At 40.1% G+C, this 57,671-nt stretch carries 60 protein-coding genes (2 of these 60 cut by a window edge); 42 read left to right on the forward strand and 18 right to left on the reverse strand.

The features are described 5' to 3' along the window. A protein-coding gene (locus NSQ70_RS03870) for a multifunctional 2',3'-cyclic-nucleotide 2'-phosphodiesterase/3'-nucleotidase/5'-nucleotidase (RefSeq protein WP_342502467.1) crosses the window boundary here: on the reverse strand, window positions 1-1,803 show its 5' end (the start). The gene continues 2,478 nt to the left of window position 1, outside the view; 1,803 of the gene's 4,281 nt are visible here — the first part of the coding sequence; it begins with the start codon at window positions 1,801-1,803; its stop codon lies beyond the left edge, outside the window. Window positions 1,804-2,057: 254 nt separating this feature from the next. Between NSQ70_RS03870 and NSQ70_RS03875 the strand changes: the two genes are divergently transcribed. Next, window positions 2,058-2,576, forward strand: coding sequence for a type 1 glutamine amidotransferase domain-containing protein (locus NSQ70_RS03875; protein ID WP_007496591.1), 519 nt, complete (start codon window positions 2,058-2,060; stop codon window positions 2,574-2,576). Between the two features lie 107 nt (window positions 2,577-2,683). On the opposite strand, the gene NSQ70_RS03880 is transcribed toward NSQ70_RS03875, so the two are convergent. Both NSQ70_RS03880 and NSQ70_RS03885 read right to left on the reverse strand, forming a co-directional pair. Next, window positions 2,684-2,899, reverse strand: coding sequence for a DUF1128 domain-containing protein (locus NSQ70_RS03880; RefSeq protein ID WP_008341757.1), 216 nt, complete (start codon window positions 2,897-2,899; stop codon window positions 2,684-2,686). Window positions 2,900-2,974: 75 nt separating this feature from the next. After that, entirely contained in the window at window positions 2,975-4,330 is a 1,356-nt protein-coding gene (locus NSQ70_RS03885) for a sodium:alanine symporter family protein (protein ID WP_041090695.1), read from the reverse strand. Window positions 4,331-4,504: 174 nt separating this feature from the next. On the opposite strand from NSQ70_RS03885, the gene NSQ70_RS03890 reads away from it, so the two are divergent. The 4 genes from NSQ70_RS03890 to NSQ70_RS03905 are packed head-to-tail and all read left to right on the forward strand — an operon-like array spanning window position 4,505 to window position 6,340. Continuing rightward, window positions 4,505-4,975, forward strand: a complete 471-nt coding sequence (locus tag NSQ70_RS03890) for a low molecular weight protein-tyrosine-phosphatase (RefSeq protein ID WP_008341755.1) — start codon at window positions 4,505-4,507, stop codon at window positions 4,973-4,975. Window positions 4,976-4,995: 20 nt separating this feature from the next. Further along, a complete protein-coding gene (locus tag NSQ70_RS03895) occupies window positions 4,996-5,328 on the forward strand; it encodes a hypothetical protein (protein ID WP_007496597.1) in 333 nt (110 codons plus the stop codon). An 18-nt stretch (window positions 5,329-5,346) separates the two neighbouring features. Then, on the forward strand, window positions 5,347-6,165 hold the full coding sequence (locus NSQ70_RS03900; RefSeq protein WP_008341753.1) for a YhjD/YihY/BrkB family envelope integrity protein: 819 nt from the start codon (window positions 5,347-5,349) through the stop codon (window positions 6,163-6,165). 31 nt (window positions 6,166-6,196) lie between these two features. Then, the gene (locus NSQ70_RS03905; protein ID WP_162484020.1) at window positions 6,197-6,340 is read left to right on the forward strand and encodes a hypothetical protein; all 144 of its coding nucleotides are present in this window, start codon (window positions 6,197-6,199) and stop codon (window positions 6,338-6,340) included. 32 nt (window positions 6,341-6,372) lie between these two features. Here NSQ70_RS03905 and NSQ70_RS03910 read toward each other — a convergent pair whose 3' ends face one another. The 3 genes from NSQ70_RS03910 to NSQ70_RS03920 are packed head-to-tail and all read right to left on the reverse strand — an operon-like array spanning window position 6,373 to window position 8,059. Next, window positions 6,373-6,636, reverse strand: coding sequence for a GNAT family N-acetyltransferase (locus NSQ70_RS03910; RefSeq protein ID WP_236551957.1), 264 nt, complete (start codon window positions 6,634-6,636; stop codon window positions 6,373-6,375). A 44-nt stretch (window positions 6,637-6,680) separates the two neighbouring features. Next, a complete protein-coding gene (locus NSQ70_RS03915) occupies window positions 6,681-6,881 on the reverse strand; it encodes a hypothetical protein (protein WP_236551958.1) in 201 nt (66 codons plus the stop codon). A gap of 14 nt (window positions 6,882-6,895) precedes the next feature. Beyond that, window positions 6,896-8,059: an MFS transporter gene (locus NSQ70_RS03920; protein ID WP_008341750.1), complete on the reverse strand. Its 1,164-nt coding sequence runs from the start codon at window positions 8,057-8,059 to the stop codon at window positions 6,896-6,898. A gap of 75 nt (window positions 8,060-8,134) precedes the next feature. Here NSQ70_RS03920 and NSQ70_RS03925 point away from each other — a divergent pair, with 75 nt between their 5' ends. From NSQ70_RS03925 to NSQ70_RS03935, 3 genes are all read left to right on the forward strand, one after another. After that, entirely contained in the window at window positions 8,135-8,512 is a 378-nt protein-coding gene (locus tag NSQ70_RS03925) for an OsmC family protein (protein WP_268431494.1), read from the forward strand. Between the two features lie 65 nt (window positions 8,513-8,577). Next, the gene (gene cax / locus NSQ70_RS03930) at window positions 8,578-9,645 is read left to right on the forward strand and encodes a calcium/proton exchanger (RefSeq protein ID WP_206116060.1); all 1,068 of its coding nucleotides are present in this window, start codon (window positions 8,578-8,580) and stop codon (window positions 9,643-9,645) included. A gap of 88 nt (window positions 9,646-9,733) precedes the next feature. Beyond that, entirely contained in the window at window positions 9,734-10,495 is a 762-nt protein-coding gene (locus tag NSQ70_RS03935; RefSeq protein WP_224559743.1) for a YfkD famly protein, read from the forward strand. Window positions 10,496-10,869: 374 nt separating this feature from the next. Here NSQ70_RS03935 and NSQ70_RS03940 read toward each other — a convergent pair whose 3' ends face one another. From NSQ70_RS03940 to yfkAB, 3 genes are all read right to left on the reverse strand, one after another. Beyond that, window positions 10,870-11,589: a YebC/PmpR family DNA-binding transcriptional regulator gene (locus NSQ70_RS03940; protein ID WP_007496614.1), complete on the reverse strand. Its 720-nt coding sequence runs from the start codon at window positions 11,587-11,589 to the stop codon at window positions 10,870-10,872. A gap of 281 nt (window positions 11,590-11,870) precedes the next feature. Continuing rightward, on the reverse strand, window positions 11,871-12,707 hold the full coding sequence (locus NSQ70_RS03945; RefSeq protein WP_025206933.1) for a mechanosensitive ion channel domain-containing protein: 837 nt from the start codon (window positions 12,705-12,707) through the stop codon (window positions 11,871-11,873). A gap of 7 nt (window positions 12,708-12,714) precedes the next feature. After that, window positions 12,715-13,836 carry a radical SAM/CxCxxxxC motif protein YfkAB gene (yfkAB, locus tag NSQ70_RS03950; RefSeq protein WP_017358799.1) on the reverse strand — a complete coding sequence of 374 codons (1,122 nt, stop codon included), beginning with the start codon at window positions 13,834-13,836 and terminating at the stop codon, window positions 12,715-12,717. Window positions 13,837-13,983: 147 nt separating this feature from the next. Between yfkAB and NSQ70_RS03955 the strand changes: the two genes are divergently transcribed. Then, entirely contained in the window at window positions 13,984-14,175 is a 192-nt protein-coding gene (locus tag NSQ70_RS03955) for an SE1561 family protein (protein WP_003218031.1), read from the forward strand. A gap of 102 nt (window positions 14,176-14,277) precedes the next feature. After that, on the forward strand, window positions 14,278-15,069 hold the full coding sequence (gene pdaA / locus NSQ70_RS03960; protein WP_039168013.1) for a delta-lactam-biosynthetic de-N-acetylase: 792 nt from the start codon (window positions 14,278-14,280) through the stop codon (window positions 15,067-15,069). A gap of 44 nt (window positions 15,070-15,113) precedes the next feature. Here the strand turns inward: pdaA and NSQ70_RS03965 are convergent, their stop codons facing one another. The 3 genes from NSQ70_RS03965 to NSQ70_RS03975 all read right to left on the reverse strand — a co-directional run bounded on the left by NSQ70_RS03965 (window position 15,114) and on the right by NSQ70_RS03975 (window position 17,239). Continuing rightward, entirely contained in the window at window positions 15,114-15,608 is a 495-nt protein-coding gene (locus tag NSQ70_RS03965; RefSeq protein WP_342502468.1) for a DUF2716 domain-containing protein, read from the reverse strand. A gap of 33 nt (window positions 15,609-15,641) precedes the next feature. Further along, a complete protein-coding gene (gene corA / locus NSQ70_RS03970) occupies window positions 15,642-16,601 on the reverse strand; it encodes a magnesium/cobalt transporter CorA (RefSeq protein WP_041506595.1) in 960 nt (319 codons plus the stop codon). Between the two features lie 131 nt (window positions 16,602-16,732). Beyond that, window positions 16,733-17,239, reverse strand: coding sequence for a hypothetical protein (locus tag NSQ70_RS03975; RefSeq protein WP_024720250.1), 507 nt, complete (start codon window positions 17,237-17,239; stop codon window positions 16,733-16,735). 433 nt (window positions 17,240-17,672) lie between these two features. Here NSQ70_RS03975 and NSQ70_RS03980 point away from each other — a divergent pair, with 433 nt between their 5' ends. From NSQ70_RS03980 to NSQ70_RS04050, 15 genes are all read left to right on the forward strand, one after another. Then, complete coding sequence (locus NSQ70_RS03980; protein ID WP_342502469.1) at window positions 17,673-18,542, forward strand: DNA-3-methyladenine glycosylase; 870 nt, start codon at window positions 17,673-17,675, stop codon at window positions 18,540-18,542. Window positions 18,543-18,638: 96 nt separating this feature from the next. After that, on the forward strand, window positions 18,639-20,036 hold the full coding sequence (rlmD, locus tag NSQ70_RS03985) for a 23S rRNA (uracil(1939)-C(5))-methyltransferase RlmD (protein ID WP_342502584.1): 1,398 nt from the start codon (window positions 18,639-18,641) through the stop codon (window positions 20,034-20,036). 411 nt (window positions 20,037-20,447) lie between these two features. Beyond that, on the forward strand, window positions 20,448-20,627 hold the full coding sequence (locus NSQ70_RS03990) for a helix-turn-helix domain-containing protein (protein ID WP_236810294.1): 180 nt from the start codon (window positions 20,448-20,450) through the stop codon (window positions 20,625-20,627). A 20-nt stretch (window positions 20,628-20,647) separates the two neighbouring features. Next, window positions 20,648-21,379: a site-specific DNA-methyltransferase gene (locus NSQ70_RS03995; RefSeq protein ID WP_251185466.1), complete on the forward strand. Its 732-nt coding sequence runs from the start codon at window positions 20,648-20,650 to the stop codon at window positions 21,377-21,379. Continuing rightward, window positions 21,369-22,457, forward strand: a complete 1,089-nt coding sequence (locus tag NSQ70_RS04000; protein WP_251185467.1) for a DNA cytosine methyltransferase — start codon at window positions 21,369-21,371, stop codon at window positions 22,455-22,457. Before NSQ70_RS03995 ends, NSQ70_RS04000 begins: the two co-directional genes overlap by 11 nt. Then, a complete protein-coding gene (locus NSQ70_RS04005; RefSeq protein ID WP_251185468.1) occupies window positions 22,444-24,588 on the forward strand; it encodes an AAA family ATPase in 2,145 nt (714 codons plus the stop codon). The genes NSQ70_RS04000 and NSQ70_RS04005 overlap by 14 nt, the downstream gene beginning before the upstream one ends. Continuing rightward, window positions 24,585-26,045 carry an LlaJI family restriction endonuclease gene (locus NSQ70_RS04010; protein WP_251185469.1) on the forward strand — a complete coding sequence of 487 codons (1,461 nt, stop codon included), beginning with the start codon at window positions 24,585-24,587 and terminating at the stop codon, window positions 26,043-26,045. The genes NSQ70_RS04005 and NSQ70_RS04010 overlap by 4 nt, the downstream gene beginning before the upstream one ends. A gap of 238 nt (window positions 26,046-26,283) precedes the next feature. Beyond that, window positions 26,284-26,694 (forward strand): DUF6508 domain-containing protein, encoded by a 411-nt coding sequence (locus NSQ70_RS04015; RefSeq protein WP_342502470.1) that lies wholly within the window; start codon window positions 26,284-26,286, stop codon window positions 26,692-26,694. A 26-nt stretch (window positions 26,695-26,720) separates the two neighbouring features. Next, entirely contained in the window at window positions 26,721-27,239 is a 519-nt protein-coding gene (locus NSQ70_RS04020; RefSeq protein WP_284724988.1) for a hypothetical protein, read from the forward strand. A gap of 134 nt (window positions 27,240-27,373) precedes the next feature. After that, window positions 27,374-28,201, forward strand: coding sequence for a MerR family transcriptional regulator (locus NSQ70_RS04025; protein WP_039168000.1), 828 nt, complete (start codon window positions 27,374-27,376; stop codon window positions 28,199-28,201). A gap of 26 nt (window positions 28,202-28,227) precedes the next feature. After that, window positions 28,228-29,415, forward strand: a complete 1,188-nt coding sequence (locus NSQ70_RS04030; protein ID WP_342502471.1) for an MFS transporter — start codon at window positions 28,228-28,230, stop codon at window positions 29,413-29,415. Window positions 29,416-29,605: 190 nt separating this feature from the next. Next, window positions 29,606-30,436 carry a DNA alkylation repair protein gene (locus NSQ70_RS04035; protein ID WP_342502472.1) on the forward strand — a complete coding sequence of 277 codons (831 nt, stop codon included), beginning with the start codon at window positions 29,606-29,608 and terminating at the stop codon, window positions 30,434-30,436. 239 nt (window positions 30,437-30,675) lie between these two features. Then, window positions 30,676-31,245: a hypothetical protein gene (locus NSQ70_RS04040; RefSeq protein ID WP_342502473.1), complete on the forward strand. Its 570-nt coding sequence runs from the start codon at window positions 30,676-30,678 to the stop codon at window positions 31,243-31,245. Between the two features lie 31 nt (window positions 31,246-31,276). Further along, window positions 31,277-32,551, forward strand: a complete 1,275-nt coding sequence (locus tag NSQ70_RS04045) for a hypothetical protein (protein WP_342502474.1) — start codon at window positions 31,277-31,279, stop codon at window positions 32,549-32,551. 369 nt (window positions 32,552-32,920) lie between these two features. Further along, the gene (locus tag NSQ70_RS04050; RefSeq protein WP_008341718.1) at window positions 32,921-33,202 is read left to right on the forward strand and encodes a hypothetical protein; all 282 of its coding nucleotides are present in this window, start codon (window positions 32,921-32,923) and stop codon (window positions 33,200-33,202) included. Window positions 33,203-33,258: 56 nt separating this feature from the next. On the opposite strand, the gene NSQ70_RS04055 is transcribed toward NSQ70_RS04050, so the two are convergent. Beyond that, window positions 33,259-34,767 (reverse strand): helix-turn-helix domain-containing protein, encoded by a 1,509-nt coding sequence (locus tag NSQ70_RS04055; protein ID WP_342502475.1) that lies wholly within the window; start codon window positions 34,765-34,767, stop codon window positions 33,259-33,261. 700 nt (window positions 34,768-35,467) lie between these two features. Between NSQ70_RS04055 and NSQ70_RS04060 the strand changes: the two genes are divergently transcribed. From NSQ70_RS04060 to NSQ70_RS04075, 4 genes are all read left to right on the forward strand, one after another. Further along, window positions 35,468-41,620 carry a SpaA isopeptide-forming pilin-related protein gene (locus NSQ70_RS04060; protein ID WP_342502476.1) on the forward strand — a complete coding sequence of 2,051 codons (6,153 nt, stop codon included), beginning with the start codon at window positions 35,468-35,470 and terminating at the stop codon, window positions 41,618-41,620. A gap of 21 nt (window positions 41,621-41,641) precedes the next feature. Beyond that, on the forward strand, window positions 41,642-42,244 hold the full coding sequence (locus NSQ70_RS04065) for a class D sortase (RefSeq protein WP_047946540.1): 603 nt from the start codon (window positions 41,642-41,644) through the stop codon (window positions 42,242-42,244). Then, window positions 42,237-42,563: a hypothetical protein gene (locus tag NSQ70_RS04070; RefSeq protein ID WP_024720266.1), complete on the forward strand. Its 327-nt coding sequence runs from the start codon at window positions 42,237-42,239 to the stop codon at window positions 42,561-42,563. The genes NSQ70_RS04065 and NSQ70_RS04070 overlap by 8 nt, the downstream gene beginning before the upstream one ends. A gap of 315 nt (window positions 42,564-42,878) precedes the next feature. Then, window positions 42,879-43,691: a leucine-rich repeat domain-containing protein gene (locus tag NSQ70_RS04075; protein ID WP_342502477.1), complete on the forward strand. Its 813-nt coding sequence runs from the start codon at window positions 42,879-42,881 to the stop codon at window positions 43,689-43,691. 40 nt (window positions 43,692-43,731) lie between these two features. On the opposite strand, the gene NSQ70_RS04080 is transcribed toward NSQ70_RS04075, so the two are convergent. The 3 genes from NSQ70_RS04080 to NSQ70_RS04090 form a co-directional block, all read right to left on the reverse strand. Next, a complete protein-coding gene (locus tag NSQ70_RS04080; RefSeq protein WP_342502478.1) occupies window positions 43,732-44,046 on the reverse strand; it encodes an SMR family transporter in 315 nt (104 codons plus the stop codon). Next, on the reverse strand, window positions 44,047-44,391 hold the full coding sequence (locus tag NSQ70_RS04085; protein WP_003217798.1) for an SMR family transporter: 345 nt from the start codon (window positions 44,389-44,391) through the stop codon (window positions 44,047-44,049). An 80-nt stretch (window positions 44,392-44,471) separates the two neighbouring features. Further along, a complete protein-coding gene (locus tag NSQ70_RS04090; RefSeq protein WP_046344945.1) occupies window positions 44,472-45,029 on the reverse strand; it encodes a TetR family transcriptional regulator in 558 nt (185 codons plus the stop codon). A gap of 193 nt (window positions 45,030-45,222) precedes the next feature. Between NSQ70_RS04090 and NSQ70_RS04095 the strand changes: the two genes are divergently transcribed. The 7 genes from NSQ70_RS04095 (at window position 45,223) to NSQ70_RS04125 (ending at window position 52,652) form a co-directional block, all read left to right on the forward strand. Beyond that, window positions 45,223-45,771 carry a VanZ family protein gene (locus NSQ70_RS04095; RefSeq protein WP_256689105.1) on the forward strand — a complete coding sequence of 183 codons (549 nt, stop codon included), beginning with the start codon at window positions 45,223-45,225 and terminating at the stop codon, window positions 45,769-45,771. After that, on the forward strand, window positions 45,768-46,232 hold the full coding sequence (locus tag NSQ70_RS04100; RefSeq protein WP_025206957.1) for a DUF6884 domain-containing protein: 465 nt from the start codon (window positions 45,768-45,770) through the stop codon (window positions 46,230-46,232). The genes NSQ70_RS04095 and NSQ70_RS04100 overlap by 4 nt, the downstream gene beginning before the upstream one ends. Before the next feature lie 150 nt (window positions 46,233-46,382). Continuing rightward, the gene (locus NSQ70_RS04105; RefSeq protein ID WP_024720271.1) at window positions 46,383-47,012 is read left to right on the forward strand and encodes a rhamnogalacturonan acetylesterase; all 630 of its coding nucleotides are present in this window, start codon (window positions 46,383-46,385) and stop codon (window positions 47,010-47,012) included. Window positions 47,013-47,165: 153 nt separating this feature from the next. Further along, a complete protein-coding gene (locus NSQ70_RS04110; RefSeq protein WP_024720272.1) occupies window positions 47,166-48,206 on the forward strand; it encodes an NAD(P)/FAD-dependent oxidoreductase in 1,041 nt (346 codons plus the stop codon). Window positions 48,207-48,281: 75 nt separating this feature from the next. Further along, window positions 48,282-49,886, forward strand: coding sequence for an AraC family transcriptional regulator (locus tag NSQ70_RS04115; RefSeq protein WP_178929590.1), 1,605 nt, complete (start codon window positions 48,282-48,284; stop codon window positions 49,884-49,886). Between the two features lie 111 nt (window positions 49,887-49,997). Beyond that, window positions 49,998-50,924, forward strand: a complete 927-nt coding sequence (locus NSQ70_RS04120) for an ABC transporter substrate-binding protein (RefSeq protein ID WP_024720274.1) — start codon at window positions 49,998-50,000, stop codon at window positions 50,922-50,924. Window positions 50,925-50,936: 12 nt separating this feature from the next. Continuing rightward, window positions 50,937-52,652 carry an ABC transporter ATP-binding protein gene (locus tag NSQ70_RS04125; protein ID WP_007496669.1) on the forward strand — a complete coding sequence of 572 codons (1,716 nt, stop codon included), beginning with the start codon at window positions 50,937-50,939 and terminating at the stop codon, window positions 52,650-52,652. A gap of 251 nt (window positions 52,653-52,903) precedes the next feature. Here NSQ70_RS04125 and NSQ70_RS04130 read toward each other — a convergent pair whose 3' ends face one another. After that, window positions 52,904-53,230: a YnfA family protein gene (locus tag NSQ70_RS04130; RefSeq protein ID WP_017358827.1), complete on the reverse strand. Its 327-nt coding sequence runs from the start codon at window positions 53,228-53,230 to the stop codon at window positions 52,904-52,906. 354 nt (window positions 53,231-53,584) lie between these two features. Here NSQ70_RS04130 and NSQ70_RS04135 point away from each other — a divergent pair, with 354 nt between their 5' ends. The 6 genes from NSQ70_RS04135 to NSQ70_RS04160 all read left to right on the forward strand — a co-directional run bounded on the left by NSQ70_RS04135 (window position 53,585) and on the right by NSQ70_RS04160 (window position 57,438). After that, window positions 53,585-54,151 (forward strand): sigma-70 family RNA polymerase sigma factor, encoded by a 567-nt coding sequence (locus tag NSQ70_RS04135; RefSeq protein WP_017358828.1) that lies wholly within the window; start codon window positions 53,585-53,587, stop codon window positions 54,149-54,151. Further along, window positions 54,148-54,906: an anti-sigma factor gene (locus NSQ70_RS04140; protein ID WP_285529391.1), complete on the forward strand. Its 759-nt coding sequence runs from the start codon at window positions 54,148-54,150 to the stop codon at window positions 54,904-54,906. Before NSQ70_RS04135 ends, NSQ70_RS04140 begins: the two co-directional genes overlap by 4 nt. 99 nt (window positions 54,907-55,005) lie before the next feature. Then, the gene (locus NSQ70_RS04145; RefSeq protein WP_024720278.1) at window positions 55,006-55,503 is read left to right on the forward strand and encodes a hypothetical protein; all 498 of its coding nucleotides are present in this window, start codon (window positions 55,006-55,008) and stop codon (window positions 55,501-55,503) included. 89 nt (window positions 55,504-55,592) lie between these two features. Then, window positions 55,593-56,600, forward strand: a complete 1,008-nt coding sequence (locus NSQ70_RS04150; protein WP_096881144.1) for a zinc-binding alcohol dehydrogenase family protein — start codon at window positions 55,593-55,595, stop codon at window positions 56,598-56,600. 13 nt (window positions 56,601-56,613) lie between these two features. Continuing rightward, window positions 56,614-57,141 carry a YfiT family bacillithiol transferase gene (locus NSQ70_RS04155; protein WP_327872578.1) on the forward strand — a complete coding sequence of 176 codons (528 nt, stop codon included), beginning with the start codon at window positions 56,614-56,616 and terminating at the stop codon, window positions 57,139-57,141. A gap of 12 nt (window positions 57,142-57,153) precedes the next feature. Beyond that, the gene (locus tag NSQ70_RS04160) at window positions 57,154-57,438 is read left to right on the forward strand and encodes a hypothetical protein (RefSeq protein ID WP_041506577.1); all 285 of its coding nucleotides are present in this window, start codon (window positions 57,154-57,156) and stop codon (window positions 57,436-57,438) included. A gap of 17 nt (window positions 57,439-57,455) precedes the next feature. Here the strand turns inward: NSQ70_RS04160 and NSQ70_RS04165 are convergent, their stop codons facing one another. Next, window positions 57,456-57,671, reverse strand: partial view of a MarR family transcriptional regulator gene (locus NSQ70_RS04165; RefSeq protein WP_008341672.1) — the final stretch only. 264 nt of this gene lie beyond the right edge of the window; the window shows 216 of its 480 coding nt (coding positions 265-480); its start codon lies beyond the right edge, outside the window — the gene reads right to left on this strand; it ends in the stop codon at window positions 57,456-57,458.

The raw sequence follows: 57,671 nt of genomic DNA on the forward strand, positions 1-57,671 counted from the left end.
GCTTGGGTTAATGGTTTTTTGTTCAATAATATAATCCATCAGCACTTGGCGGTTCTCATCTGCTGAGGCAAGCACGACTTTATCTTGTGTGAGGTGCGGGAAGCCTCCGCCGCCAGATGCACGGTAGTTGTTTGTCACGACTAAAAATTCTTGATTGTCAGAAACGGGTTTTCCGTTGTAAGACAAGTTTTTGATGCGGTTCGCACTAGCGTTAACAAGTGTGCCCGTTGTGCTGTATTTAGCAGGCTGTGTGACATCTACTTGGTACGTCACACCATCAATCACATCAAAATTATATGAGCGGTATTCTTCGTTTAAAATAGGCTGTTCATTTGAAGTGTTTGGTTTGATTTGGTTAAACTGACCAGCAGACATTTCAAGCCAGTCTTTTACTTCACTGCCTTTTAGTTTTACAATCTGTACGGTGTTATCGTAAAGATAGAGATCGCCGATGTTTTTAATCGCTAAATCACCTTTTGCGATATTTGTATAATAGTTCACACCATTGCGTCCGCCGGCTTTAAATGGCGCACCCGCAGAAAGAATCGGCAAGTTTTTGTACGAAGTATCTTTCATTTTTTCTTGTGCATACCATTTCTGGGCATCTGTCACGATTTGAATAGAAGGGTCATCCATCACTTGAGCGAAAAAGCTGTTAATGTCTGCTTCTGTTTTTCCAACTGGCTTTCTGACATAATCTAGGGTGTTTTGGTGAGTTGTTTGAATGGCATTTTTCACTGTACTGTTTTGAGATGTCACCCCGGCAACGGATTCGATTTTGCCTGTTCCGTCTGTGACTTTCCAGTTGCTTCCGTCTGGTTCTAGCGTTAAATCAATGACCCCGAGGTAGCTTCCCCAGTTTTTTGACATGACGACAGGAATGCCATTAATGGTTCCCTTTGCGACATCAAATTTGTCAACGCCGCTATATTCAGCGCTTGGGAATGTGCCATGCTGGTGGCCAGACACAATCGCATCAATGCCTTTTGTTTTCGTGGCAAGGTCAAAGATCATATTTTCTGATCCTTTAGGTGAAGCTGTTTTTTCAATTCCTGTATGAGCAAGAGCGACGATGACATCTGCGCCTTTTGCTTTCATTTCTGGAATGGTTTCATTGGCAGACTCCACAATATCTTGCACTTGAACTTGTCCATCTAAATGTTTCTTATCCCACGTCATAATTTGTGGTGGTACGAATCCTATGTAACCGACTTTCACAGTTTGGGAGGCTCCGTTTGCATCTTTAAAGGTTTTATCCTGAATGACATAAGGAGTAAATCGGTGTTCTCCGTTTAACTTTTTGACGTTCGCATTGACAATCGGGAAGTTGGCGCCCGCAATGGTACCGTCAAGAAAAGATAAACCGTAGTTAAATTCATGATTGCCGAGTGTACCTGCATCATATTTTAATTTGTTGAGTGTATGAATAATGGGGTGAACCTTTGTTTGATTGATGATGATGTCTTTTTCATTTTTATAAACGTATTCTCCAAGAGGGGTTCCTTGAATCAGGTCTCCGTTATCAACAAGGAGTGTATTGGGATTTTGTGAACGGTGCTTGTCAATCAGCTCGGCTGTTTTTGCCAAACCGAATTCATTTGTTTCTTTGTCGCTGTAGTAATCGTAATTCATCATGTTCGCATGAACATCCGTTGTGGCTAAGATACTGACCTTTACGGCGCTGCCGCTTTCTGTTTCTGCATGAGTAGGTACTGCTGGGAGAATGAGACTAATCAACATAATGGAAGTGAGCAGAATAGACAGGTTTTTCCTTCGTTTAGACCTATGTGCTTGCTTCTTCACCTGATCTCCGCCTTTCTAATTTTTTTGACCACAATACCTATTGTAGAAATGTTTCGTTAACTTTTGTAGTTATTTTTTGCAGATTATTGTAAAGATAACATAAATCATACGAATTACCTTGTTAAGGGAATGTGAATGAGTCTAAATGCTTATTTTTCTGAAAGGGGGTTTTCTCATAGGGATAGGATGTTTGATTTCAATTGGCGGGGGTATAGTGTGTAGTGTAAACGATAATCAAGCAGGAGGGTTTCTACATGGGTAAGAAAATTGCAGTTGTCTTAACAGATTACTTTGAGGATGTTGAATTCACCGAGCCTGCAAAAGCCTTTAAAGACGCAGGCCATGAGATCACAGTAATTGAAAACGAAAAAGGAAAAACAGTGAAAGGAAAGCAAGGAGAGGCAGAAGTAAGAGTCGATGCGTCTATCGATAACGTGAAACCAGAAGACTTCGATGCACTTCTGATTCCTGGCGGCTTCTCACCAGACATTCTGCGTGCGGATGATCGCTACGTGCAATTCACAAAAGCCTTTATGGACGAGAAAAAACCAGTATTTGCGATCTGTCATGGACCGCAATTACTTATTACAGCGAAGACGCTGGAAGGAAGAGGCGCGACCGGCTATACATCCATTCAAGTAGATATGGAAAACGCAGGCGCCAAATTCAAAGATGAAGAAGTTGTCGTTTGTCAGGATCAACTTGTCACAAGCCGTACACCTGATGACATTCCAGCATTTAACCGTGAATCATTAAAACTGCTCGCAAAATAAGTAGTTTTGACAGGATAAAAAAAGCCAGCACCTTGCGAGGTGCTGGCTTTTTCTGTGCATGGATGTAAGAAAGCGGCGTCAACCGCAATCCAGTATCAGGTGCACGATTATTTTCTTAAGCTTTTCAGCTCGCTTGCAATGGCTTGCATTTCACTTGGGCTGAATGAAGATTTTTTCATCACCATTTGGTGAAGAAATTCAATATCTTCATACTTATCTGGACTGAAGTCTTCGGCTTTGATGACTCCAATATTCAGCATATTGAGCTTTTGCGAAATGTCTTCAATCAGCTGATTGACTTCAGCCGCTTTTTGCTGTGACAAGGGCGGCACGTCCTTTCCTGCATGTGTCGAATAATATGTCTATTTTAACAGAAAAGCAAAAGAATAAAAGGGCTATTATGACGACACTGAAATGTTTTTTTCCTTTTTCTCCTCTTTGATCTTATCAATGATTCGTTTGGATTCAAACACCACAACACCTGATAAACCGATGAGGCCAATTAAGTTTGGAATGGCCATCAGTCCATTGAGCATATCTGCTACGCCCCAGACGAAGTCATTCTTAAACACGGCACCGAAAAAGACAGCTATCACAAACACGATGCGGTAATACATGACGTACGAATCCTTCGCCAAATATGTAAAGCATTTCTCTCCATAATAGGACCAGCCAATGATGGTTGAATAGGCAAACAGGAGCAGCCCGATTGCCACGATGATTGAGCCAGCTGGACCGAGGAAGTGAGCAAAGGATAACGAAGTCAGCGCATCACTTTTTTCTGTTAAATACATATCTGCCATGACAATCGTAATGCCAGTGATAGAACAAACAATGATGGTGTCAATAAACACTTGCGTCATAGAGACGAGAGCTTGACGGGCAGGCATATCCGTTTTCGCAGCTGCAGCAGCAATTGGTGCTGATCCAAGACCAGCTTCATTGGAAAAGACTCCTCGTGCGACACCCCAGCGAATGACAGTTCCAATCGCACCACCTGCTACGGCTTGACCTGTAAAGGCATCTGAGAAAATAAGACTGACTGCGCCAGGAACAAGATCAGCATTCATGACAAGAATGATGAGCCCGCAAATGACGTAAAATAAAGCCATGACTGGTACAAAAATAGATGTCACTCGGCCGATACTTTTGATTCCGCCTAAAATCACGAGTGCCGTAAAGGCGGTAATGATGATACCTGTTACCCATGTTGGAATTTGAAAGGTTGAATTCATGACGCCTGAGATGGAATTAGACTGTACCAGGTTGCCGATCCCAAAGGCAGCACTGGCACCGAAAACAGCAAATAGCACCCCTAGCCATTTCTGTTTTAAGCCATGCTCTAAATAATACATAGGTCCGCCAGACATTTCGCCTTTTTCGTTTTTGACCCTGTATTTTACAGCCAGAACAGCTTCTGCAAACTTGGTGGCCATCCCGAAAAATGCAGCAAACCACATCCAAAATACTGCACCAGGACCACCTGCAATGACAGCTGAGGCAACACCGACGATATTCCCTGTACCGACAGTTGCAGCAAGAGCCGTCATTAATGCTTGGAAATGGGAGATATCTCCCTCTGATGTTTTGTCTTGTTTTGAAAAAGCGAGCTTTAAAGAATAAGGAAGTAATCTAATTTGAATGAAGAGGATGCGAAAGGTGAGGTAGATTCCAGTACCAACAATTAAAATCAACAGGGGAGGCCCCCACAAAAAATTGTTCATCGTCGTGACAAACTGCTCAATGATTCCCATCTAATGTCCCCCTTTGTTTGTGTAATTCTCCTAAAGTTTCTCCTTTTTTTGTGTATTTTGTCAATGCCGATGGGAGTTTTTCTTGCAAAGTTTCCAAAAGAAAAAGGGCTTGATATGATAGAGAAAAGGTTTTCCAAAGGGACTCTTAGGGAAAAGATAGGAGGAGAATGAAGGATGATTCATGTATTATTTGTGTGCCTCGGCAATATTTGCAGGTCACCGATGGCAGAGGCGATGTTTAGAAAACGAGTCGAAGACGAAGGGCTGAGTGAACACTTTGTGATTGATTCAGCAGGCATTGGCGGCTGGCATCAAGGCAGTCCTCCGCATGAAGGAACACGAAAGCTACTTGATGAAAAGGGCATCAGCTATGAAGGAATGACTGCAAGACAAATCATGGATAAGGATATCACCACATACGACTATATCATTGCGATGGATGCTGAAAATGTAGGCGCCCTCCGCAGTTTAGCCGGCTATGGAAAACATCACTTTATTGGCCGTCTTCTTGACTTTGTAGAAGACGACGATCGAGACGATGTGCCAGATCCTTATTACACTGGGAACTTTGAGGAAGTACATGATTTAATTGAAACAGGAATTGATCGTTTTTTGACGTATGTAAAAAAAGAGAAACACCTTTAACTGAAAGGAGATCAGATGAGATGGAAGAGAACAAACAAATCGTGCTTCGGGGAGCTGTTATAGGCGCAGCCTGCGGCATATTGCTGACATTATTTCATCGTCCAACAAGAACTGCACTGAAAGAAAAATGGAATGACTGCCAGCAAAAGCTGGATGAATACCGCCTGGAGCCTGGCAAGATGTCTGCTTGCGTGAAGGGAAAAATGGAAGAAACGAAGCAATTGATGAGAACGGTCTCAGATGATTTGTCTTTTCTGAATGAACAGGTGAATCAGTTAAAGGAAACAACACCAAAGGTATTAGAGATTATTGAAGAAACAAAGGATCACTTTCAAAAGAAACAGAAAGATTGATCATTGGAGATGAGGCGTATGGGTTTTGTTAAAGCGTTAATTGGACGCTTTTTGCTGCATGAAGGACCGGCAAAATCAGCTGAACTTGCGTATTTCTTTTTGCTTTCATTATTTCCGTTTCTCATCTTCGTGCTGACGCTTGTTGGTTATTTGCCGCTGACATCAAAGGATGTTCTAAGCGTCATTTCTGGTTATGCGCCAGAGGGAGCGCTTTCGATGATTGAATCCATTGCCGAAGAGACGCTGAATAACCGTAACGGCGGATTGTTGTCATTCGGGATTATTGCGGCACTCTGGTCTGCATCCAACGGCATTAATGCGGTGGTCAGAGCATTTAACCATGCTTACGAAGTTGAGGAAAATCGTTCCTTCATTCTCGTACGTTTAACATCGATCATCTTAACCATTGCGATGGTGCTTACGATTATTTTTGCCTTGATGCTGCCTGTCTTTGGAAAAGAGCTTGGCTTATTCGTTGCCAAATTAGTAGGGCAGTCAGATGCCTTTCTCACCATTTGGACCGCCATGAGATGGATTATTAGTCCACTGATTTTACTAATTGTTTTTACATCCCTATATTATTTTGCCCCTAACATCAGGCTGAAATTGAAATTTGTGCTGCCGGGTGCCATATTCGCTTCTGTTGGCTGGATTCTCGTCAGCATGCTGTTCTCATTTTATGTAGGCGAATTTGCCAACTATAGTGCGATGTACGGAAGCATTGGGGGAATCATTATATTAATGATCTGGTTTTATTTAACCGGCATTATGATCATCCTCGGCGGCGAGCTCAATGCGCTTTTACATAAGCGTAAAATCGTACCAGGCAAGGTGTAAAGAAAACCGGGCATCCTAAAGGAGAACGAACATGTTCAATCTTGACGGATGGGGGAATAACGAATGTCTAAACAATCGAAAAAAGGCGGAAGCAACACAAAACAAAACAAAGGCCATCAGCCAAAGCACAAAACAAGTGGAAGTGCGAATGGGCAAAATGGGTATCACTAGATGAAAAAACTCCTCTGCATAGGTGCAGGGGAGTTTTTAATGATTCAATTTCCGTATATAACGCTTCAAGAGAAAAGCTGCAGCAGGCTTTGGCTGATAGTTTGGATCGAGCTGAAAGCCTGCTTTCATCGCAACACGTTCACTTCTGACATGCCCAACAGGACAAAAGATTTCAAATCCATCGACTTCAGGAGCAAAGGCAAATGTCATACATTTCACTGTTTTGGTCACAATACCTTGCCCTTGCGCATCTTCACCAATCCAATACCCAATATTGCCTATCCGATGCTGAAACGTCATACGGAATACCCCAATTAATTGACCGTTTAATACGATACCCGATTCTATATCTTTTTTTCAGCATAGGCAGTGCGGGCAGATTGAATAAATGATTGAACATCTTCTATGCGATGACAGTGATTCACCCAAGGTAACCACTCTCCCAAGTGGTCTTTATTCTGCTGGATAAGTGCAAATAATGCCTCTGCATCGGCTACTTGTAAACACGCCAATTTTAAGTCATCTGAAATGTTAAATGTAAACAAAATAGATCCTCCATTTAGTTACTTTCAACCACTGCCAGCGTCTTCCCAAATCGAACACAACAAAACACAAATAAAATCACAATGCTGACAAGGTAAAGTAAATTCATGCCCTCGAACGTCTGCACAAAGAATCCGCCAAGAACCGGACCGAGAATACTTCCTGCACTAAACGCCATCCCGCACATCAAATTCCCAGCAGGCAGCAGATGCTTTGGCAATAAGTCTGTCATATAACTGATGCCAAGTGAGAAGGTCGAACCTACAGCCATACCTGCGATAAAGAAACAGATCGCAACAGCCAAAACGGACTGAATGAAAATCCCTGCTAAAAGGAAAAAGAATGAACCGACGAGTGTCACAACTAAAATCATGCGTCGTCTGCCGAAACGGTCACTCAGCATCCCAAGAGGAAGCTGAAAAACAATACTCCCAATCGCAAACGCAGGTAAAATAAACGCAACAGCATCTATCGTCACCCCGCTTCTCAGTGCATACACAGGGAAATTACTATTGAGCGTCGTCTCTAAAAAGCCATAGCAAAACGGCATCATAAACGCTACCCAGCCAAATTGAAACGCCTTCTTGAAGCGCTTCAAACTATTTGTCTGCTCTGACGTCTGCATTTCACCTGTATCAGGATATGTATTTTTTAAAACAAACACAAGCAGCCAAATACACAAACTAACTGCACCAGACACAATAAACGGCAAGGATGGATTGATTTCAATGAGTGGTGTTAAAAAAGGGCCAGCGGCAAAACCGAGTCCAAAGGATAACCCATACAATGAAATATTTCGCCCGCGATTTCTAGATGATGAGGCATAGGTTACCCACGTCTGTGTGGAGAAATGAAGCATATGATCACCGATGCCGATCATCAGCCGCAAGAAGAACCAGACGACATAAGATTCAATAAAGACAAAGCTAAACAAACTTAAAAAGACAGCAGCGCCCCCAATGACGATCAATGGTTTAAATCCGAAGCGGCGCAGCGGCGCTTCCATAAAAGGAGACGCAAGCAGCACGCCGAGATATAAGCCGGTGGCATGCAGTCCGTTTAACGTCGGGGAAGTGCCGGCATGTTCGAAAATAATCGAAATAACTGGCAGTAACGCTCCCTGCGAAAAACCAGATACGGATACAAGTAAAATTAAAATCATAAAATGAATTCTCGACATAAGAAGCTCCTTACAAGTTCATGCTTTCATCGTACAATGGAACCATAGGGGTTTCAATAGAAAGGTGGAAAAGGAATGAAGCTGATATACGAAAATGATCGGTGGGTCGCAAATGCTGATCATAGGCAGCTGCATATTTCGGGAAATGAAGAAGCGGGATACAGACCGTATCAATTGTTCACCTCGGCTATTGCGGGCTGTTTTGGAGAAATGGTCATTCATGTATGCCGAAAAAAACGAATATCCTATCAAGGGCTGACCATTACACCTGAAACGACAAGAGAAGGAACTGTAAACAAAATCACTCATATTCATTTACATATGATCTTTGAAAGCATCAGCACCTCTGATGAACAGCTGGAAAAAGTAATGAAACTTGCGTTGAAGCATTGCTCCATGGTGCAATCCGTGAAAGGAACGATTGATATCACCCTTTCACACGAACGAATCTAAATGTATATGATGCCGGCACTCACGAAAGAATAACAGTCAGATATGATGTAAAGGAGATTGGCTGTATGAATCGTTTGTTTCTTGTGATTGTCGCAATTGGTGTTCCATTATCTGTAATTGGAAGTTTTCTTCATTTTCCGCAGGCTGTCATGTTCGCCGTCTATTGTATCGCCATCATCGGTCTTGCAAGTTTTATGGGAAGAGCGACAGAGAGTCTTGCCATTATAGCAGGACCAAGAATTGGTGGGTTATTAAACGCTACTTTTGGAAATGCAGTGGAATTAATCATTTCATTTTTTGCATTAAAACAAGGACTCACCGCCATTGTCCTTGCTTCACTCACTGGCTCAGTGATCGGCAATTTACTGCTCGTGGCTGGACTGTCTTTTTTCGTTGGCGGATTGAAATTTAAACGACAAGAGTTCAATGTCCACGATGCAAGGCATAACTCTGGGTTGCTTATGTTTGCGATTATTGTGGCATTTGTCATTCCAGAAGTCTTTTCCATAGGGATGGCAGAAAATCGTCAATTTGTTTTAAGTATCGGCATTAGCATTGTGATGATTTTGCTTTATGTCGCAGCACTCTATTTCAAACTGGTCAGCCACAGAGGTGTTTATGTTGCCAAGCAGGAAATTGCGGAAGGGGAAGCAGCGACGGAAGAAGAAACACCAGAGTGGTCGGGGAAGTTTGCCACGGCGATTTTACTCCTTGCGACAATTGCTGTGGCGTATATTTCAGAGCGGCTGGTCCATACATTTGACACAGTCGGAGAACAGTTTGGCTGGAGTGAACTGTTTATCGGGGTCATCATTGTTGCGATTGTCGGTAATGCAGCAGAACACGCTTCTGCTGTCATTATGGCGTATAAAAACAAAATGGATGTCGCGGTCGAAATTGCTTTCGGTTCTACGCTTCAAGTCGCCATGATGGTCGCACCGATCCTTGTGATCAGCTCTCTGTTTTTTGAAAAGCAAATGCCACTGATCTTCTCATTACCAGAGCTCATTGCCATGGCATCCTCTGTTTTACTAACGGTGATCCTTTCAAATGATGGGGATACGAACTGGTTTGAAGGTGCTACATTGCTCGCTGCCTATTTCATTATGGCGATTGGATTTTTCCTTTTATAATCTTTTGTGGATAAGGGACGTCTTTCGGGAAAATACTATGGAAAAATGAATGAGAAAGAGTGATGATATGAAAAAGATGCCCCGCATCATGTTTGTTGTTCTCTTATCCTTAAGTTTTCTATACAGCTTTCCAGCCGAGGCAGCAAAGCCGTTTAAGGTGCCATCGTCTGTCGCCAGTATCTCAAAGGAAAATACGTATCCAAATGCGTCACAAGATCAACCGCTGCTACAGCCGAGCGAGCTGACGGCCGAATTATTTAAAACAACAAGTGTACCAATTGAAAATACACATTTAATTAAAATGCTGAATGAATCCAGTATCTCAGGTACACCGCTAGCAGTTGGCTACAGGGCAACGATTTTTCTTGGAAGATGGGCACTTAGCTATGATTCAAACGAAACCGTCGCCAATTGGGAATACAAAAAAGTGAACACGAATCACATTGATAATAGAGGCGGAAACAAAACAGCCATCGGCAAATACGTGCAAAAGCAACAAGTAAAAGTAAGTGGAGGGCTCACTGCAAAAGTACCAAACCCAGAAGATGTGAAAACATTGATGATGCAAAAAGCCATCCAAAAAACAAAACTTCCGCTCGCCTTCGACACAGTGATTGGTGCAGGAACAAAGCGAGATCAGTCCTACCACGTATCTCCGAAAAAAGCAGCAACCCTGCATGCATACGCTCCAGCCATTAACGAAAAAGGAAAGGTTACTTACGGAGAAGTGTATCTTGTGCTCAAGGGAAATAAACGCAAACTTGTCGTAAAAAATGTGACCTCACAAGGAATCGGCGCTTGGATTCCTGTTCAGGATCACCTGACGTTTGGGTTTCAAGGGATGAATTAAAAACAGTCATCTCCTCTTACCAAGGGGAGATGACTGTTTTTTGATTAAGATGTCCTATCTTTTTTCTTTTTCATTTCATGAATGTAAAAATCAAAGGCGTTATATAAAAACCATACAAAGAAAAGAAAGAGAAAGACTTTAGTGAATATCGTCAAATTGTTGAAAATTAAGCATAGGCCAATAAGAGGGAGGATCATAAAGCCATAATACGAAAACCACCATGTTTTAAAAATGAAACTCAGCTCCTTGGTTATTTGTGGAAACGACTCTTTCTTCATATTACATGGTCTTGAGTAGAACGTAAACCTTACCTAGACAATAAAAAAGCCAACGCAGAAGTTGAATGAATCCAACAACTACGATGGCTTAGCTGATTATTCCCCTAAATCCACATTATGATAAACTTGCTGCACGTCTTCAAGCTCTTCTAATACATCGATGAGTTTTTCAAATTGTGCTTTCGATTCATCATCTAATGTCACTTCGTTTTGAGGCAGCATTGTGATTTCAGCGACAGTAAATTCTTCTACGCCTGCCTGTTTGAACGCTTCTTGAACTTGATGGAATTGATCTGGTTCAGCGTAGACGATCACCGTATCATCTTCTTCCATAATGTCACGTACATCAATGTCTGCTTCCATTAAAAGTTCAAGCGTTTCTTCTTCACTTTTCCCCTCGACACCGATCACCGCTGTTTGGTCAAACATGTAAGCAACAGATCCACTGACGCCCATATTTCCGCCGTTTTTCCCAAATGCTGCACGAACATCAGACGCCGTGCGGTTGACGTTATTGGTCAGGGCATCAACGATCACCATAGATCCGTTTGGACCAAATCCTTCGTAACGCAGCTCATCGAAGTTCTCTTCTGCGCCGCCTTTTGCTTTTTCAATCGCACGGTCCACAATGTGTTTTGGGACACTATATGTTTTTGCACGTTCTAGGACAAAACGAAGTGCCTGGTTTGATTCTGGATTTGGCTCACCTTGCTTGGCAGCCACATAGATTTCACGCCCGAATTTTGCGTAAATACGACTTGTATTGGCATCCTTTGATGCTTTCTTTTCTTTAATGTTGTTCCATTTACGACCCATCTTATTCACTCTCTTTCAATTAGTAAATACACAGTATGAGGGTCCCCATGCTGCATGAAATCAATCTGCTTTCTATTATACATGAATCAGTCAAGAGGATAGAAGTAAGAGGGCTGAAAAGAAAAGAATTCCTTAGCTGATATGTCCAAGTTGTTCAAGCGTCTTATTTTTCTCATGCGGTCTAGTCAGCTCATCACACCGAATGATCATGTGAACTACATGCATGATAATTAACTAATTAACAAAAAGTGATCAAAAAAATAACCCCATCAAAAATGAGGTTATTTTGCAGGCTGTGGATAGACGAGATCCTCAAGCAATTTCACATCATGCTGATGAAGTTGTGTGATCATTTCTTTTCGCACAGCGAGGGCGGCTTCGAAGTATTTTTCATCCTCGACCATTCCTTTTACGGTGATCTCAATCCCGCGATTCAATTTATTGAGCCCCATAATGCCATGAACCTGAAAAGGTTCAATGGCGTTTTGGAATTCATCTTTTTTCAATAAATCATGATGCATTTGATTTAACTGATCACATGCTGTTTCTAGCGCCTTGAAAGCAATGTCAGGATTTTGGTTTGCGCTGATCAAGACTGACTCTGTGATACGCATGTAGTGCATATTGTAGTTTTGGATTTGACGAATGTCTCCGTTTGAAATGGTTAACAGCTTGCCGCTCCATTCTCTAATTTGCAAAGACCGGAGACCAATTTCTTCAATGGTTCCGTTAAAAAGATTATTGACCGTCACATAGTCACCTTTATGAATTTGCCTTTCATAAATGAGGAAGATGCCGGCTAAAATATCACGAATCAAGGTCTGAGCGCCAAAACCAATGACAATTCCAGCAACACCAGCCCCCGCAAGAATCTTCCCAAAGTCATGAAAGAATAGAGAAATCACATATAAGACAAAACATATGGAAGCTGTATACTTTGAAACCGATTTGACCAAGCTCTCAATCGTTTTTTTCTTCTTGTCTTCAATGAATTCAGTGCGTTTAAAGAAAATCTGAAGCGCTTTGTTGATCATAAAGACGGCAAGCCAAAGAATGAGGCCAACAAGGAGAATTTCAATGTATTTGTTCTTGACCACTGTCAGAAATGTTTCGTCCATCTATCGGTTACCCCCTGGCTGTACGAGAAGTAAAATCAACATCTTGATAATAACTGTTTTTCACAAGAACATTCGGACCAAGGCATTGCACACTTGGGCAATGACAATTCAGTTCTTTTGCCAATTTTGTGTTCATCCAGCGTGTATAAGCTGATTGCAACGTATCGGTTTCAATATTTCCTAATGGCGGTGTATCGCCAAAGTCTGTCACAATAATATTCCCATCAAAAATATTCACATTCAACCGTGAACGGCCATCAGGGTCATTTCGTACTGTCACATTTTTCGCTTGACGCAATCGAGTCAAGAGGCGCTGGTCTTCTTCATCTGTGCTGCATGAATAAAATGGCAATGTGCCAAACAGCATCCATGTGTTCTCATCACGAACATCGAGCAGCTGATGAATCGCATCCCGCATTTGCGGAAGCGACAATGATTCAAGGGCGCTGGCAAAATCACTTGGATACATCGGATGAACTTCATGGCGCTGGCATTTCATCTCGTCCACGATTTGACGATGGATGTGTTCAATATAAGGAAGCGTACGCTTATTCAGCATCGTTTCAGCAGATACGGTTACACCCGCTTTCACAAGTGCTTGACTATTCTCAATCATGCGGTTAAACAATTTCTCGCGCTGCTCAAAGGTTGGCTTTCGGTCCATCATTGCAAAACCAACCGTAGCAAACTCTTCGACCGTCCCCCAGTTATGTGAAATGTGTAGGACATCCAAGTATGGAATAATCTCTTCATATCGAGCCAAATCAAGCGTTAAATTCGAATTAATTTGGGTACGGACGCCGCGTTCATGGGCATACTTTAATAAAGGGACGACATATTCCCGTACAGATTTCAGAGACAGCATCGGCTCTCCGCCTGTAATGCTAAGGGAACGCAAGAGCGGTACTTCATCTAAACGGCGAAGCAGTAAATCGAGTGGCAGTGCATTCGGATCTTTTGGCTGCAAAGTATAGCCAACCGCACAGTGCTCACATCTCATGTTACACAACGTCGTTGTCGTCAATTCAATATTTGTCAGCTTCATTTCTCCGTAATCCTGCACATCGAGATAGGCTTCCCAAGGGTCGAATGCAGGTGTAATCGGACGAAGTGCTGTTTTTTGGTTCATGGTATCTATCTCCTTTTCATTCGGGCAAACATAGACCCGCCAACAGTTAATTTTAAGCCCCATCACCGTTATACGCAAGAGGGGACACAATTGATTTACAAAGGAAAAAAAGATAAGCTATAAACAAATGCTAAAGGGAGTGTATCTATGGGCAAGGCAGCAGACAGCAAAGAACAGCAGGTTGATTATTTAAAGAACCGATTAGATATGTTTATGAATGTGATTGATTCATTAGATCCTGAATCCACAGACGTTGAGGATATAGACAGACTCATCCAGATGATTGACGACCTAGAAGCGAAATATGAACGGTTTAAAACCGATTGGAAGGAAGAATAGCTCGCGCTGATGCGGGCTTTTTTCTTTAAATTGGCAGGTCAAAAAGTGTATGAGTACCCGGTATATTCTGCACAATAGAAGAAAAACCGGGAAGTGACGTAAATGAAAAAATGCATACTGATCTGTCTATGTGCGCTTTTTGTATCGATGCCTTTTTCAAACTTAGAAGCCGTGTCTAATCAGCCGATTCATTGGGGATTTGCTAAAAGCAAAGAGCACAAGCCAGCAGATGCCGGCAAGGAACTGACGACACTCTTAAAGAAATATGATGCTTTCTATTTAGGAAATACGAAAAAGAAAGAGATTTATTTTACATTCGACAATGGCTATGAAAATGGGTACACACCCAAAATCTTGGACGTGCTGAAAAAGCATCAAGTACCCGGCACCTTTTTTGTGACTGGGCACTTCGTAAAGGACCAGCCTAAGCTCGTCAAACGTATGGCAGAGGAAGGTCATATTATTGGCAACCATTCCTATCACCATCCAGATTTAACAACAAAGAGTACGAAAGAAATCAAAGAAGAGCTAGATCGTGTCAATGAAGCGGTATACAAAATCACAGGAAAACAAGATAACCTCTACCTTCGTCCACCGCGCGGGGTGTTCAGTGAAAGGGTACTAAAGGAAACGAAACAGCTTGGCTACCAAACCGTTTTCTGGTCAGTAGCGTTTGTAGATTGGCATATCCACCATCAAAAAGGAAAACAGTATGCGTACAATCAAATGATGAAACAGGCGCATCCGGGTGCCATTTACTTACTTCATACCGTCTCAAGGGACAATGCCGAGGCACTTGATGATGCCATCACTGCTTTAAAAAAACAAGGATATACCTTTAAAAGCTTAGACGATCTCATGCTTGAAAAAGTATGGCATCTCCCTCAGCTATAGAAAAAGCTTGCAGATATCTGTTAGACATCTGCAAGCTTTTTGAATTATCCTTCTCTTATTTTACGCTGGAACAAAAGGGGACGATGACGAGTAAAGGAGTCAATCAAGCCCTCACCGAAAATCGTGATGCTTTGCTCCCAAGGATGTCCTAGTAAACCCCAGGTCATCTCTTTTGATAAAAAGAAATAGTAATCCCCATTTGGGAGCACAGGAACTCTCCATTCTCCAAATTCATCTTTTTCAAATGAGCCGTATGGTGTGATCCAATAGCATTCGTGCTGCCAATCAAGTACCTGCATATATTCGTCCGTTCCGGTGATATTCTCCTGAAAAGACAGCAGTGCCTTCTTTTCAAGGTCTTCATCCGCACTTAGGAGAGAAGGGTCCTCGAAATAAGCAGAGATATCATATGTGATGTAAGGAGATGGTGCTTGAAAACCGGGAAAGCGAGAGATGCTTGGGTTAAATTTAAACTTTTGATCAAATGTTTTCCATGCGTACTTTAGTTCTTTGTCTGTCAGTGGAATCCAGTTTTCCATAGTATCTCCCTTTCAAGCACTTCTCTCAAAAAACTATTTAAAAATCCTAAACCATCCTTTATGTTTAAACCACAAAAGCATCCCTGAGACAAGCAAACCCATGAAAATCAGTACGCCAAAATAGCCATATTTCCAGTGTAATTCAGGCATGTTATCAAAGTTCATACCATACACCCCAACAATAAAGGTCAGTGGAATAAAAATCGTCGAGACAATGGTCAGTGTCATCATGATGGCATTCATTCGATTGGAATTTAGTGTTTGATAGCTGTCTCGTAAATCGGCTGTCATATCACGGTTTGACTCAACGATTTCTGTTAGTTTCAATAGATGATCATAAATATCATTAAAATATGCTTGCCGGTTTGCATCGCTTTTCATCATATTCGTGTTCACAATTCGATATAAGAGGTCCCTCATCGGGATAATGGTTCTGCGTAGTTTGAGCAAATCGGATCGAATACCGAATACTTCGTTCATTAATGTACCATACGTTTTATGCCCTTCTTCATCCTCGATTTCATTGAGCCTGTCCTCAATTTGATAAATAATAGGAAAATAATCATCGACGAGCTGGTCAATCAGCATATAAGCCATATGCTCTGGACCGCTCTTTCGTGCTTTATCAGACCCTTTGAGCTTTCGAATGACTCGATCAATGTAGGGTGCTTCCTTCAAATGAAAAGTAACGATATAGTTTTCTCCAACAAACAGGTCGACTTCTTCAGATCGAAGTGTTTTTTGATTGAGGGCATGAAGGACGAAAAATAAATACCCTTCATAAAAATCAAGCTTCGGCCGCTGTAAATAATGGAAGCAGTCTTCAATCGCAAGCGGATGGAACTGAAAAAATTCCTTTAACAGTGCTGCTTCCTTTTCCGTTGGCGCATAAAAATCAATCCAATACCAGGCAATATCGGGGCTTGAAAGCTGCTGCAATGTTGCATGTTCAATCAAGTCGCCGTTTTTTGTCACTGCAAGTTTTTTCAGCATATGCACCCCTCCAGACTTGCATTATATCATGAAGCACCGGCGGTGAACTTATACGTTTTCACCATAAAAAAGCCGATCTCATCGCTGAGATCGGTCCAATGTGCGTGTATGATTGATGGATAAAGCGAGAATTAAGGACGACGGAAGTTGACGAAACCACCGTTACGGTCGAACCAACCTCTAAATGCCCAGTTGATATAACCGCCATCACCTTTGTTTGTGAAAGATCCATTTTCAAATACCCAAACTCCGTACGTAATGCTTCCGTATTTAACAGTAGCAAACGTTTTAACACCGTTGAAACGAGTCTCATAGCCTTGGCTTAAGTTAAAGACCATGACATTGTATTTTGCGCCAGCAGCATAGAAAGCAGACTCCATTAATCCTTTGACAAAGCCTTCACGGTTCGTGTTAGCATTTGCAGCATTAATTAATGCATTGGCAATTCCAAGTACGTCAAAGTTAATGTTAACATTTGTCGCATTTGTTGAAGCTTTACCTTCAGCAGCTTTGTTTAACACAGTTTGCTGAATAGTTGTTGAAACTGGAGCAGTTTTTTGCTCAGCAGCGTCAGCGAATACTGGTAGTGTCGAAGAAACAGCAGTGGCAAGGGCAACAGAAAGAATTGTTTTTTTCATTGGTCGGATCTCCTTTGTTTTTAAATTTTGGGTCTTCTTTTAGTAAAACGTGAAACTAGGTGAAGCCGGTTATCAATGAGGTAAATATGTTCCTGCAAGATGAAACAAATGATTGCCTAATCCGCTAATTCCTTTGTTCACCTCCTTGATATGTCATAATTATACAAATATTTTTGAAATAGAAGATATCACCCATAGGTTCTATTTCTAATTTAAGGAAAATGATCCTAAAATGTTGAAGATTGCTGTCGAATTTTAGCTGAATTCGACTAAAAATTTTCATCTATCCAAAAGGAGAATGACCATAAATAAGGAAGATATAACTGATAAATTCTTGTACTCTTTATATTTAAAAGTATTCAATATAGAGAATCATTCATGCAAAGTGAAACAATCACATCTGCGTGTGTTGGCAGAAAGGAAGAGGAAAAACATGTGGGAAAAACACCTATTGGTTGAACCGCCCTATCACTTCGATCAAGTGCTGAGACGTTTGTCGAGCGATCCATTAAAGGCGGTCGATCTGGATAAAAGAGAAATCAAAGTACCGATGAGGCTGAATCATAAACCGTACGTTGCAGTCGTTCAAGCGACAGGAACAAAAGAAGCGCCTTCGTTCCGGATACAGGCTAACGGGCCGGAGGAAGCGATCCTTTCTGAGGTGAAGCGGATATTTGGCATGGAGCATCAATTACACGCCGTGCATAACCATTTTGCTCAAACAAATCTTGCGCCCATTTTTGAACGTCATATCGGAACGCCGCTTATGCTGGATTTCCATCTATATCATTGCTTGATGAAATGCATCATTCATCAGCAGCTAAATCTTGCATTTGCTTATGAGCTGACGAAACGGTTTGTTCATACGTATGGTGAGCAAATCGACGGCGTCTGGTTTGACCCTTTACCGGATACCATTGCATCACTTGAAACCGACGATTTGAGAAAACTGCAATTCAGTCAGCGAAAAGCGGAATATGTGATTGATGTCTCAAAGCGAATAGTGAGTGGCTCTCTGAATTTAGAAGAATTACACGACTTAACGGATATTGAAATTGAAGAACGTCTGCTTCCGATTAGAGGGATTGGACCTTGGACGGTTCAAAATGTCCTCATGAATGGACTTGGAAGACCAAATCTCTTTCCAATGGCAGATATCGGGATTCAAAATGCGATCAAACGTCACTTTGACCTGCCAGAAAAGCCAACAAAAGAAGAGATGGCAGTTTTAAGCAAGGAGTGGGCACCTTATTTAAGCTACGCCTCCCTTTATTTATGGAGAAGTATAGAGACAGATAAATAATTGAAAGGCATTTTCTCTCTTCGTCCAAGTCGTGATATACTATTCAGATGGAATAAAATGAGGACAACCGATAAAGGTTTAAATAGAACGGAGAGAATAAACGTGAAAGAAAAACAGCAAGGAGCCCTTCTGCAAAAGGGGCAGCAGTTCCCGCTTACCATTAAACGCCTTGGCATTAATGGGGAAGGGGTCGGTTATTTTAAAAAGCAAGTGGTCTTTGTCCCAGGTGCACTTCCAGGTGAGGAAGTAGTAGTTGAAGCAACGAATGTTCAAGCGAAATATGCAGAAGGTACGGTGAGGAAAGTCCGCAAGCGCTCAGAACATCGAGTGAAACCGCCGTGCCCAGTATACGAAGAGTGCGGAGGCTGTCAGCTTCAGCATTTGGCATACGAGCAGCAGTTAAAGGAAAAACGCGATATTGTCATTCAATCAATGGAGCGTCATACAAAGCTGTCGGTTGAAAAGATCGACATTAGACCAACAATCGGTATGGAAGATCCATGGCACTACCGGAATAAAAGTCAGTTCCAAGTCGGAAGATCACATAGCGGCGACATCATCGCAGGGCTTTATGGGCTGAATTCCCATAAACTTGTCCCGATCAAGGAATGTATCGTCCAGCATCCGAAAACGAATAAAACAACAGGCGTCGTCCGCAAAATTTTAGAGAAATTCGGCGTATCTGTCTACAACGAGCGGACAAGAAAAGGCGACGTGCGCTCGATTGTTGTGCGTGTCGGCTTTGAAACAGGTGAAGTACAAGTCGTCCTTGTCACATCAAAGCCTGAGTTTCCAAAGAAAAAAGAAATCGCCGAAGCCATTCAAAAACGTCTGCCAGAAGTGACGTCTATTATGCACAATATCAATGGCGAAAAAACGTCAGTCATCTTTGGACATAAAACATCGCTCCTAGCTGGCAACATGGTCATCCAAGAATTTTTAGGAGACGTCTCCTTTGAATTGAGTGCACGGGCTTTCTTCCAATTGAATCCGAAGCAGACATTAAAGCTTTACGACGAAGCGAAAAAAGCGGCCAAACTGACTGGCAAAGAAAAGGTAGTCGATGCGTATTGCGGCGTTGGAACCATTGGAATGTGGCTCTCAGATGGAGCAAAAGAAGTAAGAGGTATGGATGTCATCAAAGAATCAATTGATGACGCGAAGAAAAATGCCAAAAAACACGGCATGAAAAACGCAACTTATGTGACAGGCACAGCCGAACACTGGCTGCCAAAATGGGTCAAAGAAGGCTTCCGTCCCGATGTTATCGTCGTCGATCCGCCAAGAACAGGCTGCGAACGCACTTTCCTAGACACCGTCAAACAAGTCAAACCAAAACGCTTTGTCTACGTCTCTTGCAACCCATCTACACTAGCAAAAGACCTCGAATACATGTCAAAAGACTACAAGATCGAATACATGCAACCAGTGGATATGTTTCCGCATACGGCGCATGTGGAGTGTGTGTCCTTGATGTCAAGGGTAGAGAAATAGAACTATACAAAACACTTATAAATAAAGGATTTTCGAGATTGGGAAACATTCTGTCGGTTGCGGGGTGGGTGCTCCTAGTCACGGAAATCCTTGTTTTTATTTATTGGAGAAACATATCGACTGAAGAAATGGGGGAAGGGTTGATAGGATTGAAGGGATAATTTTGTGAGGTGTTGAGATAGGACGGATGTAAAAAATAACAAAAGTCTAACCATAATGGGGTTCAAAATGGAATTGAAATAATTATTATTTAATATAAACAATATCTATCATCGATTATTCTTATCTATTACCATCTATTTCAATTAAATAGTGTGATTTTATATTAAAATATTTATATTAATTGTTTTTTTATGTTATAATTGCTTGTTAATAATTATTATCACCAGTTTGATGTCCGAGGTGAATGAGATGAATGAAAAATGGTCAAACCTTGAGGAAATTTCAGAGTATTTAGGGGTTACAAAAGATACAATCCGAAATTGGATAAAAAAAACAGATATCCCTGCTCGTAAAATTGGACGACAGTGGAAGTTTAAACTTTCAGAAGTTGATGAATGGGTCAAGAGTGGAAAAAGCGCGATAGAATAAGTTTTGGAAGGAAGAGTTTTATGGCAGAAATACGCTTATACAACGGTGATTGTATCGAAACGATGAATCAATTAGAAGATGCAACTGTTGATTTGATAATAACCGATCCCCCATATAATTTAGGAAATTTTATGAAAAATAGAGATACTAATCTTGTGAAAATGAGAGAAAATTTTTTTGGAGCAGCTGGTTGGGATGACCTTAATTTTGGTGATTGGCAAAAATCAATGGACGACCTTTTTAAGGAGTCTTCTAGGGTGTTAAAAAAAGGTGGTTCAATGATTGTTTTCATGGCAATTATTAAAGTTGAAACGTTGATCAGGCTTGCAGAAAAAAGTGGTTTTTATTATAAGACTACTGGAGTTTGGCATAAGTTAAATCCAATGCCACGAAATATGAACCTCCATTTTGTCAATTCAACTGAAGCATGGTTATACTTCACTTATAAGACACGTACAGGTACATTTAATAATGAAGGTCGCTTAATACATGATTTTATAGAAACATCGATTACACCAAATGGGGAGAAAAAGTATGGTAAGCACCCTACTCAAAAGCCAGAACAATTAATGGAACATTTTGTGGAAATTTTATCTATTGAGGGTGATACTGTTTTGGATCCATTTATGGGTAGCGGAACAACGGGAGTAGCAGCGAAAAGACATAATAGAAATTTTATTGGAATTGAGTTAGATAAAAATTATTTTAATGCTGCATCTAAGCGTATCGAGGAGGTGCCAAATGAAGCCTAAAGTAATCGATTTATTTGCTGGTGTTGGAGGAATGTCTTTGGGATTTGAACAAATAGGGTTTGATGTAGTATTTGCAAATGAGTATGATTTCTCAATAGCAGATGCCTATAAAATAAACCATCCTAATACGGATATGTTAGTGGCTGATATAACAACTTTAGATTTTGAAAAAACATTTTCAAGGTATTTTGAGGAAATAGATGTCATTATTGGAGGGCCACCATGTCAAGGGTTTTCGCAGAAGGGTCAGAGAAAAACAATTCATGATGAACGTAATTTCCTTTTTAAATCTTTTGTGAGAGTTGTTGAGAAAGTACGTCCAAAGTATTTTGTAATGGAAAATGTCCCTAATTTACTTACCGCAGAACGCGGGTATTTTAAGAATGAACTAGAGAAACTCTTTAATGATATGGGGTACGAATTAAACATGGGAGTGTTAAATGCATCAGATTATGGAGTGCCACAAAATAGAAGACGTGCGATAATTATTGGTAAGCAAGGAGATGTTGCTCCTCCACTTCCAACACCACAAGAAGGTAAAGTAACAATCTGGGATGCGATAAGTGATTTATCCTACTTGATTTCTGGTGAGGGATCTGAAAAACAAGAATATAGGAACCCACCACAAAGTTCTTACCAAGAAACTTTGAGAAAAGAATCGACTATTTTATATAATCATGTCGCAACTAATCATTCTGCTTTAGCTTTAGAAAGGTTGTCATTAATTCCACCAAATAGTGGAAAGGAAGTTCTTCCAGAAGAGCACTTAACAAAATCTATTTATAGTGGTACATGGACCCGTATGAGAAAAGATGAAATATCTGTTACTATTACGACGCGATTTGATACACCATCATCAGGAAAGTTTACACATCCTTTTTTGAATCGTGCAATTACTGTTCGTGAAGCGGCACGCATACAGTCTTTCCCAGACTCTTTTCATTTTGTTGGCACTAAAGGATCTCAAATGAAACAGGTAGGAAATGCTGTTCCACCTTTATTAGCTAAAGCCATTGCTCAGGAAATTATGAAGGATATAGAAGTCTATAAGGAGGATACAACATATGCAAAGGCCTGAAAACATGGAGATTTATGAAGATATAGATTTAAAACTTGGCATTAAGTCATCTTTGCCCAACGTTAAAGCGACACTTGCCCTTTTTATTTTGATTTGGAAAAGTGAAGGACGTCCGGCAGAAGTAAAGTATTCGGTTCAAGATGGTGATTCAATCCGTATCTCGGATGAACTCATGAATCAGCTTGTTGCATACGCTTCACCAGTGTATAGTGGTCATGGCATTTCAGATGAACTATTCCGCAGAACGGTGGGTAACAATCAATTATTAAAATCACAAATGGAAGCTCTTATTGTAGCGTTTGAACTGTATTGGAAATTGGGGAAAATTGTTTTTCAGGATAATACTAAGCCTGTTAGTTCTGAGAGAACAGGCGGTGTGAGATATCCAAAAGAGATACATTTTACTACGAATATGGATATTATTGATGTCGCTATGGTTGTGGCAGAGGAGAAATATAAGGAAGTTTTGCTTAATTGGTTGGGATTGAATGTTGCCACAAGTGAACGTGAAGACAAATTACTTAAATCTGTGTTAACTGCTTTGTCAGAAACAGCAGTATTTAAACTGGATGATAGGGGTCAAGGTGTAATTTTTAATCAAGATAGCATCTATCGTAAACTCTTAACTACCACCGCAACTGTAGACATTAATGGTGATAAAGAAGCCAAGGGTTCATTACGAGTTCTAAAAACCTCACTAAATGATGGAACTAATCCATATTTGAACTATTCGCGTGGAACAGTTACTTCTACAAACGATCCAGATCTAAACCTTGCTGATTATCAAAAACGTGTTTCTACATTCTTGTCTCTAAGTACTACAAAAATTGTAGGAATTGACGAGTATGAAGAAGTGCAGAGTGGGGCAGATGAGACACATGAATCCAATGATGACTATCTTGCTGATTCTTCTAGTGCTGAATTATTAAAATTTAGAACGGGATATCAAAATAATGATTTCCACCATAATAGAATTATCTTTGGTGCTCCAGGAACAGGTAAAAGTTATACTTTAAATCGAGATAAGGATTCTTTACTTAAAAATGGTGGCAAGTACGAGCGTGTGACTTTCCATCCTGACTATTCTTATGCTAACTTTGTGGGAACTTACAAGCCTACGATGGTGGATTCAGTAAAAAATCTTATCGGAAGCGAAGATGAGAGGGCTATTTTAACTGTTCTATTGGATGATAAAACGGCTCAAGAAAAATATGATTTGCTATGTAACAAATTTAAAGATGGCTCTGATACTAGTGGTAATAATAGCGTTGAACGAAATCATGGTCATGCGATTAGGCAATATGTAAATCTGATTTCAAATAAAAACCCTGCTAGCGAAATTACATATGAATACGTTCCTGGCCCATTTATGAGGACGTATGTTAAAGCACTTAAAAATGCTCAGTCAGATAATCCTAAGCCATATTTATTAATTGTTGAAGAAATTAACAGAGCGAATGTTGCAGCTGTATTTGGTGATATATTTCAGTTGTTAGACCGTGATGATGATAATGTTAGTGAATATGCTATTCAAACATCTGAGGATGTTAAAAAATATCTTGCTAAAGAATTAGGTGGTAAGCCAAAAGAGTATTCTGAAATCAAAATCCCAGATAATATGTTTATATGGGCAACTATGAATAGTGCTGACCAAGGCGTATTCCCGATGGATACTGCATTCAAACGTAGGTGGGACTTCACTTATTTAGGTATTGATGATAGTGAAGAAAAAATTGTAGGTAAAACTGTTGAACTGGGTAAAGGTGCAAATAAGAGAATCGTTGAGTGGAATGAATTGCGTAAGGCAATAAATACTGAACTTCTTTCATATAAAGTGAATGAGGATAAGTTGATTGGCCCTTATTTTCTGTCAAAAAAAATCGTTCCTGAAACTGAGCCTATTAATCCAACAAAGTTTATCGCCGCATTTAAGAGCAAAGTTATTATGTATTTATTTGATGACGCAGCAAAACAGAAACGCCAGACTCTTTTTGATGGATGCAATGACAAGACAAAATACTCTTCGATTTGCAAAGAATTTGAGGATAAGGGTGTATTTATCTTTGCCAAAAATATTAGTAATAAATTCCCTGCTACTACTCCTATAATTACAGAGGACGGCGCAGAATGATATCGAAGTTTGTCCGAGAACAGAAAAGATACAATCAAACTGAATTACAGGGCATCTTTCAATGCTCGGAAGAAAAAACCGTAGGTATTATTAAGCGTTTGAAAGAGTTTGGTGTTCTAAAGGCTGTAAAAGCAACGGATAATCAAAAAAATATGTCAGATCTTTTGGACGAAGATATTGAAGTTGTAGATGTAGAGATTGGTGAAAGGGAATATCTTTATGTGTTTACTTTCGTTGGAGTAATAACTGTTTGGGGTATTGTATTAAAATGCTATCCTAAATATATCTTAACTAATAACGAGCCTTTACCAGAGTTAAAAAAAATAATAAAAGTTCTTGAAAAGTATAATGCCAAGGAGCAAATTATTCGTATGTATAATGATAACAGTGAGAGCAGTGCTTTCAACTTGCTTGCTGTTATGATTTTCTTGCTAAATGACTACTACGAAAATGGTGCATATAAGAATACAAAAAATATAATTGAAACTAATGGTTCTGGTGAAATACTGTGGGACAAGACGATAAATGAGACCTTTACTTACCTCAGTAATAATCGACCATATTACACAGAACTGTTTACACAAAAACGTATTAATGATGATTTTGATTACTTTAAAAGACTTCATGGATCTATTGTAAGTATTTGCTCTAGAGAACTACAAGATGCAGATTTGTTGGATTTGTTTGATATATTACCGATTGAAGTGTCTGATGAAGAACTAAGTGACTTTGGAGAAACAGACTATATACTTTACCGCATACAAAATGAATTGAATTTGCAGTTTAATACAAGAAAGCAGATATTACTAAAGACATTATATGCCTATGTTGCACATAGTAGTGCTCTTGCAGAAATTGATTGTTTCACTATGTTTGGTACAAACAGTTTTAATCTAGTATGGGAAAAAGTATGTGCAGAAGTACTAGACAATCAATTACAAACTCCACTCGGTTCACTGTCTATCACTTTAACTGACGGATACAATCCTTATGATCTGCTCATTTCACTAATAGAAAAGCCAAAGTGGAATGGTTATAAGCATGATGGTTCTGAGTTTCAAAAGGCTGCTAGGGAAACCCTCGTTCCAGACCTTGTGTCAATCCATAAGAAGAATAACTCACATCAGTTCATTATATTTGATGCTAAGTATTATAATATTCAACTTGCGCATGGCAAAGAACTACGGGGACAACCCGGAATTGGCGATATTACAAAGCAGTACCTATATCAGTTGGCATTTAAAAAATTTGTTAATGATCATGGAATTCAAGATGTTAAAAATTGCTTTCTGTTTCCAACTGAACAACATAGCATTATTAATAAGGGATACGTCAATATAGAAATGTTAGATGCTCTCGGGTTACAGAATATACAAATAAGACAGTTGCCCGCAGAATTGATATACTCGTACTATTTAGCAAATGAAAAAATGAGCATAGGTTTACTTCATTTATAAAGGATATGTGGGGAGTATGGCAGGAAATCGTTCATTTAAAGAAAATATGGAAGAAAGATTCTATAATAAAATGTTTGCTGTCATAAATTTAGAGAAGTTGTATCGATGGTAAGACTAGGTAAATAAAGGCCTTTTTATGATTCGAAATAGATTTAGTTAGATAAAAAATAGCCCATGACTTTACTATAGAGTTGTGGGTTTTTACTATAGGTCTTATTGAGAAATGGAGAGGATTAGGATGAATGAATTCGACCTTCTAACAAAATATATACCGTTGCTTCGAAGAGAGCGGCTTGGTGAATGGGTAATAGATAAAGAAAATGATGGAACAGCGGAACACCCGATTCAGATGCCCTTTGTGAATTATTCCGAAACGGTCCGTCGTTTTATCGAGGATGTCTATACCTTTGCAGAACAACATCAAGAAATGGAGCTTACCCGCTACAGTGAGATCCTCAAAGAAAATGGCATTGAGGGTGGAACGAACGATATGGAGAATGTTGACATCTCAAATGTAAATGCGCAGTGTGTACTGGCTCTCATCATGGGGGTTCTGAGAGCTGAACGATTTTGCGAGGGGGTCATACTCGATGTCTTTACAAACGGAACTATTGTCAAGTGGCTTGAAAGATTGGAACGTTTGGAGTAAGAGAGACTAGTTTTCGGGGTGATCAAATGAAAAACAAAACAGATGTAGCCCACATGTTTCCTCCTATGAAAATAGAAGAAATTGATCATATTTTATTATATGATCTTGATGCAATAAAAATGGAAAAAGAAGATGAACGTATAAAATTCATTTTACAAGATCCCTATTGTCCTGATAAACATCATATTCACAGTGTGTATGTCATCTATAAAAGGTCTATACTCAATTTACTTGAAGGTAGGCTTCGTTCTATTCATAGTCATGAATTCATGACTGCTAAGAAAAAGGATCGAACGATTTCTATAGAAGATATAGAATATGTATTAGAGATCGCTACAGTTGTGGTTCTTGCAAGTGAAAATAATGGAATATTGACGAATTATTTTTATAGTGGAGTCGGACAAAGGTTAGATTGTATTTTTAATCTATGCTTAGGTTATTCAACAGATTTACAAAAGAAAGAACATAAAGTAAGTTTGCAACGATTTATGGATGATATAAAGATTGTTGAAGAGATGGGATTGTTAGAAAAAATAGTAGGATAATGAGCAAAACCTAGATTTTAGAGAAATCTAGGTTTTTTCGTGCTTTTGAAAAATTTAATCAACTTCTTGTTGACCTTCCCCTTAACTGAAAGGTTTATACTGTGATCAGATCAACAAATCGGAGGAGATGCAGGATGTTCAAGATCGGCGATTTTTCTATGTTAAGTAAAGTGCCTGTCAAAACCTTAAGATATTATGACCAAATTGATTTATTAAAGCCTCAGCAGATCGATCAAGATTCGGGATACCGTTATTACTCAGCTGAGCAGTTACTTGAGGTCAATCGAATTTTTCTCTATAAGGAATTAGGCTTTACGTTAAAGCAAATGGGGCAGCTTCTTCGTGAAGATATCTCAGTAGAGCAAATTCAGGGCATGTTTCTCTTGAAAGAGAGTGAGATTCAGCAATTGATCGAGAGAGAACAACAGAAATTAGCCCGTATTAAGGAGCGGATGCATCTCATCAAACGAGAGGGGTGTGTTGAAAAAGAACAGGAGGTCATCATCAAATCTGTTGAAAGCAAACGCATCATGTCTATTCAATCCAACGGAACTGTTGAAGAAATCCCTTCATTCTTTCAAATGTTTCATCATTTATTACATAAACATCAACAAGAATTGATCTCGGGACCACAAGTAGTGCTATGGAGAGAATCACTGGAGAAAGAAAGTGAGTTCGAATTTGAGGTGGGGTATTCCGTCAAATCGTTAAGGTGCTCTCTTCCTCAGGGAATGACAATTCGCACGTTACCTGCAGAAGACACCATGGCAACACTCTTATTTCATTCACATTCTCCATCCGCCCAAACTGCTTGTGTTGACCTGGCGACATGGATCGAACATAACGGATACCGCGTGAAAGATGATCAGCCGGGCCGAGAAATCTATTACCCATTGTCAGAAAATGAAGAAGGCAGACTCATTGAAATTCAAATTCCTATTAAAAATGAAATCAAATCGTAAACATGGCCCAAAGGAGAAACGTCACGATGAAGAATAAAACCGTTGTCTATTTACTTGCTTTAGCAGCTTTTTTAATCGGAACGATCGAATACATCATTACTGGCATTATTCAAATGGTCGCACATGATTTACATGTCACAACGTCTACTGCTGGCTTATTAGTCACATCTTTAGCACTTTCGGCCGCAATCGGTGCACCGATTGTCATCGCACTAACCATCAATATGGACCGCAGAAAAATATTAACATGGACGCTGATCATTTTTATTTTAAGTAACTTCATCACAAGTATCAGCCATTCGTTTGAAATGGTCATGATCACAAGAGTTTTACAAGGAATCAGTGGGGTAACGGCGATTGTAGTGGCGATGGCGGTTGCAACTCGTCTTGTAGAACGGGAAAAAAGAGGAACAGCGATTGGCATCATTTTAATGGGATTAAGCAGCTCCTTGGTTTTAGGCGTTCCAATCGGGACATTTCTAAGCAGTATGATCGGATGGAAAGCATTATTCGCAGCCATTGGAGTGATCACGCTTATTCCGCTGATTGTGGTGTATAGGCGGATCCCTTATATGAAAGAGCAAGAACCGGTGACGCTTCGTATGCAATTATCGATTTTAAAAGACAAGCGTATATTACTTGCAGTGGCAGTCACGTTATTCTATGTAGGGGGATATTCCACGTTATTTACCTATTTAACGCCCTTCCTGCAAAAATCAGCCAACCTAAGCATCACAGAAATCAGTGGCATTTTATTACTAGCGGGAATATGCAGCTTTTTGGGGTCAAGCCTTGGAGGGATGGCAGCAGATAAAAAAGGACCAATCTTCACGATTTTTTCTGGCATCACTTTGCAAATCATGATGCTCATGCTACTAGCATTTGTCACAGGGAATCTCATGGTCATGGTGGCTGTTATCATGATATGGATGATCGCTACATGGAGTACATCACCAGCGCAGCAGCTATATCTTGTAACCCTTGTTCCGAAATCTCCTGATATCGCATTAAGTGTCAATACATCATTTATTCAATTCGGATTTGCTTTAGGATCGGGTTTAGGGGGGATTGTATTGAGCAGGACATCTATATTGTACCTGAGCTGGATCAGTGCTGGAACGGTTCTTCTCGCTTTACTCATGACCATCTTGATGGTGGCGTTTGACAGAATCTCTCAGCAGAAGAGTTTGAAGGTGATCGAACAAGGAAGGTAACTTAAATTCAATTTTGTATGGAAGGGACTACTTATTTCGGGTAGTTCCTTTTTAATTTGAAGAATGCACCAGTAAAGTTGTTTATTTGATACAATAGGGGGCAATATCCAAAGATTGAAGGCATTCATATATTTCTTTTAAAAACGATGAATATCAAACAAAAGCACCACTAGACGAGGAGAGAAAATAAATGCAAATAAGCGAAGAGATCATCAATCGAAAAGGTGCTCGAAAGGGGACTGATATCCCTCATGACGTCTTGTTCCTTTTGAATCAGGGAAAAATAGAGAGTGTAAATTTAACTGAATGGCTGGCTGTCAATCATATGACGTTATTACGTCATGTTTTGCCATCCGTTGGTTTAGACCATCATTTAGACGGTTTAACATCTAAGATCACTCAACAAAAGGCTGAGTCTGGAATGAAGGCAATTCGTCTCATCGGTCAATTGTTAGATGAATGGCTACAGAAAGAGAATGGGGAAAAACAAGCGGAAGTGCTACAGGCATTTACTCACCATGTATCTGATAGCGTCCGTTGTTGGGCTGCTTATATGAACAAACACCGTTTATCAACTTTGGAAGAGAAATTGGTGTACATTCAGCCATTTGCAGCTGATCATCATTTTGGAGTTCGAGAAATTGCGTGGATGTCAGTGAGAGAAAGCCTAACGGATCAGCTCGATCAAAGTATAGAACATTTAACAGCATGGGCTAAAAGTAAAGATGAAAATATTCGCCGATTCTCAGTAGAAGCTATTCGCCCAAGAGGTGTTTGGACAAAGCATATGGAGTCATTAAAACAAGAGCCAATGAGGGCACAGCCTATTCTAGACTTGCTCAAATCTGATCCATCAACATATGTTCAAGATTCTGTAGGAAACTGGCTCAATGACGCTAGTAAAACACAACCAAATTGGGTCATAAACCTGTGTGAACAGTGGTTAAAAGATTCTGATACAAAAGCAACTAGGAGGATTGTCAAGAAAGCCAAAAGAACGATTGTGAAGGGTAATTTTTAAACACTAATATGAACTGATTAGACAGTTCATGAAAATGAGTAAGCAGTCAATTCAGCGGTTTGAGAATAGGATTAAACCCATAGAGGCAAGCGAAAAAGTAAAGGGAATTACTCTTTACTTTTTTCGTGTGTGAAAAACCAAATTCACAATAGAAAGGAAAAATATTGAAACATTTTTCCGATAAAAACGTAGTACAGATAGAGCGATTATCAAACCATTTAAACGGGGAGGAGTATAGTATGGAACAAGCTGCATTAAAAAAGATGCGACTAAAACAAATAGCTGCGTCTAATTTAATATTTGGCATCATGATGGTGATCTTTTTTATGATTATTCAAATTTCTGAAATACGATTTACACATTTCTTTTTTTGTTTAGGCATTCTAATGCTTTTTCAAGGTGTATTAGGCTTTATCAAAAAAGGAACAACAAAGTCTTTCATTCCTCTTTTCGAGCAGGTAGCTATTTATGAAAAGGAGAAACTGGGTAAAGAGTGGTACAAAGAAAAAAAGATGGAGAATATTTGGAAATTGATATTGAGTGGACTTATGTTCTTTCAGTCGTTTAATATTCAAAATATACCGAATCCATTCTTTGACATAGAACCTATTTTTCTCATTTTCTTCTTGGTTATTTCTTTAGCTCTTATCAATGTAAGTATGCTTTTTCGAATTAGAAAAATTGATCGATCTACTGAGAAACACGAATTAAAAGGTTATACAAAAGAGTCAAATATGATGGCAATGGCTTTAGGTTTCTTGACCATCATCATCCTATTCGGTTTTATCATTATTTTCGTCCTTCCATAAGATAATCACTTAACAGATTGAGGTGAAACAAATGAATGAAACTCTACAGCATCTAATAGATGATACAAGAAAGAAGTTCGGCTTAGATGATTATCGTTTAAAAAACTACGAGTATTACCGAAATGTGAATATGTTTAATGAAACAATTTATAAATTGTGTATGGAATGGTTTCCTCCACATGAAACGGAACCTGTGGACGAAGATTTAAACCCGGATGGCACAGCCGTGATAGAAGTGAATTTGAATACAGGAAAGGTTGAGAGTGCTGTTTTTGTCATGGGTAAAACATATGCAAAGGAGGGTGTATGCTTTGATAGCGCCCAGAATGACGCCATCAAATGGATTGAACAAGAAACAGGGTTGATATATGGAGAGCACTTTCACTTGCATAAGGAGGAAAAAGGGGAGCTTATTTTTGAAGAAAAAATTGCTGGTGTACCAGTGACCCCTTCGGGCATGATTGATGTGAAATGGGATGAACATGGACAACTCATTTACTTTGTTCGTCACGGCCCATTTGTCTCAATAAAAAAGCACAGGGCTGAAAAATATACGCTGCTCATTGAGAAGATTGAAAGCTTAGCCCTTCAGCAAGTGCAACGAATCGAATGGCCTTCCTTTGATCAGAATAAAATTCGTCCAATTTATGCGTTAGAAGAAGTGTATGTAAAGAATGATGGAACCGGAATCCTCCCGTTTGAAGGTACGATACAGGAACATCAATGTCTCAATATCAACCAAATCATCAAATGGGATGAACCAATAACTGAACCTTTTGTAAGAAAGGAATTAAATATTCAAGAAGACATCTCAGATGATCAAGCCTTTTCAATTGAACCCTCACCAGATACAATGCCAATAACAGAGGAAGAAAAAGATAAGTGTTTGAAAGCAGTTCAAAATTTGTTGAGTCAGGAATATCCTAACGACACCGGGAAATGGGTTTGCATTTCTCTTCATCGTGATCATTACATTCATGCAACAGTAAAAGCAAATAGACAAGAGAGAAGCTTGCTTACAGATAAAATCTTGATATTCATTGATGCCCTTACATTTGAAGCCGTTAATTACATAGATAGAAATGAAATGTTTAAGGAGTGTGGCATGTTGGATGAACTCCAACCCCCTGGTAAAATCACCATGACAAAACAAGAAGCCTTCGAAAAATTAAAAAATCGGTTAGAGCTGACCCCCATCTATGTATATGATTTTACAGAAAAGCAGTATGTCTTATGTGGAAAACTAGATTGTCATGATGGAGTGGATGCAGTGAGCGGGGAAGTCATTCCTTTACAGGATATTTGAATTGGCACTTTACGCTATTGAAAGAACAGTCAGTGCTGTTCTTTTTTTTGTCCCATCTCCCTCTTTTTTGCAGAAAAATGGAATTTTGTAGCAGGAAGTTGTCGTTTCATCACGAAAGAAAACAGGTAAGAATATGATCATAGGTCCATTGTTTGAATTCGTGGTGGAGTCAATGAGATGACATAGGAAACGTTATACATATTGAACATTCGTGACAGTACAGTCGATCTACAGTTCATGTCTAAAAAGTGAGTGATCATGTCTCAAGCCGTATGCGAAAATACGTGTACCGAGATCATATGATGAGTTGGTTCCGTTTGTTTTTAGGTGAGTTTGAAGCCAAGTTAGAAGAAAGTGAGGATATCTACCTTGAGTACATTGGAAGTGTTTCGTCAGTTTTTGGTTGACCATTATCCTGCGTTACAAGATGAGCTTTGGCTGAAAGATGTTGATACCCTTCGAATCTCTCCTATTCTTCATCCTTTTCTGAAAAGCAAGCTGCCAGATGGGATTGAAAAATTCACTTGTGTCCTATTCACACAGCAAACAGATCAAACCACTGCCCCGCTCAAAGTATACCTTCTATTAGATGAATATGAGCAATCGCTTTACGCCATTGATTTGATGAATGAACAAATCGTGCTTCATTAATACAGAACCAAAAAGCTGCTTGAGAATGTCTCAGCAGCTTTTTTTTATAATGAACATTAGTTTGTCATATCAACCAATCTTCGGTGTAAGTTGTCCAATTCTTTTTTTGTTGGAAAAGAGCTGATCAGCAGCGTAGATCGACCGAATTGAAGAGGAAGCTCAGTATCGGTCACAATCATATCAACCCCAAGTTGATCCATCGTGACATCATTTAACGTATTTTCTGGACTTGTAAAAATGTGAATGAGAGGAGGCACGCTTAATTTAATTAAATCAGCAATAAACAAACTATGATAATAACCTAATGTTGAAGTAACAAAAATGTTCAGCACGTTTCTCCGTTCCATCTCCAAATGAACAAGCCCTCTCCAAGAAGATGTAATGATACGAATCAATTCCCGTTCATTTTTCACAAAAGAAGCGAGGATATCGTCTGTTTTTAACTCTTGGATGATATGACTAATCCTCGAATAGAAGTAGGGAAACTGTTTTTTCACCTCTGATAAATAGCTCGATTTCTTTTTGAAAAGGAATCCATCTCTCACGGTAATTTCATTGGAATACACATAATATTGGAGAAGAACGAGTGTCATCACCTTACGATTTGCTATTTCTTGATGAAAAATCGACTCCAACTGGGTGATAAATGAATGAATGGCATCATAGAGGCGTGGTGTATGCGACTGAAAGAACGTCAATTTTTCTTCGACAGTTTCAATTGATTTAAAGTGTCCAATAGCTGGTTCGATCAATAGCAAAAAGACAAATTCATGATGATCCAGCGTCACATCAAATACGTCTTTGGCCATTCGGCAGATGTGCTCTTCCCATCTTCTAATTTGATCATAGATTCCTTTAGCCGTAGAGGTTTGTTTTTCTTCATTCATTGAGTATGTATATTTACGGCTGATTGTAAAACCTTTTCGCATTCGGTGAATGGAAACGCCGAGCCACAGGCAGTATTTATCTATCGCGACATCTGGTACATTGACTTCGAGCACCTGAAATAGTTCTTGTAATAAATGAACTGCGTCTTGTTTTTGAATATCATCAAATGGCCAAAGGCGGCTTCCATACACTTCAAACAAAAATTCAACAAAGAATTGACGAATCTCCTTCTCATTCCCATGAAACTGCATACTATCTGGACGTAACTCAATGTCATAGGATGTAAGGATCGAGTTGATTTTATGAATCGTGTTATACAGTGTGGATCTACTGATATTCAGCGTGTCCATCCATTCATAGAAAGATCTGTTTTCTTCGAAAAAAATGCCGTCAATCAATCGGATTTCAATCGTATCTTTTAAAATTTCTTTAATATAGTAGTCCACTCGAATTGTCTCGGTATAACAAATGGAAATGCCTTGTCTTGGCTTTATGTGGATTAACGGCTCTCCATTTTCTGTTTGGAACGATTTCATTTGTTCTAAATCGCTTTGAATCGCACGAACCGAGCCGATATTTTCATTCGATATCTCTTGAAGGCTCCACCACTTATTTTTGGATACAAGCAATTTTAAAATGTTTATCCATCTCTTTGATTTATTATCAATGAGCTCCATCAAACAACTAACTCCTTCCTTTGACTTGCCTCTATATATTATGAAGTTCAGATGAAGAACATTTGAGCTCAAAATAGGCATGAAATGATTGTAATGTTTTGCCTAAATCGTTTTGTCTTCACTTTTGACGATAAAAGAGAAAAAAATTAGACGAAAACAAATGTTATTCGCTGATTCTCCATATTTTTCTTTTAAAAGGTGATAAGTATGCCATGAATCCTATAAAAATGGATCATTTTGTTTATTTTTTTGCTGCTTAAACGGTAAATGTAAGAATAAAAAGCATCGGCTTTTTGATTACCATATGGAAGGGAGTAGAAGGAATGCGATCTATATGATGCTGAACTATCTCACCATACATACCATATGAGTCATGCTTGTTTTATATGAACGTTCTATATGTGAATACATGCTTATATATGCATGTACTAATCATTTGTTGTTCGTTCCAGTATAAATAGAAAAATTCACATGTCTTCTTTTCATGTTCCCTCTCACTATTCCCCATTGCTATAGACCCCTATCCAGCTACTATATCTACTACTCATGATGACCTTTCAAACTCATGATTCATCAACTCATTTTATTCATTGGGTCTTAAGGTGCAATTTTTAGAAAAATTTGATCAGAAGCGGAGTGATTGATCAGACAGTATACAAATGATTTTTTAATCGTTGTTGAAAAATAATTGTAGAAAAGGGTGGATGTATTGAAAAGAATATTGTCGGTGGCACTGATGACCATGTTAGTCATACAGTCTATTATATTAGGAATCTTGCCTTTAGCAGGGGCACAAGCTAAAGACATTCAAGAGAATATTTATGGGAATATTGAGTTTGCTGATAGCGAAGGAAACAAGTTATCAAGCATAGAAGATCAGCAAGTTAGAAAGGCCATTGTGCATTGGTCTATTAAAGGAATTGATCTCAAAAAGCAATATCCTTATATTCTCTCTCTTCCTTCAGTCATTCAGGTAGAGAAGGAGCAGAAAGAACTCATTACTGTCGATGACATACCTGTTGGTGAGTATACCGTTTCGAAACAAAATGAAGTGACGGTCACATTCAATGAGGATATTGAGCTTGATCCGAATTTAGAAGGATCTATAGATATTGACGTCACCAGTATAGCTGAGAAAAAAGAGAAAACAAAGCAAAACGAGCGTGAAGGAAATCTTTCAAAAGATAATTCAACCTCATCGGAGAAAGACAAAGCTGCTAACAATCAAGAAAATGTTCAAAAGACACAAAGCGATGAAGATGAGTTACTAAAAAACAAAGTGAACGTGTCTAAACGTGTAGGATTGCAAAGTGTCTCAAAACAAATGACGATCCAAGAAAATCTTCTCACTGATGCGCAATTGATATTTGAAGATCAAGAAGGAAATTCAGTAGAAAGGCCTGATATCAACTCACTGATTTCCATTAACTATAAGTGGGCCATCCCGAATGGTCATAACTATAATGGCGGCGATGAATTCCATTTCAAGGTTCCAGAGGAATTAGTCATTTATGAAAAAATCGATCGTCTCGAGATGAAATTTAATCAATCGACCATCGGTTATTTTTCTGTAGATGAAAGCGGAAATGCCTCCATCGAGTTCACAGATTTTATTAAACAATATTCAAATATCCAAGGAACACTTCAAGTATGGACACAATTAGATAAAAAAACAGTGATCACTGAAGAAAAAGAAGTGGTGATTACCCCGATTGAAGGCAAAGATACGATATCGATCCCGATTCAATACATTCCAAATGGTCCAAATGTCTCTAAAAAGGGAGAACCCAATCGATCTTACAATGCTGAAACCATTCAATGGACAGTCGATTTTAATATGGACTTAGATGATGTGAAACAAGCGAAACTGTTAGATCCGATTCAAGAAGGTCAAGCGTTAAAAAAAGATTCAATCAAGCTTTATCGTGTAGATACAAAGCTAAATGGTGAAACATCGCTTGGACAGCTGCTTGACGAAAACCACTACACAATCGGCCAAACAGCAGATGGTCAAGATTTCACGATTGAATTTAAAGATGACGTGCATCTCGCTTACCGTTTAATGTATGAAACGGACATTACGAATCAAGATCAGTCTGCGTTTCGTAATAAAGCGTCCCTTGTTTCTGCTGATAAAGTGATTAGTTCAGCAGAAGGAACAGTGAATGTGACAAGAGGCAGTCCTTTAAATAAAAAAGCCGCCCACTACGATCCAGTCACACAAACGATTACTTGGGAAATTCGGTATAACTATAACGAAAAAAAGCTGGCTCAAAAGGATGCTTTGATAGAAGACTTCTTTAACGGTACACAGGCGCTAATATCTGACTCAATTCAAGTCAAAGAAGTCACAATTGATCAGAACGGCAACGAAGCAGGAACAAAAGCATTTGAAAATTACGTGGTTCAACCTCAAAAAAAGGATGAACAAAACGGGTTTACCTTGCAATTCAATCAAGAAATTCAATCGGCTTATCTCATCACATATCAAACAAAAGCAACTGATCGAATTTTCGAAGCTGAAGAGATTATCAATACTGTGACAGCTGGCAAAGAGAGCAAACAAGCGAAGCAAAGAATTGATCAGCAAATCCTAACGAAAAACCACGGAACACCGAATTACAAGAACAAGACCATTCCATGGCATATCACCTTTAACAAAGATCAACAAACCATGAACAACGTGATATTAAAAGATACGTTTACAAACGAAGGATTGACGCTGCAAAAAGATAGTTTAAAAGTGACGACAGGTAATACAGTGCTTGAAGAAGGCACAGATTATCAAATCGTTGAACATGCAAATGGATTTGATATTCAATTTACGAAAGAAATCAAGACAGAACATACCATCACATATACAACGTCTTTTGATTATGAAAAAAGAGCAGATAAAGATCAAAAGAACCTGCGTAACCATGTAAAACTTGAATGGATAAATGAAGATGGCAAGGATTTGACGAAGGAAAATCAATCTGTCTTTACGCCTGACACATACACGCAGTCAAATGGATTCAAGAACGGAACATATGATGCAAAGAAAAAAGAGATCACATGGAATATTGGTGTGAACTATAATTTGAAACATCTAGAAGAGGCAAAAATCGAGGATTTCATTCAAGGAAATCAGCGTTTGCTTAAAGATTCAATTATCGTCTACTCGCTTGATTTACAAGGCGGGGAAAATGGTGCGGAAGAAAAAGAAGTATTAGCGAAAGAACATTATGACATCAAATTCCTTGAAAATGAAAAGGGAGAATCAGGCTTCGAAGTCATTTTCAAACATGCCATTGACTCCCCATACAAAATCACGTATCAAACAAGTGTTGAAGGAATGGATTTAGTACAGAAAACCTACGAAAATAAAGCGACCCTTTATGATGGAAAGACGAAAGAATCAGATGTGAATGCTGTGGTGTCTATTCCAAATGGAGGGAAATACACGAGCAAATCAGGAAATCAACAAGGGAAAGTCATTGATTGGAAACTGAATATCAACTTTGGTCAATCAACAGTCCAAGATGCGACGATTATAGACCATCCGAGCAGTAACCAAGCCATAATAGAAAACTCATTTCATCTCTATTCGACGACAATAGATGAAAAGGGGCAAGTGACAAAAGCAGAAGAGTTGGAAAAAGGGAAGGATTATGAATTAGACCTTGAATTCAACCCAGATTCTTTTCAAATCAAATTTAAAGAAGAAATCACGAGACCATATATTTTAGAATATCAATCTCTCATTTTAGACAAGGTGGGAAGTACACTTCAAAACGAAGTAACGTTTAGAGGTGAAAATGTAAAAGAAATCAAAAAGGAATCCGAAGCCTCAATTGTGGTCAAACGTACCGCTGGCATGGGAGATGGCACAGGAGCGATTGGCGCTTTAACCATTCATAAGGTAGATGCGAGTAGTGGAAAAGCGCTAAAAGGAGCAACCTTTTCACTGACAGATGCTGCGAGCGGTATCGTCATTGGAACAAAGACAACAGATGAAGAAGGAGCTCTTCGATTTGATCGTCTTCTGTATGGTGACTATATCGTGACAGAAGAGAAAGCACCTGATGGTTATTTGAAAACGAAGGAACCGATCAATGTCACGATTGATCAGCCTTACGAATCAGGAGATCAAACGAAAACAGGAAATAGCATGACGGTGCAAAACCAAGAAATCCGCCAGCATGTCAAGTTAACGAAAAAAGACAAAGAGACGGGTGAAGCATTAGAGAATGCAGAATTTGAACTGAAAAATGAATCTGGAGATACCGTCCAAACCGATTTGAAAACGGATGAAAAAGGAGAAATCCTTTTCAAACATCTTGAGCCAGGTTCCTATTATTTTGTTGAGACAAACGCACCAAAAGGCTATCAATTAAATCAGCAAAAATGGCCGTTCACCATTAAAGAAAATCAAACAGAAACAACGGTTGTCACCGCAGTAAATGACATCATCAAAGGCTCTGCAGAATTGAGCAAAATAGGTGAAGGCGGAGAGAGACTAGAAGGTGCACAGTTCAAGCTCTTAGATCAAGACGGACATGAGCTAAATGGTTCGCTTGTCACAGGAGAAAATGGCAAGATCACGATCAACGAACTAAGACCGGGTACGTATCAACTCATTGAAACGAAAGCACCCGATGGTTATGTATTAGATGAAACACCGATCACATTTGAAGTACCACTCGATCCAAAAGAACCAGTCATCATTTCACAAAAGAACCTCTATGAAACAAGTGCATTAGAAGTGTTGAAAGAAGGAGAAGATGGCAAGAAGCTTCAAGGTGTTCGCTTTGAAATCACGGATCAAAATGACAAAGTGGTACGTAAAGATTTGACAACAGATGAAGATGGAAAGCTTTTGGTCGACAACCTCAAACCGGGCAAATATCAGCTTGTGGAGACAGAGAGTATTGATGGTTACCAAAAGAAAAATAAACCTTATCCGTTTACCATCGAAATCGCACAAAAAAAACCGGCAGAGATCAAAGTGATCAATGATCTCAAAACTGGAGCTGTCCAGCTCACGAAGCTTGGTGAAAAGAATGAAGCGCTTGAAGGAGCAGAATTTAAGCTTGTAGATGCAAATGGAAAAGAGATAAAAACAGGTCTCGTCACAGATGAGAACGGGAAGATCATCGTCAACGATCTGAAACCTGGAACCTATCAGTTTGTTGAAACGAAGGCGCCATTCGGTCATGAGCTTGACGAAATACCTGTCACTTTTGCTATGCCATTTAACCCTGAGAAGCTGGTCAGTGTGACAAAAGAAAATAGCCGCACAACTGGCGGAGTGCTGTTACACAAAAAAGGTGAAGATGGGAAATCATTAGAAGGGGTTGTCTTTGATCTATCTGATGCCAAAGGAAAGATAGTGGCAGGAGGAGAAGGGATTACAACCAATCAGGATGGAAAGGTTACCTTCACAGGTCTAAAACCTGGAACCTATCAATTTGTTGAAAGAAAGAGTCTTGAAGGCTATGAATTGAGTACGAAACCACTTGTCTTTGAAGTTGAATTAGGTCAAAAAGAATTGATTCAAGTGGAGGCCATCAATCAGCTCAAGAAAGGTTCTGTAGAACTCACAAAAATAGGGGAAGAACAAGAAAGATTGAAAGGCGCAGAATTTACCTTGTTCAATGACGATGGTAAAGAATTGATGTCAGGTTTAACAACAAATGAAAAAGGCATCATCACTGTCAACGATTTGAAACCAGGCGCTTACCAATTGGTTGAAACGAAGGCTCCTTTTGGACATCAACTTGATGCAGAACCAGTAGACTTCAAGATTGATTTCAATCCAAATCAACTGGTGAAAGTGACAAAAGAAAATATCCGGACGACAAGTGCTGTGAAGCTTGAGAAAAAAGGGGAGGATGGTCAATTGCTCGCTGGCGTGACCTTTGACCTGATTGATGCGCACGGTCAGCGTGTGAAGAAAGACTTAAAGACAGACAAAAACGGTCAACTGACAGTCGATCAACTGAAGCCAGGAACCTACCAATTTGTCGAAACAGCAAGCATTGCCGGCTATGAATTGGATCAGAAACCTGTCTCATTTACGATTCGATTAGGGCAAGACAAACCAGCAAAAGTAGAAATGATCAACAAACTGACGCCGGGAGCAGTGGAACTGACCAAAGTAGATGCTGAAGGACACACGCTGAAAAACGCAGAGTTTGCTCTTCAGAGTAAAGACGGGAAAACGTTGAAGAAATCACTTGTAACGGATCAAAAAGGAAAGCTTCACATCAACGATCTAAAACCGGGAGAATATCAATTCGTTGAAACGAAAGCGCCTCACGGCTATGAATTAGATGATCAGCCGATCCGGTTTACGATTGAGAAAAATCAGCAGAAGCCTCTTCAATTAACAGCGAAGAATCACTTGATTTTAGGAAGTCTGCGTATCATAAAGGTAGACCAGCAGACAGATAGAACCTTAAAAGGTGCAGCCTTTGACATTCGTACAAAAGCTGGGAAAACGATAAAATCTGTGACAACAGGAAAAGACGGAGAAGCCATTGTTAAAGGGCTTAAACCTGGTGATTATACACTCACAGAGACGAAAGCTCCAAATGGTTATGTAGCGTTAAAAAAACCACTCGCTTTTACAATTCAAATGGGCGAAGTGGAGATCAAGACATTGATTGTAAAAAATGCTCCAATGAAGAATGAAGGGGACCACACGAATCCTCCAGCCTCAGATCAAGGGGATCAACATCCGCCTCATGACTCAAACGGTGAATTGCCAAAGACTGGAGAAGAATGGCTACGTTATTTGATGTATGCAGGGATTTTACTAGTAGTGTCTGGAACTGTTCTTCTTGTTGTCAGAAGAAGAATCATTCAGTAAAAGGAAGGAACGAGTGTATTGATGAAAAAAAGAACCTTATTAGGCAGCTTTTTGGTGGTCGCGGGACTAATGCTCATCTCCGTTCCTTTTCTATATGAGTGGCGAACTTCTCAGGAGACAGCAGCCATGGAACAGGCATTGAAAATGATTGAAGAAAATGACAGTGATGCCCTTTCTTCTATTCCACATTTAACTGTGTCAGAAGAAGACTTGCGAGAAACGATGGAGCTTGAGATCCCGTCAATTGATTTAAACGAAAAAGTGCTTCCTGTTACAACAAAAGAAAATTTAGGGATTGCACTGACTCAAATCAAATCTCATCAAATGCCAGGTGAAGGAAATTTCACGATTGCAGGCCATAGAGGGTATAGAGGCGACCGGCTTTTCCGGCAGCTGCCAGAGGTGCCTAAAGGAGAAAAAGTCGTCTTACATCATCAAGCAGAAACATACGAATACAAAATTGTCAGCTCAGCTACGATTGAACCGACGGATGTTGATGTACTAAAGGATCGCGGGAAAAATGAACTGACATTGATCACTTGTACTCTTGATGGCCAGAAACGATTTGTCTTAAAAGGAATACGAATCAATGCTTCAAAGGATAAGCAACCGTCGGATGTATAACACCAACATAATAGATGATGGGTATGCTGGAAAAGCAGCGTTCACGACCGACATGTTACACCAACTGTTAGTAGAGCATTATCCCACTTTAAAAAACGAACGTTGGGATGTGGATATAGATACAATTCGGACTTCGCCTATTCTTCATCCTTTATTAAGAAGAAAGATTCCGATAGGTATTGAAAAATTCACATGTGTTTTGTTCACGCAGCAGACAGAGTCCTTTGGAGAGCCTTTGATTGTGTACTTTTTATTGGATGAAAAAGGCGAATCGATTTACGCAATGGATCTCTTGCTAGAGCAGCATGATCCACATTAAACAAGAAATAAAAAAGGAAGGTCTTTGATTAACGGGTGTAGTTTTAAGGTGGGAAAATTGTATTAGTCATATAATGAGGACTCTAATTCGGATATGAATTGGAGTTCTTTTATTTGTTTATATGAAAGAGTACGAGCTATCGTCAAGACCTGTGCAGAATATATGGAGTATAGTGAAAGCGAAGTCGTTGATATGTTGTTGCTCCATATTTTAGATGATAAAGATTTTATAAATCGGAAAGAACAATGTTTTGACTCCAAACTTCTGATAAAATTCATTTAGATATCCATCATTCGTAGGTGTGGAGGTAAAAGAATGCTCAAAGAAGACCCTGATTATATTTTTCGTCATGATGCCCAACCAGAAGTTGTTCATGATTTAGCCGATGTGGATGAAAATGCCACCGAGTTGTTAATCACAGGAAAAACAAAAAATATTGAAAGGTTGAACTCTTTTTCTAACTTCACGACATTGTGGATTTACAAAGTGAGCCAAAAGGAATTCAATACGATCTTGAGCTTAGTTAATCCCAAAATGCTCTATATGCGTGAACTGAGAGTAGAAGATTTATCAATCATCAGTTCTCTTCAAGATGTTGAGGTATTGGCACTTGAATGGAATACGAAGGCACAAAGTTTATGGGATCTATCAAAAAACACTTTTTTAAAATCTTTATCCATAACAGATTTTTCAAAGTTGAATGACATAGCCCCTTTGCAAAAAAACACTGGTTTAGAATGGTTGCAATTGTCAGGCGGGATTTGGAATACATTAAATTTAAATACTCTTCAACCTTTAAGATACCTTAAGAATTTAAAATATCTGTGCTTATCAAATATAAAAGTGAAGGACGAGTCTTTAGAACCAATATCGGCATTAGAGGGACTCAAGGAGCTTGACATTTCAAACCAATTCCCGACAGAAGAATACGCTAGATTATCCGTAACCCTTCCAAATACGAAGTGTGATCGTTTTGCACCATACATCTTTTTATCAAGTCCTATTGTAGATAAAGATGTAATGGTAATTGGAAAACGGAAACCGAAATTAAATTCAAAAGTCGATGGGAAAAAGTTGCAAAAATACGAAGAACAATTTAAAGCGTACCAAGAAAAGTATAAAAATTAACTTAAAAAGCAATGGATAATCTATTCCATTGCTTTTTCTATTACGCAAACAACTTCAGCCCAACGACGCCAATCACAATCAGCAGCAAGCTGAGGATACGAATCATGTTTTTCGGCTCTTTAAATAGAATCATATTAAACAAGACAGAACCCGCTGTTCCAAGTCCAATCCAAACCGTATAAGCAACGGAGACTTGAACGGAAGAGAACGAGACGTACAAAAACAAAAAGGATAAGGCAAATCCGCCGACAAATAAAATGCCTGTCGTGAGTTGCTTTTTCTTACTGAACATATTGAGACCAATGGTTCCGCCAATTTCGCAGGCAGAGGCTAACAGTACAAAAAACCAGCCCATTTATACCGCTTCTCCTTTCTGCTCATGTGCATCTCCATCAGACACTTTCAGTCCAATAATTCCGAGAATTAAAATGCCCATAAATAAAAGCTTTTCTAATGAAAACGAACCGCCGAACAGCGCATAATCCATCAAAGACGTACCAATCGTTCCAACTCCGGCAAACACGGCGTACACAGTCCCAGTCGGCAGCTTCTCGCAAGCTTTCATTAAAAAATAAAAATCAACCGGGATCAGGCAGATAATGATCGCCCACTCCCACACAGCATCAGCTCTATTTAAACCAAACACCCAAAGTAATTCAAATAAACATGTGAGTGCAACATACATCCAGCTTTTTTTCATCGTATTTCCTCCTAAAACTGAGAACTGACGATTCGTCATTTTGAAGCCAAAAAAGAGCGTACAGCAAGTGCTGTACTAAGTTAAGGTGTCTCTATGCCGAGTGCGTAAAGGAGAAATTGCTTCACCTCTCGCTTTTGAATCAGAACCTCTTCTGTATCTGTTTCTGTAAATAAGTACATTTGCTCAGCAGACGATTCAAGTAAACCGATAATGAATTTCGCAGCATATTGACAGTTCAAGTTCGCACGGACTCTTTTGTCCTGCTTTGCCTTTTCTAAAAAAGAAGCGACCCATTTGTAAATCGGTTCATAAATATCTTCCCATTCTTTTAAATGCTCGGTGGCAGCTAAGCCTGAGTAGGTGAGGGCAAGGACATCACGGTATTGCCTTGTAAAAGCGAAAATGAATTCAACAAGCGCATCTGCTTGATCGAGGACATCTGCATGCTGAGTTAATTCCTTTTCGATCGCAGGCACCATCTGTGCGATCAGATGTTCAGCGATAGCAGGCATGACGGAAAGCTTTGAAGGAAAATATAAATAAAACGTTCCTTGCGCTACTCCTGCTGCTTTCACAATATCCGAAATGGTCGTCTTTTCGATTCCTTTTTCTTTAAACGCGTCAATGGCAGCAAGCATAATCTTATCTCGTTTCGACACATCATCACCGACCTTAAATGACTGAATGTCAGTCAGTTTAACGGAAAAATGACGATTTGTCAATATGGGTTTCTCGTCATTGAATAGGAGAAAAGTGATGAATAGATGCGGGCAGGCCTGAATAAGCTGTAAATATGGTCAAGCATGATGTGAGAAAGGGGCAGCTCTCCGTATGACATTCAGTGCGATGTTTTCCATGACTTATTTTCTCTTGCTCGTCCCGCTCTATTTACATATGAGATACAGACAGGCGAAAAAACAAAAACGATTTATCTATTTACGAACTGAAATCGTTCTTGCCTGTCTGTTTATGTATACAAATGTTTTATTATATTTGACGGTCTTTCCTAATCGTTTTTCCGCACCAAGGGATCAGGTGAGTGTCAACCTCATGCCTTTGCAGTCCATTTATCAAAATCTCCATGCCTATCATCATGGCTATCCCAATCTTGTTTTTTTAAATTTGGCAGGGAACATTTTGTTATTTGTGCCACTTGGTTTTTTTCTTTATCAAGCATTCCGAACCTTGCGCTTGCAAAAGGCAATTCTTGCTGGCTTTTTCTTGTCAACAATAATTGAAGTGCTTCAATGGATATTCTCGCAATCTGGTATGATTACAAGAAGCAGCGATATTGATGATATTCTCTTAAATACACTTGGCACAGCGCTAGGTTGTATGTTGTATCGGATGTATCAACGAAGGAAGGAGAAAATCAAGTGAAGCGAGTTTGTATCATTCCATGTGGGGCGAAGAAAATATGGGACGTCCATCCAGAGGCAGGGAGCCAGCCGGCGAACCTCGTTTATTTAAGTCCGCTGCATCAGCGTACGAAAAGCTATGCCCGAACGTTCTTTTCAGACTACCTAATCATTTCAGCAAAGCATGGATTCTTAAAGGCAGATGATATTATTCATGAAAATTATGATGTGGCTTTTGGTACACCGCATACTGATCAGATAACAAGAGAAGCACTAAGTCAGCAATTTCATGAAAAACATCTCACTGCATATGATGAATTAGTGATACTAGGTGGAAAGAAATATCGAAAGGTGATCGATCCGTTATTACTTCCTCATCAGACAGCGATTTATCCGCTGGCTCCATATAAAGGAATTGGCTATATGCTTCAGGCGTTAAAGCAAGCCGTTGAGACAAAAGTAGAACTTCCGCCGCATATTTAACGTATTCACATCTACCGGTAAGCAGGGTTTTGATCATTAAAAAGAGAATGAATGAAGTAGCGATGCTGATTGTTTCATATCTTTTCAGCAGCCACTTGGATGTCCGCATCGCTTATTAGAGTGGCTATATGAAAAAGGGGGCGTATGAACATGACAACCATCTATTTAGCTGGTGATTCAACCGTTTCATCTTACCCAGATCGTCCTGTTCAAGGAGGATGGGGAGAGTTTTTACACCGTTATACAGCGCATGATGTCAAAGTCGAGAATCGGGCGATCGGTGGAAGAAGTTCAAAGACATTCATTGAAGAAGGACGCCTTGATCAGATATTGTCCGTCATTCAGCCGGGAGACTGGCTTTTCACACAAATGGGGCACAATGATGCTTCAACGGAGAAGCCCGAACGGCATACAGATCCTTTCACAACGTATAAAAGCTATTTGTCTCAATATATTCACGGAGCAAGAGCGAAAGGAGCTACACCGCTTTTATTAACGCCAGTCGGCCGCTTTCATGAAAAAGACGGAGAATATATCAATGATTTCCCTGATTACTGTGCCGCGATGAAAGAACTAGCTGATGAAGAAGAAGTCCTTCTTGTAGATTTAAATACGGCAAGCCTTCAGTTTTATCAAATTTCCGGCATAGAGAAAACGACTTCTTACTTTATGCTGTCAACAGGCATAGAGGATCGCACGCACTTTACAAAAGAAGGAGCTGATGCGATTGCAAGACTTGTTTCGCTGGAATTAAAGGACCTTGGATTAACGATTGTGTGATGGATGACAGGACGAGAAAGCGCTCGTCCTGTTCTTTTTTTGCAGAAAGCTATTGATTCCCTTCACCAGAGTAGACTACAATAGGTACATATGATAATGAGAATCAATATCACTTATGAATAGATCATTCAATGAAAAAACGGAGGGACTCAAATGACAGATCAGCTTGAATTGTTTGACGTCACCATTATTGGCGGCGGTCCAGCAGGAATGTACACCGCCTTTTATAGTGGGATGCGGGATTTAAAGACGAAGGTACTGGAGTATAACGAAAGCCTTGGCGGAAAAATCCTCCTCTATCCTGAAAAAGTTATTTGGGATGTGGGCGGTTTGCCGCCAACAAGAGGTGAACAGCTGATTCAGCAGCTAGAAACGCAGGCGAAAACATTTGAACCAGAGATTGCGTTGAATCAAAAAATCACGCAATTCGAGCGGGATGAGAATGGTCATATCCTGCTGACGGCTGAAAATGGCGATCGTCATTTGACAAAGACCCTCATCTTAGCCATGGGTCACGGAATACCAGTTCAGCGAAAACTTGAAATCGAGCATGCAGACCGTTATGAGGTAACAAACCTTTATTACACCGTGCAGGAACTAAAGACGTTTGCAGGGAAGCGGGTGGTCATCTCTGGAGGCGGAGATTCAGCTGTTGATTGGGCAAATGCCCTCGTTCCAATTGCTGAAAGTGTGACCGTTGTGCATCGTCGTGATATGTTTGGTGGACATGAAAAAAACGTCGCCAACATGAAAGCATCTAGTGCTCGCATTCTCACACCGCATGAACTCACAGAGCTTCATGGTCAAGGTGACAAAATTGAAGCCGTCACCATTCAGCACTTAGAAACAGGCGACATCGAACGAATCGAAACCGATGCTGTCATCGTCAACCATGGCATGAAAGGTGATTTAAGTGTTCTATCAGAATGGGGACTCAAGCAAGGTGAGTGGGGACTCATCGAGGTCAATGAAAAGATGGAAACCAATTTACCTGGTGTCTATGCAGTTGGCGACTTATGCACACATAAAAGTAAAGTGCGTTTAATTGCCGGTACGTTTGTTGATGGAGTCAATGCACTCAATAGCGCAAAGCTATACATCGAACCAGAAGCAGAAAAAGTAGCGTACGTGTCTTCACATAATGAACGCTTTAAAGAGAAAAACAAAGAATTACAAACGGCTGGAGCGCGATAATCACCATTCAGTCAGACATTGAAGTGCTAAAATGGTTTATTTTAGCACTTTTTTATATGGAAGGAGAAAGAGAAAATGACCGCCTATACTCATACAATTCTTCGCATGAAAGAAAGCAGTAAACGATCTCTTTCTGTGAAACAAACGGACTCATGGCAAACATCTTCACTGATGTTCTTGACTACGGACGGTGCGGTGAGACTTGACATGGAAGGAATTCGATATGAGCTAAACGCCAAAGACAGTGTGTTGATCCGCTCAGGAATAGATGTCATGGTTCAATCTTTATCGAGCGAGCAAGTGGTGATCTATACTGTCACATTTGACCAATTCACTCTGGCACAAGATGCACAAAATGAATTGGTCTATAAGGTGAATCACGATAATCTCCCTGATAACGGGGAAGTGGTGAAAGGCTCTGCCGTCCTTTTTTCTTACATCAAACAAATACAGACGAGCCAAATCATACAAGAACAGGCGAAATGGCTGGAAGAAATCATGTTCATTTTCCGCAAACAATCCAAGCCATACAACGAAAAAGTGCATTATTCGATTAACATGATCTTGCAGTATATGGCTGAGCATTATGATCAAAAACTAACAAGAAAAGACTTAGCTCATAAGATGGGGTTTCATGAGAGTTACTTTTCTACCTTTTTCAAACAAAGTATGGGGATGAGTGTGACAGAATACATTGCACAAATTCGAATAGACGAAGCCAAAAAACGTCTTCTGCAAACAGACGATCAAATTCAAATCATAGCACGGCAAGTCGGGTATGCAGACAGTTTATATTTCAGCAGGAAGTTCCGTCAAAAAACAGGGAGAACGCCCAGTCAGTTTCGAATGAACCGAAGACCAGAGCGTATTGCTGCTTTTCAATTTGTCGGGTCATTGGTTGCAATAGGCATTGAGCCTGTTTGTATTGACGAAGAAACCTATCTCCATTCAGATATACTGAAAGAACAACTGGCCGGTTCGCTCGTCATAAATGAACATACGCCTGATGACGTCTTTAAATCACTTCAATTAGATGTCATCATCGTCCCTAACTATTATTATTCAAAACCTGCATTGATCAAGCGGTTGGAGCAAATCGCACCAGTTCTTGTTCTGCCATACGCCGGTCATCATGCTGTACCAGAGGTACTGTCTATAGGACGCCTTTTAGGAAGAGAAAATGAGGCAAACGATTGGGTGAAGCGATTTGAACAGCATAGTCAACAGGCAAGAAACACCCTGTCTTCCTTTAGAGAAAAAGGCGAGACCGTTGCAATCTATGAAATGAGAGGACATGACAAAGTGTATATGTGGTCCTATGAGGCAAGAGGGGCCTTCTATCTTTACGAAACGCTTGGCTTAAAACCTCCAAAAGCCATTTTAGAAGAAGTTCTTCTTCCTAATCAACATACAGTCATTCCTTTAGAGAGACTTGGAGAATACGAGGCGGATCATATGTTTTTTATTGTCTCTGACCAATATGGGTGGTATAAGCAAATGGACAAGCGAATGGAAGAAAGTGATGTTCTTCGTCAATTATCGGCTGTGAAAAATGGTACCTTTTATCCAGTAAAACTGGAGGAGTTTCGATTTGATGAAGGAGAGCGTGCACTTCTTTTGATGGACCGGTTTGTCTCTCTATTGACACAGCCAGCCTATCCAACAATTGTCCATATGTAAGTTGCGAGAATCCTCCATAGACCACTACGGGTGAGGTTGATAGAATACATGAGACTAGTAATTGATAACTATTCTCATTTGTAGTGGCGAAAATGAAGGAGGAATATGGAGATGAAAAAGACGTATTGGATATGTGCTGTCATTCTTCTAATGATATTGACGGCTTGTGGCAATAAAGAACAAGCCAAAACAGCAGAATCAAAGCAAGAAACGAAAACGGTTGAAACAGTGAAAGGAAAGATAGAGATTCCAGCTGAACCTAAACGAATTCTCGTAGATGGATATTTAGGGAGTGTGATTGCACTTGACGTTCAGCCTGTGGGATCGACCACGCAGGATTTAAAGAACGTACACTTAAAGGACAAGATAAAAGGAATAGAGGACATCAGTGACGAGCGTTCAGCTGAAAAAGCACTTAGCTTAAAGCCTGATCTGATTATCACAGCAGTACAGGATGAAAAAGTCTATGATGTGTACAAAAAAATAGCGCCTACCATCGTGTATCCTTACGGTTCTTTCAAAGATGCACATGAAGAATTGACGACGCTGGCAAAAATTTTAAATAAAGAAGAGGAAGGAAAAGCATTCCTCACCGCCTTCGATCAACGAATCGAGGCTGCTAGGAAAAAAGTGAAGTCTGCTTTAAAAGAGAATGAAACGGTCTCGATCATGGGTGCTTTTAAAAATGATGTCTATGTATATGGTAACGGTATTTATCGAGGCGGGCAGGCATTATATCAGCAATTACAGGTAAACCCGCCAAAACAGGTCAGAGATACGATTTTAAAAAGTAAGACAGGGTATGAAGTCATTTCGTATGAAACCCTTCCTGAATATGCAGGAGATTACATTTTCATTGATGAAAGCAACGGCGGAACATTTGATAAAAACAATTCTATTTGGAAGAGTCTAGAATCTGTCAAAAAAGAGCAGACCTATCAAATGGATACAGAGTTCTTCTGGCCTTACGATCCGATTGCAGTAGCAAATCAAGCGGAAGAGTTTGCTGACATATTGACAGAAATGTCTGATCGGTAGGAGGTCTGTCAATTGTTAAAGCGTTTCTTCTCATACTACAAACCATATATGGGGCTGTTTATATTAGATTTTTCCTGTGCGGTACTGGCAGCCTTACTCGAATTATCCTTTCCCCTTGCCATCAGTAAAGTGATGGACGATTTGCTGCCAAATGGTGATTGGGATGCCATTTGGTTTTGGGGCATTCTGCTCCTCGTTTTATACGTGATCAGTTCTACGATGCATTATGTCGTGACCTATTTTGGGCACAAATTAGGCATTAATATAGAAACGGATATGAGGAATCAGCTATTTTCTCATGTACAAAGAATGTCCTTTCGCTTCTTTGACAAAAAGAAAACGGGAAAACTCGTGTCCCGTATGACAAATGATTTAATGGATATTGGTGAAATTGCGCATCATGGCCCGGAGGATTTATTTATCGCGATCATGACACTCACGGGTGCCTTTGGCTTGATGCTGTCGATTAATTGGCAGCTGGCAGTTCTCACATTTATTGTCGTTCCATTCTTGATCGGATTATCCGTCTACTTTACGAAAAAAATGTCTGCTGCTTTTGATAAAATGTTCTCGAGTATTGGTCAATTCCATTCACGTGTGGAAAACAATATTAGTGGCATACGGGTTGTGAAAGCATTCGGAAATGAATCACATGAAATGGACCGATTTATTGAACATAACGAGCAATTTAGAAAGACAAAGCTAACCACATATCAAATGATGGCTGTGCATACCGCTGTCAGTCATTTTCTTATTAAGAGTGTGACAGTGTTTGGCCTTGTATGCGGCGCATGGTTTGTGCTGCAAAAAAATATGACGTATGGGGAATTTGTGTCATTTGTACTATTAACAGGCATCTTCTTAGGACCCATTCAACAAATCAATGCAGTCATTGAAATGTATCCAAAAGGTGCAGCGGGCTTTAAACGATTTGCATCACTCATCGATCAATCGCCAGATGAAAAGGATGCGGATGATGCCATTGAAGTTGATCAGTTAAATGGGGATATCGTTTTTGAGCATGTGTCTTTTCAATATGAATCAGACAAACCGGTTCTTCATGACATCAATCTTGAGGTGAAACAAGGAGAGACCATTGCGGTCGTAGGTCCCTCTGGTGCTGGGAAATCGACGCTTTGCAGTTTGCTGCCACGTTTTTACGAATGGCAGGAGGGTACCATTACAATTGATGGCATAGAGACAAGAAAGATGACACTGCCTTCGCTGCGGAGACAAATTGGTGTCGTCCAGCAAGATATTTATTTATTCCATGGGACCATCCGAGAAAACATTTTATACGGAAAACTCGATGCATCTGATGAAGAAGTGTGGCAGGCAGTGGAGAAAGCCCAACTGAAGGATCTTGTAAATAGCTTGCCAAATGGGCTTGATACGATCATCGGTGAACGCGGAATGATGTTATCTGGCGGACAAAAACAGCGTATCTCCATTGCACGTATTTTCCTTAAAAATCCGCCAATTTTTATTTTAGATGAAGCCACATCTTCTCTGGATACGGAGACAGAATCCTTTATTCAGGGCTCACTTGAAGAACTATCTGAAGGACGAACCACGTTTATTATTGCGCATCGCCTAGCGACCATCCAGCATGCTGACCGGATTGTGGTTTTAACAAAAGAGGGCATCAAGGAGCAAGGCAGGCATGAAGACCTGCTGGAAATGGACGGGATGTACCGGCGTTTGTATGAAACACAGTTTAGAATGTAAAAGAGGAAAAGCCGGCATATTGCCGGCTCGGCGTGTAGACAAACCCTCGCATTCGGTGTCAGTTCTGCGCTTCGGTGCTCACGAATGTCAAATTCGCTCCGTGCCGATGCTCGTCCTTCCTAGGGCTGCAAAGGTTTTCTATCACGCTGAAAAGAAGACAAAGGGCTAAAATAAAGTTCATTTTAGCCCTTTGTCAACAATCTGAAGCCGGCATATTGCCGGCTTTTTAGCGTGTGATCATCATCCGACCATTAACTGCGGGGGGCAAATAACATCACACTGACACCAGCTAAACAGATCAAAGCACCCATCCAGTCATAGAAATCAGGGGTTTTGCGATCGACCCACCAGCCCCAAAACACAGCGAGAACGACAAAAACACCGCCATAGGCCGCATAAACCCGCCCAAAGGTCGGGAACTGCTGGAATGTAGGGATGACGCCGTAAGCGACCAAGATGAGGCTACCTGCGATTCCATAGCTGACGGGTTTTGCTTCACGCAGCCACAGCCAGACAAGATAACCGCCACCTATTTCAGCCAGACCAGCTAATAAAAAAAGAACAATCGTTACAATCATTTTCGGACACTCCAGTTCTCCTGTTTCGTTCTATTATGACATGATGAAAGGATGCGTTCTACCTGATGTAAATTGAGAGCCTGACGAGAGTTTGCTAAAATCAACTGAACAGTGAATCAAACACATGGATGCTTGACTTTCAATGAGGCGGGTGATCCAAATGGTCCATCCATCCGTTTAGTAAGTACATTCTCATGAGGAACACATTTCCTTTTTCAGCGCTCTTTTTTTCTCCTTGAAAAAAGAGTAAAGTACAAAGGAGGCTTATCTCAGCAATTTGAGTGATGAGCCATACGTGAAGATTTCATGATGAATGCATAATGCTCTTTCTCATGAAAAAGGAAGGAGATGACCATGGACACACTGAAGGATTTTGAGCTGTATCACAAGATCAAACATGATCGACATAAGCCCTCGCTTGAATTATTGTACGATCGCTATGAACGTGTGTTATATTCGTTTATTTATAAAATGACTGGAAACCGTGAGCTGGCGGAGGAAGTGCTTCAAGAAGTCTTTATCAAGCTCTGGCGCGGCATAGGAGAATACAATACAGATAAAGGGAAATTTTCCTCATGGTTATTTATGATGTCACGAAACACGGCAATCGATCTATTAAGGAAACACCGAAATGAAACAGCTCTTGAAGATGAGCATATTGAATACTTGGCAGATCATCAAGAAGATGTGTCAAAAGAAGTAGAATGGAACGAAGAAAAACAAATCATACGTGAAGCAGTATCAACATTGTCGAAAGAACAGCAAACCATCATCGAAGATGTCTATTTTAAAGGAATGACACAAAAGAGCATTGCGGAAAAACTAGGCATCCCTATTGGAACGGTGAAGGGAAGAGTTCGATTGTCATTGAAGCATTTACGAACGAAACTGTCTCGCGGAGGAAAGGAGGAAGAGGCATGACTCAGTGTAAACATCAAGTCATTGATTACTTTAACGGGCATTTACAAGGAGAAGAAAAGACGCAATTTGAAGAACACATCAAACATTGCTCGGATTGCAAAGAAGAGCTTGAAGAACTGACATCGCTCATGTCTGATATTCCGTTTCTAGCAGAGGACGAAACGCCTCCGGCAGGGATGAAAGACCGCATTTTATCAAGAGTATTTGAAGAAGAGATACGAGAGACAACAATCGCTGCAAAATCGAACCCGCCTCAAGATCTCAAAATAGTTCGTGATGCACATGAGATGAAACCGCCAATGAAGAAGAAAAATCAATGGCTTTTGCCTCTCGTTGCCGCACTACTTCTCATTTCTGCAGCTGGGAACGTGTATTTCTTAACAAATGGAACAGATCAAGCAGAACAACCTGTCAAAGTTGTTGCGACAAAATCACTGGCATCTGCCGAATCGGCAAAAACAACGGGTGCTTTTTCAGTGATTGAGCATCACGGCAAAAAAGAGCTTGTAGTGAGTGCCGACGGATTAAAAGGCCAGCTTGATTCATCAGCTGTTTATCAAGTATGGCTCATTAAAGGAGATCAGCCCGTTCCGGCCGGTGCCTTTAAAACAGATAGCAAAGGGGAGGGCACCGTCACCTATGCGTTATCTGAAAAAGAAGCAAACGAATCATGGGATACTGTGGCTGTCACCCTTGAACCAAAAAAGGATAACAAGCTTCCGCAAGGCCCTGTCGTACTGAGTGCTGCATTTTAAGCTTGATTCATGAAGGATGCCTTTTTCAGGGCATCCTTTTTTGATAGGCAGAAGGAACCTTATGACAAATGAGACGTACTACATATAGAGGTGAGACACATGCAGCGATACATAGAAAAACAACTATTTCTCTTATCAGGTAGACACGCATTTACCGCATTTTATTTTTTGGTGATCCCATTCATTATAAAAGACCTTTTTAAATCAACTCCTTTACTTATGGTCATGATCGCTCTTTTTATCATTCATCATCTAGTGACAAGTATCGTATGGTTTTATAAATCAAGAAACATTCGAAAGCGTCAATCAGGTGACCTAACCAAACGGGGACATCTAGTTGTCCAGATCATGCAGAGGCTCGAACAGCTCATGATGCTCGGTTTTGTGATGGTATTGATCAGTGGATGGATGCAGGGAGACATTGTGACGCTATTATTCACAATTTTTCTGTTCATCGTCGTTTTCTTGCAGCACATTCAGTTTTATTATGTTCAGTACTTTTTTAAATCGAGCGGCTGGTTCACCTATGTCCTCTCTTTACAAAAGGCTCGTCCTTCTTACATCGTGAGGGAACGAAGGGCTTTGAAGAAATCCTAAATGTGCAATCGCTTGCTGACTGATCCATCAGCATCAGAAATGTATGATAAAATGTGGAAAAGAAGCATGGAGAAAGGGAGTGCGAGCGAGTGAAAGCAGTTGGATTATTTGAGTATTTGCCAATTGAGCATGAACAAAGCTTGATCGATCAGGAGGTGGCAAAGCCCAAAGCAGCTGGCAGGGATATTTTGGTGAAGGTAGAGGCTGTGTCGGTGAATCCAGTGGATACAAAGGTGAGGTCACCGAAGAATCAGAAAGAAGATGAATTGAAAATTCTTGGCTACGATGCAAGCGGTACGGTGGTGGAAGTGGGCGAAGCGTGTACGTTGTTTCAGCCGGGTGACCACGTCTATTACGCAGGAGATATCACGCGACAAGGCTCAAATAGTGAATACCAGCTTGTGGATGAGAGAATTGTGGCGAAAAAGCCTGCAAATCTCTCTTTTGCCGAAGCAGCTGCCATGCCTCTTACAACAATTACGGCATATGAAGCGCTATTCGACCGAATGCATATGAAGCGGAATGCAGAAGGCTCGACCTTGCTGATCATCGGTGGTGCAGGCGGAGTGGGCTCTATCGCCATTCAACTCGCCAAATTAGCAAAGGCGACTGTGATCGCCACTGCATCAAGACCTGAAACAAATGAATGGTGTCTCTCATTAGGGGCTGATCATATCATTGACCATCACCAGCCGCTCTTAGCGCAGCTTCAGGAAAAAGGGATTGGCGAAGTGGATTACATTTTATGCTTAAATGATACAGATGGCCATTTCAAAGGGATGGCAGAAGCGATTAAACCTCAAGGGACGATCTGTACCATTGTTGAAAATCAGCACCATTTAGACATTCAATTACTCAAAAATAAAAGTGCTGCATTTGTATGGGAATTCATGTTCACACGGCCGATGTACAAAACCTCGGATATGATGAAGCAGCACGAGCTTTTAAAAGAAGCGAGTACATTATTTGAAGAGAAGAAGTTAAAACACACATTAACAAAGGTGCTCAGCCCCATCAATGCCGCCAATTTGAAGCAGGCACATCAAACACTTGAGCAAGGGAAGATGATAGGTAAATTTGTTCTAGAAGGATTTTAAGGAGGGGCAGCAGATGACATCATTACAATATCCGATTGGCTTATATGAACCGGTGGACCAACAAACGAAAAAGCAGCTGGAGGCATGGATTGATGAGCTGGCACTCATTCCTCAAAAGTATGAAGAGGCAGTTGTCCCATTGACAAATGCTCAGCTGGATACCCCATATCGGCCAGAAGGATGGACCGTTCGTCAGCTCATTCACCACGTAGCGGACAGCCATCTGAACGCCTACTTGCGATTTAAACTTGCGCTGACAGAAGAAACACCGCACATACGTCCATATGATCAAGAAGCATTTGCTTCACTTCCTGACAGCAAGGCGCCTATCAGTCTATCACTGCCGTTAATCAGCAGTCTGCATCGCAGGTGGGTCACATTACTTCGCGAGATGACAGAGGAAGATTTCAACGCTGCATATTACCATCCAGCCGATCAACAAACGGTGTCCTTATATGATGCAACAGGAATGTACGTCTGGCATTCACAGCATCATCTCGCCCATATCACGGAATTAATCAAAAGAAATCAGTGGAAGTAAGGGAGTTAACACATGTCTAGTAGAAGAATTGTCGGCGCTATGTTTATCTGCACGGCGGCATTGTTTTATATAGCAAAATTCGTTTTGTTTGAGATTCGTTATGGTGGAAATGTAGGCGGAGAAAGAACGATCGAGGAACTGGAAGATATACTCCCAGGCGGTACGTGGATCAGCATCATTTTTCTCATTATCGGTTTAGGTTATCTCCTGTGGGATGACCGGGAAGTCATTCGTCAATATCTTTTCACCCCAGATAAACAAGGAAAAGAAGAATTAAAAAAGACGGACCTCAAGTGACCGTCTTTTTTTCTTTTTTATCCACGTTCGGGACGAAGTGCTTTTTCTAAAATAGCTAGACCTTCATTGACTTTTTCTTTTTCTTCGTCATTGAGCCGTTGCAGGGAATTTTTAATTTTTTCATGCCCTTTTTGATAAATACTTCTGAAAATATTTTTCGCTTCCTCTGTCAATTCTACGACAATGATTCGACGATCACGCTCAGAATGCTTTCGTTCCACAAAGTTCGATTG

Source organism: Bacillus sp. FSL R5-0397 (assembly GCF_038593395.1).
Classification (GTDB): Bacteria; Bacillota; Bacilli; order Bacillales; family Bacillaceae; genus Bacillus; species Bacillus altitudinis.

Coding starts and splice junctions, on each gene's coding strand:
- NSQ70_RS04090 (WP_046344945.1), bottom strand. CDS start 45,029: ATGCTTGCTGCCATTGACGCGTTTAAAGAAAAAGGAATCGAAAAGACG.
- NSQ70_RS03995 (WP_251185466.1), top strand. CDS start 20,648: ATGGCAGAAATACGCTTATACAACGGTGATTGTATCGAAACGATGAAT.
- NSQ70_RS04025 (WP_039168000.1), top strand. CDS start 27,374: ATGTTCAAGATCGGCGATTTTTCTATGTTAAGTAAAGTGCCTGTCAAA.
- NSQ70_RS04085 (WP_003217798.1), bottom strand. CDS start 44,391: ATGAAAAAAAGCTGGATGTATGTTGCACTCACATGTTTATTTGAATTA.
- NSQ70_RS04145 (WP_024720278.1), top strand. CDS start 55,006: ATGCAGCGATACATAGAAAAACAACTATTTCTCTTATCAGGTAGACAC.
- NSQ70_RS04130 (WP_017358827.1), bottom strand. CDS start 53,230: ATGATTGTAACGATTGTTCTTTTTTTATTAGCTGGTCTGGCTGAAATA.
- NSQ70_RS03940 (WP_007496614.1), bottom strand. CDS start 11,589: ATGGGTCGTAAATGGAACAACATTAAAGAAAAGAAAGCATCAAAGGAT.
- NSQ70_RS04000 (WP_251185467.1), top strand. CDS start 21,369: ATGAAGCCTAAAGTAATCGATTTATTTGCTGGTGTTGGAGGAATGTCT.
- NSQ70_RS03955 (WP_003218031.1), top strand. CDS start 13,984: ATGGGCAAGGCAGCAGACAGCAAAGAACAGCAGGTTGATTATTTAAAG.
- NSQ70_RS04075 (WP_342502477.1), top strand. CDS start 42,879: ATGCTCAAAGAAGACCCTGATTATATTTTTCGTCATGATGCCCAACCA.
- NSQ70_RS04070 (WP_024720266.1), top strand. CDS start 42,237: ATGTATAACACCAACATAATAGATGATGGGTATGCTGGAAAAGCAGCG.
- NSQ70_RS03980 (WP_342502469.1), top strand. CDS start 17,673: ATGTGGGAAAAACACCTATTGGTTGAACCGCCCTATCACTTCGATCAA.
- NSQ70_RS04080 (WP_342502478.1), bottom strand. CDS start 44,046: ATGGGCTGGTTTTTTGTACTGTTAGCCTCTGCCTGCGAAATTGGCGGA.
- NSQ70_RS03990 (WP_236810294.1), top strand. CDS start 20,448: ATGAATGAAAAATGGTCAAACCTTGAGGAAATTTCAGAGTATTTAGGG.
- NSQ70_RS03920 (WP_008341750.1), bottom strand. CDS start 8,059: ATGTCGAGAATTCATTTTATGATTTTAATTTTACTTGTATCCGTATCT.
- NSQ70_RS03935 (WP_224559743.1), top strand. CDS start 9,734: ATGTTTGTTGTTCTCTTATCCTTAAGTTTTCTATACAGCTTTCCAGCC.
- NSQ70_RS04015 (WP_342502470.1), top strand. CDS start 26,284: ATGAATGAATTCGACCTTCTAACAAAATATATACCGTTGCTTCGAAGA.
- NSQ70_RS03975 (WP_024720250.1), bottom strand. CDS start 17,239: ATGAAAAAAACAATTCTTTCTGTTGCCCTTGCCACTGCTGTTTCTTCG.
- NSQ70_RS04120 (WP_024720274.1), top strand. CDS start 49,998: ATGAAAAAGACGTATTGGATATGTGCTGTCATTCTTCTAATGATATTG.
- NSQ70_RS04040 (WP_342502473.1), top strand. CDS start 30,676: ATGGAACAAGCTGCATTAAAAAAGATGCGACTAAAACAAATAGCTGCG.
- NSQ70_RS03945 (WP_025206933.1), bottom strand. CDS start 12,707: ATGGACGAAACATTTCTGACAGTGGTCAAGAACAAATACATTGAAATT.
- NSQ70_RS03885 (WP_041090695.1), bottom strand. CDS start 4,330: ATGGGAATCATTGAGCAGTTTGTCACGACGATGAACAATTTTTTGTGG.
- NSQ70_RS04095 (WP_256689105.1), top strand. CDS start 45,223: ATGACATTCAGTGCGATGTTTTCCATGACTTATTTTCTCTTGCTCGTC.
- cax (WP_206116060.1), top strand. CDS start 8,578: ATGAATCGTTTGTTTCTTGTGATTGTCGCAATTGGTGTTCCATTATCT.
- NSQ70_RS04105 (WP_024720271.1), top strand. CDS start 46,383: ATGACAACCATCTATTTAGCTGGTGATTCAACCGTTTCATCTTACCCA.
- NSQ70_RS04055 (WP_342502475.1), bottom strand. CDS start 34,767: ATGGAGCTCATTGATAATAAATCAAAGAGATGGATAAACATTTTAAAA.
- NSQ70_RS04010 (WP_251185469.1), top strand. CDS start 24,585: ATGATATCGAAGTTTGTCCGAGAACAGAAAAGATACAATCAAACTGAA.
- NSQ70_RS04035 (WP_342502472.1), top strand. CDS start 29,606: ATGCAAATAAGCGAAGAGATCATCAATCGAAAAGGTGCTCGAAAGGGG.
- NSQ70_RS04005 (WP_251185468.1), top strand. CDS start 22,444: ATGCAAAGGCCTGAAAACATGGAGATTTATGAAGATATAGATTTAAAA.
- corA (WP_041506595.1), bottom strand. CDS start 16,601: ATGCTGAAAAAACTTGCAGTGACAAAAAACGGCGACTTGATTGAACAT.
- NSQ70_RS03895 (WP_007496597.1), top strand. CDS start 4,996: ATGGAAGAGAACAAACAAATCGTGCTTCGGGGAGCTGTTATAGGCGCA.
- NSQ70_RS04030 (WP_342502471.1), top strand. CDS start 28,228: ATGAAGAATAAAACCGTTGTCTATTTACTTGCTTTAGCAGCTTTTTTA.
- NSQ70_RS03900 (WP_008341753.1), top strand. CDS start 5,347: ATGGGTTTTGTTAAAGCGTTAATTGGACGCTTTTTGCTGCATGAAGGA.
- NSQ70_RS03965 (WP_342502468.1), bottom strand. CDS start 15,608: ATGGAAAACTGGATTCCACTGACAGACAAAGAACTAAAGTACGCATGG.
- NSQ70_RS03925 (WP_268431494.1), top strand. CDS start 8,135: ATGAAGCTGATATACGAAAATGATCGGTGGGTCGCAAATGCTGATCAT.
- NSQ70_RS04160 (WP_041506577.1), top strand. CDS start 57,154: ATGTCTAGTAGAAGAATTGTCGGCGCTATGTTTATCTGCACGGCGGCA.
- NSQ70_RS04045 (WP_342502474.1), top strand. CDS start 31,277: ATGAATGAAACTCTACAGCATCTAATAGATGATACAAGAAAGAAGTTC.
- yfkAB (WP_017358799.1), bottom strand. CDS start 13,836: ATGAACCAAAAAACAGCACTTCGTCCGATTACACCTGCATTCGACCCT.
- NSQ70_RS03890 (WP_008341755.1), top strand. CDS start 4,505: ATGATTCATGTATTATTTGTGTGCCTCGGCAATATTTGCAGGTCACCG.
- NSQ70_RS04135 (WP_017358828.1), top strand. CDS start 53,585: ATGGACACACTGAAGGATTTTGAGCTGTATCACAAGATCAAACATGAT.
- NSQ70_RS04115 (WP_178929590.1), top strand. CDS start 48,282: ATGACCGCCTATACTCATACAATTCTTCGCATGAAAGAAAGCAGTAAA.
- NSQ70_RS04065 (WP_047946540.1), top strand. CDS start 41,642: ATGAAAAAAAGAACCTTATTAGGCAGCTTTTTGGTGGTCGCGGGACTA.
- NSQ70_RS03905 (WP_162484020.1), top strand. CDS start 6,197: ATGTTCAATCTTGACGGATGGGGGAATAACGAATGTCTAAACAATCGA.
- NSQ70_RS03910 (WP_236551957.1), bottom strand. CDS start 6,636: ATGACGTTTCAGCATCGGATAGGCAATATTGGGTATTGGATTGGTGAA.
- NSQ70_RS04140 (WP_285529391.1), top strand. CDS start 54,148: ATGACTCAGTGTAAACATCAAGTCATTGATTACTTTAACGGGCATTTA.
- NSQ70_RS04020 (WP_284724988.1), top strand. CDS start 26,721: ATGAAAAACAAAACAGATGTAGCCCACATGTTTCCTCCTATGAAAATA.
- NSQ70_RS03875 (WP_007496591.1), top strand. CDS start 2,058: ATGGGTAAGAAAATTGCAGTTGTCTTAACAGATTACTTTGAGGATGTT.
- NSQ70_RS04155 (WP_327872578.1), top strand. CDS start 56,614: ATGACATCATTACAATATCCGATTGGCTTATATGAACCGGTGGACCAA.
- pdaA (WP_039168013.1), top strand. CDS start 14,278: ATGAAAAAATGCATACTGATCTGTCTATGTGCGCTTTTTGTATCGATG.
- NSQ70_RS04110 (WP_024720272.1), top strand. CDS start 47,166: ATGACAGATCAGCTTGAATTGTTTGACGTCACCATTATTGGCGGCGGT.